Genomic DNA, 54,410 nt, shown 5'->3' with positions numbered 1-54,410 from the left:
TCTTCGTCCGGATGCCGACAAATAAGAGTAAACTCCCCACTAGGAGCGCGATGAACGTCGTATACGGATTCAAGCGTCATTCCCCCTTCTATAGAGGGGGTTTCCCGACTCGGCTAAAAACTAATCGTTTGAAGTCCAAAGCGTCGAAAAAGCGTCACGAATCCGCTTGGACTCGTCGTCCCGAAATGAGTTGCCACTTTTCTCCGAAACACGCCGACTGAAGACGCAGAACTGCTCGACCAACGTTTCAAACGCGGCTGCAATCGCCGCAGGATCCGCGACCGGGTATGTCCGTAAGTATGCTTGCCAAGCTTGATTTGATAAGTGGTTCACCAAAGCGTCCCCAGCTTTCCCGATATTCGCGGAAAAGCCGGTCCTATATCCGACATCCCACGCCATCATCTGTCGGAGCATGTCTCGCATGATCGTCACGTGATCGAGCGCATACAGCAGTTGATTGCGCTTCAGTCCTTTCACGACATACAATGACACCCACCAAAACTCGTTCCAACACGACACATAGTCAAACGCGCTCGGACGTTCGACTCGGTACGTCTCATCGCTCGGCACAGGCAGGCCTGCCGTGTCATCTTTATCGAGCATGACGAGACTGAGCGAATCTTCCGCAATCGCCTCCTCCACGGCGTGAACAGGGCGAACGGTCAGATCGATCCGATGACCGGCTGCAAACTGGACGAGAAACGCAAACCGCTCGTATCTTGTTTGAGACGGTGACTCGTCCGGGGTCTGCATGATCAACACGTCGCCGAACCGGTCGATCCAAGACCGATCCGTTATAAACGATGATACGTCCAGAACGAAAAATGTGACATCCACATCTTGAAAGCGGTCCGGTGCGACGTTCGGATTGACGAGCGACCCGTTCAAGATGACGCTGCGGACGTCGGCCCGTTCAGTCGCGAAAGCGAGCAGTTTTCCAAGCACGGTCTCCTGTTTCACTCGACGATGGCCCCAAGCGAACGCGCGACTTGGACGGCCTGCATGACGTCGAGTTTCGTCTTTTTGAGCGTAACGTCCGTGAAATCGACCCCGTCCATGTCAGCACCTATGAAGTCGGCAGCCGTACAGTCCGCATGCTGCAGGACGGCACGTGTCAACGCAGCGTTCGTCCAGCGCGACTCCTTCAAGTCCGCCCCGTACAAATCAGCCTCTACTAGACGAACATCCGACCAATCCATTTTTCGGAGCGGTGCGTGACGTAAATTGACGAACGACCAGTCGCCCCCACGAACGGTCACGCCCTCAAACGTACACGACTCGAACGAAGAACCTGTCATCTTGCATTGATCGAACTCACTTAAAAACAAATTCGCCCCATTGAATTGACAGTTTAAAAACGAACTGCCGACGTGGCGCGACGCGTTCCATTTCGAGTCGGTAAAGTCACAGTTGATGAAGCGGCACTGCTCGGTCTCGAACTCGGTCGCGTCGATGTACGTGAACCGACAGTTCTCGAACGTCGTATGTGAAAGTTGAAGGTCGCGGAGCGTCTCCTCTCGAAAATCTTCTCCCTCATAGACTGCATTTGATTGAAACATGCCCTGCCTCCTTGGCGTATACTGGTTGTAGCTAAAGGAATGGAGTGATGAAAGATGGATATCGTATTTCCGACCAATCAAGGCACGTTCAACTACCGCGTCGCCGGCATTTGGGTGAAAGACGGGCACTTGTTGGTCCACCGAAACATAAATGACGACTTTTGGGCGTTGCCGGGCGGTCGTGTCGCTATCGGGGAACAAGCCGAACTCGCTTTGATGCGCGAACTGGAAGAAGAGCTCAACGCGACACTGACGGGAACGACGTTCGCTTGCGTCTCCGAAAATTTCTTCACGTACTTAGAACGCACGGTTCATGAGATCGGCATGTATTTTTATGTATCGGGTGACCTACCGCTCCGGACCGGCGACTTTCACGGACCAGAAGGAGATCACCTCATCTATCGTTGGCAGCCGCTCGAGCAGTTACGCGAACTGACGTTGTATCCAGAGACGCTCTATACGTTGCCCGAGACATTGCCGCCTCATTTCATTGACCGCTGACCTAGTAGCCACGCGTCACAAGATCGTTTTTAGTTCGTTCAAGTCTCGAATCTCATACGTCGTCTCGACCGTTGCCGCAACCTCATCCGGGTTGTACCAACACGTATCGAGGCCGTACATGCGTCCTCCGGCGATGTCCGCCGTCAGCGAGTCACCGACGATGAGCCCGCGCTCTGGCGACACGTTCGGGACACGTTCGAACACGTAATCGAAGAACGGTTTCATCGGCTTTTGCGATCCCGTCGCGTCGGAGACGAACACGTCCTTGAAATACGGGAGCAACCCCGACGCCTCAAGCCGCTTGAACTGTGTCTCTGTCACACCGTTCGTGACGATATAGAGCGGATACTGTTCACTGAGGGTTTGCACGAGTTCGAGTGCCCCATCGATGATGTGCACCCCGTCGTGCAAATGGTCCCGATAGCGCTGTTCGACTTCATGCGCATCGATCGCAATCCCGAGCGTGTCGAACAGTTGCGTGTGGCGGCCCATCAAGACGTCTTCTCGTCCGACCTCACCGCGTTCAAACGCGCGCCATAGCCCGTTGTTGATCGTCACGTATTGTTGTTTTAACGCATCGGTCATCCGGACGTTATGTGAGGCGAGCAATTGCTCCAAGGCGACGTGCTCGCTCCGTTTAAAGTCTAGCAACGTATCGTCGACATCAAATAAAATAGCTTCATACCGTTTCATAATTTGAATTACCCCTCTCTGCCTCTAATGTACAGGAACAGGCCGAGAAGTTCAAAACAAGGAGTGAGTCACATGGCTAAACGACCGATCACCAATCTCGAGTATTCAGATAAAGAACGTGAATCATTTTTCTATCTGACCGACGAGATGTTCGGCATCGATTTTCGCGGATGGTATTTGGACGGTGAATGGACCACCGATATCGCTGTTATTCGTTGACGTTCTACCGGAACATCATCTCGAACGTCAGCATGAGCCGGATGACCCTCGTGACGGACGGAACCGCTCGTGAGATGTATCAAATCGGGACGGTCATGACGGACGAGGACCGACAAGGACAAGGACTCGCCACCCGCGTCTTCAAGCACCTCTTCAAACAATATGACTCCGATGGATTGCCCTATATTTTGGCTTGTGACGAGGGCCTCGAACCATTTTATCAAAATCAGGCGAGAATACTCCCACTTCTAAACGACGCGGGCGAAGCCCTAGTGAAAGTGGGAGATGAATCGCCTTCGAACCAGGCGTGTCTTTCGATACGTCAATGGTTCGACATCGTGTTTGAACTTCCTGAAATCAGGTAAAAAATAAGTGTCACGTTCCTTGAAAACTGAAGATATAGGGTTGTGGCAGGAAGTTCGTCTGTCACGTAAAATCTTCAACGTTCACCTAGCGGATGACCGAAGTAGCGAAAACCAAGCAAAGTAGGCATCAGCACTAAAGAAACGGACAAGGTCAACTTCCAACCGTCGGGACGACGGGGGTAGCCTGATCAGGTTCCGGCTGATAGGTCGGATAACTCAGGAATCCTCCACCTCTAAGCAAGGCGTAGGTGGGGGTAGTTCAAGAGAAGCAAGGGTTCACTGTCCAACACGAACCGGAGCTATTTGTCTCCGTTTCGGGCTCGGCGCCCCCGCTCGAACACGTCGACGTCGTGGCACGGCTCTCCTTTGATGGGATCGCGGAAATCGTCTTTGAATTCACACCTGACTTGGCCGATGTCGAACGACGTGCGTCACGTGCACGTGACGGACAATGGATGATCCGTATGAGTGACGGCCACCTTTTCCCGGAAGGCTGTCGCTTCCCGAGTTTATCGAAAGCATGAAATAACACGCCTTGCAACAGAGTCTGATGGTGCGAGCGTACTCATAAGAGAAGAGGACCGTTCCGACAATAGGTCAGAATGGTCCTCTTCTCTTATCCAAGAATATTTTTTTGGTTCTCAAACGCTGTTTTTAAACAATGAGCCGCCTCTTTCACCGCCCGTTTCGCCTCTGGGACGAACGCATAGTAGTTCGTGAAGCCGTGGATCAGCCCCCCGTAATTTTTATACGTCACCGGGACACCGAGGCTGATCAATTTGTTCGCATAAGCCCGCCCGACGTCACGGAGCGGGTCGTACTCGGCCGTCAGTAGTGTCGTCGCAGGCAGTTGTTCTAAGCGATCGGACAAAATTGGCGACGCATACGGATGTGTCAACTCATTTTCGTCATTAAAATATTGCTGCTGGAACCAACGGATCAACCCTTCGTCAAGCAAGTAGCCGGTAGCGTAATCAATCAAAGATAACGGCAAGTTCTCTTCGGTCCCGGTCACCGGGTAAAACAGGAGCTGATGAACGAGTGACGGCCCCCCGCGCTCACTCGTAATCAATGCGCTGACCGTGGCGAGCGTCCCGCCGGCACTGTCGCCGCCGACGGCGAGTCGTGACGCATCTACGTTTAATTCCGAAGCGTGTTCCCCGATCCAAACGAGTGCATCGTAAGCGTCTTCGACTGGGGCTGGAAATTTATGTTCCGGCGCGAGGCGATACCCGACCGAGATGACGGTACAGTCCGCCTCGTTCGCGAGGGTGCGGCAAATCGCATCGTGTGTCTCGATGCTGCCGGTGACGTAACCGCCGCCGTGATAGTAGACAAGTGCCGGGGCGGTCGTTGCTCCTGACCGATAAATCCGAATCGGGAGCGTACGCCCTGGGAGCGAGAGATCCAAGTCCTCGACTTCGTGAACGTGCTCTTTATGCTGGAACCTCGTCAGCACTTCATCTTCCTGTCGTCTTAACTCGAGTGGGTTCATTTGCTCATATGTGGGTGACATCTGATTTTTAAATTGATCCAAATAAAATTGAATCGTCGGATTGACTGGCAATGGGAACCCCTTCTTTCTCTATTGGCGTACAGTTTCCTATTCCCAGCCGAACCCGTCATTAAGCAGACTCGCACACTTTTCGAAATTTAGAATGATAAAAGAATGCCAAGACGACACCGATAACGAACAAGACCGTCCAAGCGATGCCTAACAATCGAGCTAGCATCTATGACAAACGTCTTAGACTTCCTCCTGTTGATTCTTTTTCCACCAGACGAACATAACGATTCCCATGCCGACGAACAGAACCATCATTGAGAAAATCAACTGTTGTTCAAGCGGCAGGCTCGTTTGCGCGAACACATATTGCGGCACAAACAGTAGAAGTGGAATAATCAGATTGATCCACGTCTTCGTCCACACCGACACGATGACGAGTGTGAGCACTGCTAGCCCGAACAACACGAACTGCCCGACCGTCCCAAACGTGATCTTCGGTGTCTCAACGAGCAGGTCGAAAGTCATCAAGCCTAGGAATAGCGTCATCGGCAATGCACCGAGCGCGGCATACGTCAACCCAGTTTTCATCTTGCCGCGAGACGAACCGGTCGACATCTTACGGAACACTTGTGTCACGGCGAGTAAAAGTATGACGGCGACGAGTGGGAAGCCGATCAGTTGGACCGTCGAGAACGTCATCTCTCCTTGAATAAAGTTTCCGATGATGATGTAGGCGAATACGCTCGGAATGATCATGCCGACAACTTTCACTACCCCTTTCACGTCAAACGCCATCTCGCTCCCGAGTTGGCGCATATACGCCTCAGGGCTCTGTCCGACGACATCGGTCACGTCCTTCCCTGCCCTCTCTGCTTCTTCCAAATGGTCTTTCAATTCTGCGGTCACGTCTTGCACTTCCCGTTCTGATTTCCCACTCGACATGAGATAGACCGCCAAATCATCTAAAAAATCACGACTCTTTTTCGAAAGTTCCACGTTCATTCCCCTCTCCTAGTACGCGGTCGACACCGCTCGACACATCTGCCCAACGCTTCCGGAACGCCATCAGTTCCTGCCCCCCAGCTTCCGTCAATACGTAATACTTTCGTTTCGGTCCCCCCGAAGGCAGAGGTTTTTGAATCGTCTCGACCCATCCTTCCTTTTTCATCCGCAGCAACACCGGGTAAATACTCCCCTCGCTCACCATCGTGAAACCGTACGCTTGAAGTTTCTCCGACATCTCATAGCCGTACGTCTCCCCTTTCGCGATGATGGCGAGCAGACACCCTTCGAGCAGACCTTTCAACATTTGACTCATTGCCATAGCGCAACCCTGCTTCCCTTCAAACTAACTTGTTATACACAATAGTAATGGATAAAGATACCAAAATCAACTAGTTTGTAAAGCAAGCTAGTGCACATTCCAATGTTTAGTTTTTGACAAGAGGTGAATACTTCTTATGGTGAAGAAAAAATAAAGGAGTGTTGTTATGCATACCGATTTTACGAAGATGTACATTGACGGCCAGTGGGTAGACGGTTCGAGCGACAAGTCGATCGACAACGTCAACCCGTTCACGGACGAGAAGCTGTTCTCGATCCGGTCAGCAGACGAGTCCGATCTCGACAAGGCGTATCAGGTAGCTAAGGAAGCGCAAGGCGAATGGGCGGTCATGCTGCCGCAAGAGCGCCGCGCCCTGATCGAGCGGTTCGCTGAACTGACGTTACACTATAAAGACGACATCATCGACTGGCTCGTGAAAGAGTCAGGCAGCACCCGCATCAAGGCAGAAGGCGAATTCGCTGCCTCGATGGCAATCATTAAAGAGGCGGCGACGTTCCCGTTCCGGATGGACGGCCTGATCAAACCGTCGATCGTACCGAACAAAGAGAACCGGGTCTACCGGAAGCCGCTCGGCGTCATCGGCGTCATCAGCCCATGGAACTTCCCGTTTCATCTCGCAGTCCGTTCAATCGTCTCGGCGCTCGCGACCGGCAACACGGTCGTCGTCAAACCAGCGACGGCGACACCGGTCACTGGCGGGCTCCTGTTCGCTTCATTGTTTGAAGAAGCCGGGCTCCCGAAAGGCGTCTTGAATATCGTCGTCGGTCGCGGCTCTGAGATTGGCGATGCCATCGTCGAGCACCCGATCCCAAAACTCATCTCGTTCACGGGATCGACCGAGGTCGGGAAAGGCATTGCGGAGAAGGCCGGACGTCTGTTGAAGAAGACCGCGCTCGAACTCGGCGGCAACAACGTCTTCGTCGTCCTAGACGATGCTGATATCGACCGCGCTGTCGAGTCGGCCGTCTACAGCAAGTTCTTCCATCAAGGTCAGATCTGTATGTCGACGAACCGGATTCTCGTCGCCGAATCGATTCATGACACGTTCCTCGAACGGTTCAACGAACGTGTCCGCGGCCTTAAATTCGGAAATCCGAATGAAGCCGATACACAAGTCGGACCGCTCATCGACCATGATCAAATCGATCGTATCCTCGACCAAATCGATCAGACGGTCAACGCCGGGGCGACGCTCCACGTCGGTGGCAAAGCGAACGGCAACGTGCTCGAACCGACCGTCCTTAGCGGTGTCACGAACGACATGCCGCTCGCCAAAAATGAGATCTTCGGACCGGTCGCCGTCATCTTGTCATTCAAAGACGACGAAGAAGCGCTCCATATCTCGAACGAACTTCCATATGGTCTTAGCGGAGCCGTCCACGGTTCGATTTACCGGGCGACCGAGTTCGCTCGCCGCGTCGAGACCGGGATGATCCACATCAACGACCAATCGGTGAACGACGAGCCGCACTTGCCGTTCGGCGGTGAGAAAGACTCAGGGCTCGGCCGCTTCAACGGCGAATGGGTGCTCGAGGAGTTCACGACGCTCCAATGGGTATCTGTCATGCATGAACGCCGTGAATACAAGCCGTTCTTCTCGTAATACAAAAAACTGTTTCGGTCCGTGGACCGAAACAGTTTTTTCATAGTTTCTTGACGAATTCTGACTTGAGCTTCATCGCGCCGAACCCATCGATTTTGCAATCGATATCGTGATCACCGTCGACGAGGCGGATACTTTTCACTTTCGTCCCTTGTTTGACGACGAGTGACGTACCTTTCACTTTCAAGTCTTTGATGACCGTGACCGTATCTCCATCTTGGAGCACGTTCCCGTTCGCGTCTTTAACCTCAGCGTCCGCCTCGGCCTCGGCCGCCTCGCTCGGTGACCACTCGTAAGCACATTCCGGGCAGACGAGCAGAGCGCCATCTTCATAGACGTAGGCCGACTGACATTTTGGGCAATTCGGTAGTTCTGTCATCTTGATTCCTCCATTCGATTCACTGTTGCCAGTATACCGTATTTCAGAAGTGTCGATAGACAACATTTAGCCTTCTAGCGGTGTTTCGGGACCTGTCAAATCCAATTGATAAAATGACAGGTCGAGCCATTTCCCAAATTTGTAGCCGGCTCGTTTGATCGTCCCTGAATGAACGAAGCCCAGTTTTTCATGCGCTTTGATACTCGCGATGTTGGCAGCGTCGATTCCGCCGATCATCGTCTTATAGTCACGCGCTTCCGCGATGCGAATGATCTCACGAAGCAACTTGTTGCCGACACCTTTGCCGCGATAGCCCGGATGGACGTAGACAGAATGTTCGATCGTGTAATGATAGGCCGGCCATGGACGGAACGGACCAAACGTGGCGAAACCCATGACGACGTCGCCGTCTTGCCAGACGATGACAGGGTGTCCGGACGCTTTTTTATCTTCATACCAGGCGACTCGATTTTGAAGCGTCACCGGTTCATAGTGATAGACGGCAGTACTGTTGACGATGGCGTCATTGTAAATATGTAAGACGGCTTGAAGGTCGTCACGACGGCAATTACGGATCATACATACACCACTTTCATGAGTTTTCTTCATTATACGTATCTCGCTCTCAAAACACACGTCGCGACGCATTTTCCACAAAAAAAGGTCAGCCGCGTCGACTGACCTTTTTCCGCTCAAGCTGCTAAGCGGTCGCACATTGAAGCGCATTCGAAGCAAACGCGCGCACACTCTTGGCAGTGCTCGTGCTTATGTTTTTCGCACTCTTGGGCGCACGCCTTACACATGACCGCACAAGCCCGTGCGAGTTCGGGCACGAACGCCGAATCGCGTGTCATCGCCTCGGCGAGGAACGAGCACATAGCGGCACATTCGCGGTCGAGCCGGATGCAATCGACCATCATCTTCACATCGCGCTCTTCAAGACACGATTCAAGACAGTAGTTACACGTCTCCACACAGTCATGCAACGTTTCGAGTTCATTCGCATAAATTCGGTGAGCCATTCGGACGTCCTCCTTTTTTAGTGACACGACAACGATACGTTACTGTTGTTCCCTAATCGCCAAAATAAAAACGACCTTCGACTAACGTCTCGGATCGTTGACAAACGTGCGGTATAAATAGGCGATCCCGTTCAACAGCCGCTCGGAATATCGTTTCGGCACGAAGCGGAGCCGATAGAGCCGATACATCCGTTTCAAGTCTTCCCATTGATGGTCGATATGCTGCCCTTGCCGGAACCGGGCCAAATCGATCAAATAGATGCGGCCTTGCGGACTGAGGATGATGTTGCGCAAATGTACGTCTGACGGGGTCAGTCCAAGCTGCCGCGCCTTAATCAGCGCCTCGTCGACTTGCTCGATGTACGCCGCATCAATCCAAATCCCTTCGGTCAAACACTCGAACAGCGTCTTACCTTCGATATAATCGATGACGATATAGTTCGGCCCGACTTCGTACAAATGCGGGAACTGGGGCAGCCCTTCGAGCGTACGATAAATCACGGCTTCTTCCGCCGCGATTTGAGTATAGCCCGGGAAGAACACTTTGATGACGAGTCGCGTATCTTTCACGCGAAATACGGCGGCGCTCCGTCCGATCCCATGCAGCTCGAGGTCTTGGTGATAAGCGGTGACACGCGTCTCGTGAACGTCTTGTTCGAACGACACGTCCGCATAAATTTCATAACAATTCATGAAGAACTCCTCTTTCTGTTTGTCTCTCGTCTATCATAACGGATTCCGTCACGATTGACCCTGTTTCAGCATCCCTGCTCGCGCGCAGAAAGTGACGCTGTTGGACAATACCCGTATAATGAAAGCGACAGACAATTAGGAGGAATCGATTATGCAACGAATCGCACTAACGGAAGACTTATCGTTCTCACGCATCATCCACGGAATGTGGCGTCTCGCCGAATGGGAGATGAGCCCACAGGAGCGTCTCACGTTCATCGAGCAATGTATCGAGCTCGGCATCACGACGTTCGACCACGCCGACATTTATGGCGGGTATACGTGTGAAGGATTATTTGGAGAGGCGTTGCGCCTCAAACCTTCGCTTCGCGACCAAATCGAAATCGTGACGAAGACGGGCATCAAATTGACCGGCTCATTCAACCCCGGCCAAACGCTCAACCATTATGATACGACGAAAGCACATATCATCAGCCAAACCGAACGTTCTTTGAGCGAGCTCGGAATTGACCAGATTGATACACTTTTGATCCATCGTCCCGATCCGCTCATGGATCCAGATGAAGTCGCCGAGGCGTTCATCACGTTGCAACAGAGCGGAAAAGTCCGGACGTTCGGCGTCTCGAACCACGTGCCGTCGACACAGCAATTGCTGCAGTCACGGCTACCGTTCCAACTCGTGACGAACCAGCTCGAGCTCTCGCCGATGCAGTTGAAACATTTCGAAGATGGTTCTGTCGACCTATGTCACGAAAAGCGGATGCCGCTCATGGCCTGGAGCCCGCTCGCCGGAGGCCAGTTATTCTCTGCAGACGACTACGCGCCGCTTCGTGAAAAACTTGAAGAGATCCGCGTCCGTCATGACGCTAGCGGTATCGATTCAATCGTCTATGCTTGGCTACTTAAGCATCCGGTCAATATCATGCCGATCATCGGCTCTGGGAAAATTGAACGAGTCCGCACCGGTGTCGACGCACTCGAAATCGAGCTCAGCCGTGAAGAATGGTTCGAAATTTTGAAAGCTTCACGCGGTCGCGACGTCGACTAAAAGAATATAAAAACCAATAAATACCTATAAAACCCATAATTCATTTCAACGCTTTCTATTCGTTTTTTAGCAATGACGCTATATAAAGGTTCATTCGTCAAAAATCGACAACGTTGAAATCGAGAAATTCCATTTCATATCCATAAGTGTAAATCAGACCCGCTCAGTTCAAGTCGAGCGGGTTTTTCGCTTTTTTATTTAAAAAAACACATTAGTTTTCCTAAGACTAAAGTCACAAAAAAATGGTGCTACAATGATGAAAGTTATTCATCGAAGGAGTGCACCGCTGTGAAAAAGTACCTGCTTTTCTGTACGCTCGCCATTTTATCATTCCTGTTTGGATGTGAGGAAGAACATGCTTTTCGTTTACATACAGCTCCAGAGTACTATCAAGGTCGCGCCACGCTTCCTTCGGGGCAACAGATCGAGATGACCGAGTCCGACCGGACGAACGTGCTCGATGCTTGTTATCCAGAAGATGCGATCACGACCGTTCCCGCCGGCGACCGCCGTTTAGTCGGAACGGTCACGTTGACGCAGCCGTTGACGACGACAACGTCAACCGAAGCGTTCCCGACCGCCACATTCTTTGAAGTGGAGAATCAGTTTTACGTGCAATGTCAGGTAGGAACAATCACTTATATCAAACAAGTCGCATCCGTTCCCGACAGTCTCACGGCTTTTCAAGACTTGTCCGTCACTTATCCGTCCATCTCGAAACTGCGAAACGCTCAACCGCACGAACGACTTCAATTTCTAAACGAGATGGACAAACCGGTCGGCAACGAACCGTATCCGCTCCGGACTGCTCTCGAGCAAACGCTCGTCCACGTGACGATGCCGTTCAACGGTTCATATGAGTTCACGTTCGAGTCAACGGATACGGCCGAGACCCTCGTGGTCCCTATTGATTTATCTTCTAGACAGCCGTTTCTCTCGATCGGGTTTGGTACCGAGTCGGCTGATGGCGAACAGCGCTACGGGATTTATACCTCGTCAAACCAAGAGCTCTATCGCGACGTGATCCGACCGTTCGACGCGTCGTTCGACCGTTTTCTAGGAGCCCAGCAAGCTAGTACGCTCCCATCGACACTCGTAGCGAACAAACGCTATCCGTTGTTCAGCTTCTCGTTCACCCGCGATGGAAAAGCCCATAAACAAGTCGTGTCGATCACCTATAAAGAAGAAACCTTGTTGCGCGGGGATAGCTTGAAGAACGAAATGCGCCAACAATTCGACCACCGCCGGCACGTCGTCTTTCACGAGCTCGCCTTGATCGGTACGGAATCGAAAGACGAGCCGTTTTTAAGCCACGCTACAGCTGACGATACGCAATTCATCTTCAATGCGATCGAGCGCGCGAAAGCCGTCTCGAAAGCCGGCGCACCTGCCCCGAACCCTTATTTGACCGTCTTCGAAGGCATATGTGCGCAAACGTTCGACGTCAGCTATGAAGGAAATGACGTGTTTTTGACGAATACGAAGACAGGGTCTCATTTCCAGCTGCTCCGCGACGATGCGGCCAAGTGGCAGGCCCAATTCATGGAGTAAAGTCCCAAACGTTCGACGTGATGCTCCATGAATGGTCCAAAAAGACGGACGTCTATGTCACGACCAAAGGTAACCACTACAAACTCAGTTCCGAGGACAGCGCCACCTGGCTGTCGCTCGCCCCTTATTGACAGACGGTCTCCTGCCCGTCTGTCTTTGCACGTTCAGAGAGCAAAATCACCCGTTTCAAGATCGGCCATATGCGACAATGAAGCCAAACGCTTCCGAAGGAGATGGTCTGATGACGAAACGATTTGACCGCGATGTCGCCGCACACTGGCAAGTCACGTATAAACAGAACGGCTATCCGCACGTCCAACAAGGGTGGGTGTTACCCCCGGAACGAAAAGACGAGTTCGACCCCTTCATTTTAATGGCCGAGGATTGGTTCAAGCGTGGCACATTCTCTGACCATCCGCACCGCGGGTTTCAGACGATCACCTACGTCATCGACGGTCGGCTCGAACATATCGATAACCATGGCGGTCACTCGATTTTAGACGCCGGTGACGTTCAATATATGAACGCCGGTTGGGCGGCCCGGCATGCCGAGGAAGCCGTCGATGACGACTTGATCCATACGCTGCAACTATGGCTCAACTTGCCAAAATCGCTCAAATCGACGACGACTTCCTATCAGAACGTATATGTCGAAGACGCCCCGGTCGTACCAATCGACGGCGGGCAGATGCGCGTCTACTCCGGCGACGTCGCCGGGGTAACGGGGCCGATGAACAGCCTCGTGCCGATCACGATGAGCGAAATCAGTTTGAAAGCCGGTGCCGTCTACGAGCACGTCTTGCCGACAAATCATAACGGATTCGTCTACGTGCTCGCCGGTTCAGTCGAGCTCGGCACGTCGGCGACCCCGCTCGCGAAAACGCACGTGGCGACGCTCACGTACGACGAAACAGCGGACAGCATGAGCGCACTCCGCGTCAAAGCGACGTCACGGGCCCGCCTGCTCGTCTACTCAGGACAGCCGATCCGTGAGGACTACATCGCCCATGGTCCGTTCGTCATGAATACCGAGGACGAGATTCGCCAAGCGTTCCGCGATTATCATGCCGGTAGTTTCGGACCCCCGGCACAATAACAAAAAGCCACGCGGCCGCGTGGCTTTACTTCGTTTTATCCGGCATGAGTACCGTCTGCTGGGTCGGAACCCGACCGATCGGTACAGTCCGTTCGACGAGGACGTATCGTTTCCCGTCCACCTCAAACTTCCGGTCGCCGAGATAATGGGCCGACTTGCCGTCCTCATAGAGTTTCGTCAAAATCGCCGGCACGTATTGATTCAAGTCCGTGTGATGATCATCGAGCGTCATGACGATATTGCTTTTGCTATATCCCATCCACTGGTTTGACATGAAAAACATTAAAGAAATCACTCCGATGATCCCAATCACTAAAATAACCGTTTCCATCCAATCCCTACTTTCAACGTTTATGAAATTGCTCGTCATAACGACGGGCCAATACGAGCACGAGTCCAATCAAAAGTACCGATGAGATCGCCGGAATGAAGTCCGGCAACGCATCCCCGGCGCTCAAAAAATCGAACGTTCCGTGAAACAGGGTGGCCGGCCAGATGCTGAAGTCAGCCTGAACGGTCAACCAGCCTAAAAAGAAGGAGCCGAAGATAAGTCCAATCGTCCAACCGGCAATCATGAACACCGACATGTCTTGAAAATCTGGGTCGTATAAAAAGACGGGCACATGCCAAAGCGCCCAAACGAGCGCGACCACGAGCGTCGCCGGTCGGACCGCCATCCGTTCTGATAGTGTCGGCAGCAAATACCCGCGCCACCCGCTCTCCTCACCAAACCCGTATGTCGCCACCCAAACGAGCCATAACACAAACGGCGACCAGTCCGGAAGCTTGTCGTTGGCAAACCAATTCGAACTATTTGAGACTTCCGGCATCATACTGACAACGAGGACACCGATTGCGAAAAACAAAACGGGTAGAGACACGGCGAGTAACGTCCAGCGAATCGTCAAGCGGCCATAGGCGCGCTCAAACAATCGACGACACCCTGACCACCCATCCGTCCAAGCCGTCGTCAGCCATGCCGCGACGAGCGGTCCGAACGCCCCAGCGAAATGCAGCAGCGAAGACGAAGCACCGGTCGAGCGGACGAGCCAGATGTTCAGACCCCACCATGACCATGACCACGCGAACGTCAACACGATAAATAGCACGAGGCGCCGCGTCATGACCCGTCTCCCCTTTCTAAAGGTGCTTCACGACGATTTGACGTTTCGCTCGAAAGCCGACACGTTCGTAAAACGTGGCGGCTTCTTCGTTAACCGAACTAGTGGGGCGCAAGCGCATCATAAACCGCCCCCAGTGTGCGTGCCGTTTCGATCTTCCGTGATCCCGTGTGGCTTTTCATCACCACGCAACACGTGGTTCGAACTGACCGTCGCTGTTCCGTTCAACCGGCGCTGAATCGGACGGGCGAGGAAATAGCCGCCGAACAACGAAGCCGGAAACACGAGAGCGGCTGTCCCTAAGACGAGATACGTGTAACGTTGAATCTCTTCCGTTGCCGGGACGAACTGATGGACCCCATAGCGCAAGCCAAAGAATAATCCGACGAATACGAGCGCGACAAACGCGTACTCGATACATTTCCCAAGAAATTGCTTCATCCTGTTTCCCCCTCAACTTGTTATTTATCGTTACGAGATGAAGCGGAAAAAAGTTTCATTTCTGTTGCTGGGACAAATACCAAAGCGTCGCCACTCGCTCCGTTTCGGACACCCATTCTTGTTTTCCTTGGATGTAGCTTTCGATATCTTCCGGATGTTGGCTCGCGAGCTGTTGTTTGAGAGCGGCATATTCGGCACGTACGTCCGGAAACGCCATCAAGTAGTCCCGAAAGGCCAAATGCCGGACGACCCCTTCGTCTCCTTCCTCGAAGACGTGGACATGGACCGTCCGCACGTCCTCACCTTTGGCGAAGAAGCGCCGTCTCGGAATACCGTGCTCGCCGAAACTGCGATAACCGAGGGCCTCCATGTGGCCGATCAATCCATCGACGCGTTCGATTTGGCGAACGACCGGCATGATATCGATGATCGGTTTGGCGTCAAGCCCCGGGACAGACGTGCTTCCGATATGATGAATCACAATCAGTTCACCGTCGAGCAATCGTTCGAGCCTGCTCGACTCGTCCTCAAACTTTTCCGTCCATGCTGTATCGTATTCCACAACCTCAACTTTTCTCATGTTGCTTCCTCCTTATTCCACGACAATTGACACTCATTGTCATCATACCCGTTTTCTCAAGTCTTTAGAAATCCGCTTTGCCGACAGAAAGGTTTGTCGCGTCGCAAAATGGGAAATGCTTATACTAATGAAATCAGAACTGGAGAGTGGACCGTATGTTGACACAAAAACAAATCGATACGTTCAAAGAACGTCTACTAAAAGAGAAAGCCAAGACCGAAGGGTATCTGGAAAATCGTGAAGAAGTTTACGACGAAGGAGAGTTGTCGCACTATGACAACCATCCCGCCGATTCGGGAGAAGAGCTGTTTTTACGCGAACGTGACCACGCACTCACCGAACTCGACGAAGAATTTTTAACGGACGTCGATAAGGCGCTTCTCGCCATCAAAAACGGGACGTACGGAAAATGTGAAGTGTGCGGGAAAGAAATTGAACTCGATCGGCTCGAGATCATCCCAGAAGCGACGCTTTGCATCGAACATGCACGTGAGCAGGAAGAACAAGAGCATCAAACAGACCTCGATCGTCCGGTCGAAGAAGATGTCCTCAACGCGTCTGAGACGGCTGCCCATAAACAGCTCGACGGAACAGATGACGCCGGGAAAAGTACTGACGCCTTCAGCCAAGTCGAAGACTTCGGAAGCTCGGATACAATCGCCGACACCAAAGGCAATCACGATCCAACCCGCGAATGAACGAGAGCCGCTGTAATGCGGCTTTTTTTGCGCAAAAAAACACGACGCTACGTCGCGTCGTGTCAATAAACCGCTTTGATTGGTGATGTGCCGCCGAGTACTTCCGCTACGTCCATCGGATTGACCGTATTGCCGGCCGAACTTGACGAGTAACCGTATTTTCCTTGATGCACCTCGAAATGTAAGTGAGGACCTGAAGAATTGCCCGTGTTGCCGATTTGGCCGATGCCTTCACCTTGAAGCAACGCTTGGCCTTTCTTCACTTCGATTTTATGCATATGGGCGTAGACGGTCGTCCACTTCTGTCCGTTCAAGTCATGCTCGATGAAGACGTGCTTGCCGTAAGGGCCGCTCGTCTTGACGTCGATGACCTTGCCGTCAGCCGCTGCATAGATCGGTGTCCCGACTTTGGCGGCGATATCGATCCCGTTGTGGAACGTATAGCCGAATTGTCCACTAGCGGGGCCGAACCCTTGTGACAGACGTCCCGTCGCCGGAATCATAAACTGATCTGGTGCGATTGCCGCTTTTTGCTTCTTCAAATCTGTTAATTGCGCAGCTTGTGCCTTCAACTGCTTATACGCTGCCGCATGTGAAGCCTTCGCCTGTTCCCGCTCGGCCTTCACTTCGGCCTGTTGATCACTCAATTCGTCTAACGCTCGAGCAGCTTCGGCTTCTCTCGCTTTTAAATCTGTCTCGGCTTTTTCGGATTCCGCCGCTTCCGCCTTCGCGCTAGGAAGGACAGACGACAGTACTTGTTTAAACAAAGACGTCTCTTCAGGGGTCGAAGCCGTTTCATACGCTTCGAGCTGAGTGCTTACTTGATCTAGTTTAGCTTGAAGCGCATCCGCCCGCGTCTCGACGGTCTGCACATGACGCTTCGCCTTTTCAACCGCTTGCTTTGATGCGCGAACATCACGCTCTATCTTCTGAAGGGACTTCGTCGTCTTGACGAGCTCTTGCGGGGTAAGTTGATCTGCTGAGGCCGACGCCGGGCCATTCAAAACGAGTACGCCGACACCGACAGTTAGTAAAAGTTGTTTCCACATATATTGATAAAACCTCCAAATAGGATGATTCGCTAGCTATATAAAAAGCTACAAGTGCGAATATAGCATCCCTACCTAAAAAGTTCAATATATGAAGCATTTCATTTGTATGTCGAACATTTCAAAACAATGAGCAAGCACTCTCACAATCTTCACGAAGAGTTCATCACCGTTTGTCTCGCTTCATTTTTAGGACGACAAAGACAATACCCACAGCAGTTATAAACGTCACCGCCGGCCCCCCGAACAGAAAGACACGGTCGATTGACGGAGACAAGTTCGTCGTCAATCCGAGAATCGTGAACAAGTTTCCGACGATGAGACCGACCATCAACATGGGAAGAAGACGTCTCATCAGACACCCGTCTCGCGCTTCACCATCTCAAACTGGGCGATGGCATCTTGTTTGAACCCGAGCGTTCGCGCCGCCTCGATCAATGCAGGACGATCCGACGTGAGCGTCAACTTGATCGGTCCATTCGCTGCAGCCGCCCGTAGGAGCCATTCCGCATCCTCATCCCGGCTGAAAACGTCGAGGAGGACGCCTGACCGGAACAAAAGCGCCCCTGTTTTGTCGCCTTCTGTGATCCGGACGAGCTCCGCTCGTTGCTGGGTCGTCCGGGCGTCCGTTTGCCAGATCGGTCGGTGCGATGCCGACGGGTAATAGCGATCGAACAGCGTCACGACCGGTTCGATCGCGCGTGTCGCTTCCGTTTCGGTCGGAACGGAGTCGAAATAAAAGATTTCGCGCACCGTCTCGTACCCGAGCCGCTCGTACAAAGCGAGTGCCGAGTCGTTGCCTTGGATGACTTCAAGTAGACGTGTCCCCGTTGCCTGCTCGTCAAAACGGCGCATCAACTCGCGGGCAATCCCTATTTTCCGAAACGCAGGGGAGACGGCCAGACCACCGCAACGCGTGACCCAACCTGTCTCTAAATGGGCCACCCCACTCAAGACGACACCGACCGGACGTCCGTCCGCATACGCGACGATGGAGCGTGACGGTTGATTTTGATCCCGGACGAGGAAGGTCGATTCGAATCCTGCCGCATCCATGTCAAAGCGAATTATGTAATCAGAAAACCCGTCCATGAAAGCTTGATACATGTCGGATAGTGGTGCATTTTGTTGATACGAGATCTGTTGGTCCATAGTTGATCCTTTCCCATTCATTTTTTGTATACTGAAAGTGCGCTACTTCTAATGAGGGAGGAATAACGATGTCATCCGTCACACTCGAACCGCTTCAAGACAAACACTGGCCCGTCCTCGAGACGTTCACGCTGCCGCTCGATCAAGAGAAATATACGACGTTGCCAAAAGATATCGACTCGATAATCCCGGGCGGTGTGCACCCCGTCGTCATTGTGAACGCTATACCCGTCGGCGAACAACGAATCATGTCGCTGACGGTTTGAGTTCACCGGGCAGCATCGCATAGACGGCCGTGTCGGTCAGGCGGTTGCCATCGGCGGACAAGTCGTCGTTCCGCAGTATGCCTTCAAGTTGAAACCCTAGACGTTCTGGTATCATCCGGCTGCCCCGGTTCGTCGACTCACAACGGACCTCGATCCGTTTGAATCCGAAATGTGTAAACCCGAACCGCGTGACCGCCTCGACCGCTTCGCCCATGTAGCCGTGTCCGGTGTGCATCGAATGCAGCCAGTATCCAATCTCTGCCTTCGGGACGTCCCAGTCGATGCCTTGCAGACTGACCGTGCCGACGAACGTTCCCGTATCTCGTAAAAAGATGAGGTAGCGAAAACTCTCCTCTTGCACATAAAGTTCGTGGGCACGTCGTAAATTGATCTCGGTCTCTTCTAACGTCGGGACCGTTTGAGCGAACGGTAACCACTGCCGGAACTCCTCATGTGAATCCCGAATCGCCGCATTCACGACACGCTCGTCACCGCTCGTGCGCGGTGCCCGCAATCGTAAGCGCGCCGTCTCAATCTCGAGTGGTGTTACTGGATGTACAACTTCCATCTCGTCAATTCCCCCTCTTCACTTGCGAAAACACCAAACTAGAACTCCCCCTAAACCGAGCACGAGCAATCCGTTCAACAGTCGCCAGATGATATCAATCATCATGGCCTTCTGCTTTCTCCCGAAATGTCCGAACCCCTTCAATCACTTGGTTCCAGTATGTCTCCGGATGTGGAACGAGCGTCTCTTTCGTCACGCGTAACGTCTTTCCGGTTACGACCGAAGTCGCCTCAATCTGTTCGCGCGAACCGGCGAGCAAGGCGACGAACGCCTCGAAATCAACTTTGCCGACGTCTGCTACTTCGTCAACGTCTAACGTGAACGCCTCCCCAGCGTACGGATAGACATATGTATGGGCGAACTCCCGGTCTAGAAACGCTCCCGTCTCAATCACATCTTCAAACACTCCGAGAGCAGTCAGTTGATCGAGTGATAACTCGATTCCCAGTTCTTCTTGAATCTCACGGACCCCGTCCCGGACCGTCTCTCCGGCAACCAGATGTCCTGCTGCCGTGATATCGAACAGTCCTGGAAAATCTTGTTTCGTCTCGCTGCGGAGCTGTAAGTAAAGATGCGTCGGGTCAATCATCCAGCAGTGAAACGTCTCATGCCAATCGCCGTCACGATGGACGTCGGACCGGGGCTTCAACCCGATTCTTTTACGTGTCCGGTCGACCACGGTAATAAATTCGCTCATGTCGTCACTCCATTCTCTAAAAAGGTGATCGTCCCGGCGGTCGCATCGAGCTCGACGTCGATGCCGATCGTATCGCCCGGCCGTAACGCGGTCGGTTTAATCAGTGTCGACACATGTATCCCTCCATTTTGTTCCATACGTTTACTGTACGGGTTTCGAAGGGGCAACGACAACCCAAACTAAAACAGATCAGGGTCTTCCGACAATGTCCGGACTTTCCTGACTTTTCGGTGACGACCAGTCCAGCCAAGTGTCGTGAAGAAAAAACCGCCCCCGACCATACAGAACAGCGCTACCAATCCTGCCACGACGCCATCAAATCCGTAGCGCTCGCCGCTCGCGACGAGTAGTAGCGGCGAAAAGAGGAAGGAAACCACTAGCATGATCAGCCCACCCCACACCCGCCGTCTGGGAAACCCGATCGTCCACCACCCGAAAGCAATCAATCCTAAAATGATTAACCCAACCATCCCGACTAGAACCATCGTCAGCGCCTCCACTCTTCAATTTTTTTACTATATTCCGCATCTGTCATTCAAATCCCTGTAAAAATCAGCCTATATAAATTCCTGATTTCGGGTAAATAACTAATGGAAACCATCGCACCGGGGTACCGCAGAGGAGGATCACCATGAGAGCTAGACTCATCTTTGCCTTCGCGTTCATCGGTCTTTTTTTGTTAGCAATCTATTGGGTGAGCACGTGGAACGATCACACGCTCGACGGACGCATCGAACGGATTGAAATCCCTCAACTGATGATTGGTCCAGCCGAGACGGATATGGATGAAATCAAATTGCATACGATTCTAGTTAATGACCAGACGGAAGTGACGGGTCTTGCTAGCGACGTGCAAGAACTTCGTGCCGGTCAACATGTGACCATCGAGCTCGATCCGGATGCGACGCTCAAGATTGCGCTATCGATTCAGGTAACGTCCGAGTAAGCAAAGAATCATCTTTTTCAAAGAAACGGGCATAGTTTTCTCGGAACAGTGGAATATGACAACAGGTAGCTGAAAGGAGATAAATACATGATTTCAAATACATTGTTGTCGGGTAAAGTCGCGTTTGTCACAGGAGCGGCGTCAGGAATCGGACGCGCCGCTGTCATCCGGTTCGTCCAAGCGGGGGCAAAAGTCGCCATCGTCGACTTGAACCAAGAGGACTCTGAGAAGCTCGCGAGCTTGATCGGCGAGGACCGCGCCATCGGAATTAGTGCTGACGTCTCAAACGAAGACGAGATGAAACGGGCTTATGAACAGACGGTCGAACGGTTCGGACATGTCGATATCGTGTTTGCGAACGCGGGACGGAACGGGACGATCACACCGATCGAGCACTTGTCGCTCGAAGATTGGAACGGGGTCGTCGAGACGAACTTGACGGGCACGTTCTTGACCGTGAAACATGCGATCCCTTACTTGAAAGAGAAAGGCGGTAGCGTCATTATCACGTCGTCGATCAACGGGAACCGTTTCTTTAAAAACTTTGGCTTCAGCGGCTATGCGACGACGAAAGCCGGCCAGACCGGTTTTGCGAAAATGGCCGCGGCTGAGCTCGCCCAGTTCGGTATTCGGGTCAACACGATTTGTCCGGGTGCGATCGATACGAACATCGATGACTCGACGAACCGGGACGACGCGTTACTTGAAGAAATCGTCATCCCGATCGAATACCCAGAAGGCAACCAACCGCTCGCCGGAAAATCAGGTACGGCGAAGCAAGTAGCCGACGTCGTCTTGTTCTTTGCGAGCAATATGTCGAGCCACGTCACCGGATCAGAAGTGTACGTCGACGGTGCCGAATCACTACTCTAACGACAACAGGTCGCCCCGCGGGGCGACCTGTTTATTTGAGAATCGGACTTTTCATGACTGCTTTTTGATAAAACGGTGTAAAACCGAGGCGCTCCATGTTGCGTCCCGAGGCGGTATCGACTTTCGTCGTCACCGTCACGTACTCGCAACCCATCGCTTTTGCCGCGGCGACTCGCTCTAAAATGAGTTGGGTCTGATACCCTTTTCCTCGATAATCGGGAATCGTGCTCGTCAAAAACAGTTCCCCCATCCCGTCCTGAACGGCGAGAATACCGCCGGCGACCGCTGTCTCGTCTTCACGGACGAGAAACGCCTGGTTTTCCGGTAACGCATAAAACCCTTTCGCCGTATCAATCGTCTCTTGCAGCACCGTCCCTGTCTCGGCGAATCCTGTCGCGATCGCCCGGGCCCATTCGTTCACGTTATCAGCGTGCACACGTTCGACACGTGTCGCTTCACTCTCTGGCAACTCAAACGCGTTCACATCGAGCAACCAGACGTCAAGAAAGTGATCGAGCGTATAGTTTCGTTCCTGCAGCAGGCGAATGAGCGACATGTCCGCGAGTGGACACACCTCAATATGTAGGCGGGACACGTTCTTACCACGGACCCACTTCTCCATTTGGTGCAGATCGTAAAAGCTCGTCGGACGGTTCAAGCCGAACCCGACCGCAAAACTCGTATTCCCCATCCGGAACACATGACCTTTATTTTCAACGATTAACTCCGAACCTTCATAGGGAGGGGTCTGTTTTCGATGCCTGATGTAGGCAGACGTCCCTTCCGCTTTGATGCGTTCGATGCGCCTGGCTAGTTCTAAGCGTTTCATCTCGTTCCCTCCCTCTAATCTTCCCTGAGTTTACCACACTTCGATTGCGAACAGATTGTGATTCCGTTACAAGGCACCGCTTTACAGGCGGACTTCATCAATCACGAACGAGGACGACCCTTCGATTTCTTCGATAAAATGCGAGCCGAACAACATCGCTGGTGTGAAGCTTCCAGGAATGACCCGGCTTGAGCCGACGAGACGTTTCACGACCTCGAGCGCCCCATAGACGGTGAAGGCGTACGTGCTCGCCGTCTGAATGCGAACGATATATTTGTGTCCGTCTGCATTCGTTGCTTCACCCCAAACATACGTCGACGACCCGTCCCGCTCCGCCTCATCCGGTCCGCTAATATGTTCATCGACATAGCGTAAGAGACGTCCTTGGACAGCGTCACTACCAAGAATCGGACTAAAGAACGACATGAGACGAGACGCATATCCGGCCACTGGGGGAACTGGGATCCATGTCGTGATGTTCGGGATGCCCGTCGTATAATACGCGGTCGAGACGTCACCCCACGGAATCGCGAGCGCTGTTTTCTTGCCGCGCCCAAAGTCGATTTGTCGACGCTTGGCCCCAAGCGGGAACGGCGACAGTTTTCCGTCTTTCCGCTCGGCACTGCTCGAGCCGAGCCCACGGATTGCTGTTTTCATCGTTCCGCGCGAAATACCGGCAGCGGCCGAGAAGCCGAGGGCGAGATTCGTCGCGTCCGGCATGAGTTCCTTCAACTTGCGGGCCACACAGTCGGTCGGGATGACGTCAAAGCCGACACCCGAGCACAGCAACACGCCTGCTTCTTGCGCGAGCTTGGCCCGTTTCTTCGAATGAATGTATTCGAATACTTCAATTTCCCCGGTAATATCGAGGTAATGAGTCTGTGACGCGAGGCACGCCTCGACCATCGGCTGACTCGTATCGGCGAACGGTCCAGCACAGTGCAAGACGAGGTCGATGTCAGCGAGTTCCTGCTTCGCTTTGTCGAGCGACAGACTAAAGACACGCGTCTCGCATCCAAGCTCATCGCCGAGCCGCTCGATCGCGTCCGCACGCCGCCCTGCGAGCACCGGTGTCATCCCTTCTTTTACTGCTTGCCGGGCAATCAGTTCACCCGTATAGCCGTTCGCGCCATAGATCATCCATTTCATCACGATTCCTCCTCCATGTCGATAAACTTCCTTTCCCTGTTCCCTATTCGTCCGATTTTCACCCGTACAGATGACGCACGACATCTTGCACCATGCCGACAAAGTAAACAATCCCAACGACCGCTAATAAGACACCGGCAGGCACGACCAGACTAGACAACGCCTGTCTGCGTTCAAATCGACGGCCTTTATGTTTCAACCAGCGATCAATCGTCCAGAACAGAACGGCCGCCCCTAGGCTGAGCCAAAGTAAAACGAGCCCGAATCCGATATGTAATCCAAACGAGACGATTGTCTCAAACCGCTTCGGTACACGGCGCGCCAACCAGTCACTGAATATTGACGTCAAAACGCCGTAAGTAACGATAGCCGGGAAGCTATACGCTAAATAAACGGCCGTCAACAGTAGCAACCCGTTCACGTTATCCCATAGTCCTCCGCTATCCGATTCTAGCGGTAGGACAACAAAAGCGACCAATAAGAACGCATAAATCAGTGCCGTCATTGAAGCCGTAACAATTTTCCGCTCCCACATTTTTATCCCCCCACTCTTTTAAAATTTACACTACTCGTCCGAGAAACGCACAAAAAAGCCAGCCTGTTTAAGGGCTGGCCGAATACTTAGTTGTTCGTTGCTTCCGCCGCTTTCGTACGGACCGTCTGCATCGCTTCTGTCCACGGGACGAGCTGGTCGAGCATATCGTTCACCGATTGGACTTGTACGTCTTTCGGTGCGAAGTGCGTGCCGTTCTCGAAGTCTGTGAAGAGCGAGAGCGCTGGGTGGACCCGGACGTGGGCAATCAAGAGTTCGCTCAAGACACCGCGCACATGCTCAGTTGCCCGAGCACCGCCGACCGAACCGTACGAGACGATCCCTGCCGCCTTGTTATGCCATTCGTTGCGTAAGTAGTCGAGGGCGTTTTTGAGCGCGCCTGTCATCGAGTGGTTGTACTCTTGTACGATGAAGACGAAACCGTCCATCTCTGCAATCTTCTCCGACCATGCCGCGGCACCTGTCGCGTCGCTGCCTGCCTCGCCGAGAAGCGGTAAGCTGTAGTCCGCGATATCGATGATTTCATAGTTGGCGTCACCGCGCTTGTCGGCAAGTTTTTTTACCCATTCTCCGACTTGCGGGCTAACGCGTCCTTCACGAGTCGATCCGAGTACGATTCCAATTTTCAACATAGTAGTTCCTCCTTGTGAGTTGGTTGGTGCTTCTTGTTTACCGAACAAACGATTGAAAAAACTCATGATGGCATACCCTCATATTCTTTCTCGAACGTTTTGGTACTTCTGACCGTATCAATCGGCCGGACCATCGCTTCGATCTGCTCACGCTTCGACTCTAAGAACGGTGGGAGCGACAATTTCTCACCGACCGTCTCATACGGTTCGTCACCCATGAATCCTGGTCCGTCGGTCGCCCATTCGAACAAGATTTGCGGTGCGACGCGTGCGTATGATGATTCAAAGAAGAAGCGGTCGACGTAACCTGACGTCGGTAACCCGAACTGTTGCAGCCGCGCTGTCCATTCATCGAGGACGCTGCGGTCGTCGACGCGGAACGCGACGTGGTGAACCGTTCCAAACCCTTGGCGTGCTTGCTGAGATGTCTCGTCATGGATGACGACGACTTGCGCTCCGTTTCCACCCTCACCTCCTTCAAAGAGATGGTTGTCACCTTCTTGCCCGATCTCTTCGAACAACATGACTTGCTCCATCACTTGTTTGAAGTACGTGAAGTCAGAGATGCGGATAAAGATTGGCCCGAGGCCAGTAATGGCATACTCGAGCGGAATCGGACCGTTTGGCCACGGCTCACCGGAAGCGACACCTTGATTGAACTCGTCCGAGATGAGCTGATACGCTTGGTCGTCAAAGTCGACGAACGACAGCGTCTTCTTGCCGAACTGCTCGGTGATGCCTTCATGTTTTACCTTTAACCGATCAAAACGGCGGACCCAGTAGTCGAGTGCCTGATCCGTCGGGACACGGAACGATGTCTTTGAAATCTCATTCGTCCCGTGCACGCCTTTTGGGATGCCTGGGAAATCGAAAAACGTCATGTCCGTCCCGGCGCTACCTTTATCGTCCGCGAAGAACAAGTGATACGTCTGAATGTCGTCTTGGTTGACCGTCTTCTTGACGAGACGCATCCCTAAGACGTTCGTAAAGAAGTCATAGTTCTTTTCGGCGCTGCTCGTGATCGCCGTCACGTGGTGAATCCCTTTTACATGGTTCATCTAAATCGCTCCTTCAAAATCTTGATTCCGAGATAATTAATTAAAAAAATTTGACGCCTCGGCACGTTTGCCGACCGTCTTTAATTGAGTGATTGTGTTATCTAAATCGAGTCCGTCGAACAACTCGTGCATCCGTTTCGCGTGTATCGGAAAAATTTGATCCATCAAGTCGGTTCCCGCTTCAGTCAATGCGGCATACGTCACGCGGCGGTCGCTCGGACAAGATTTCCGGACCAAGTAGCCTTTTGCCTCGAGCCGATCGACGAGATACGTCATGCTGCCGCTCGAGAGCAAGACTTTTTTACCTATGATTTGAATCGGTTGGTCGCCTTTATGATAGAGCAGTTCGAGTACCGAGAATTCGGTCGCGTTCAGTCCATATGCAGCGACTTCTTGTTTGACCATGTCCTGGATCGACTGCGAGGCCCTAAATAAGACGGTAATCGCTTTTAAGGCGTCTGATTGTTTCATCTTTTCCCCTCCTTTGTTGAGAGAAAACAATACTTTAAATTTAATTATCTTTAATTCGAGATAAATATAACACGGCAATTTGGATCGGTCAATCAATTCGTCTCCAAAAAAGACAAGGCCGCTTCCACAGGCCTTGTCTTCCGGATCAGTCATACGTCTCGTCGAGGTTGCGCGCATAAAACGCGATGGCGCGACGATAACGCTGAATGCTGTCATCTGGCTGCGGACTAGCGAGCAGCTCGAGCAACGCACCGGTCGCTTCCTGATGCTGTCCGAGGTTGTAACGCGTCATCGCTTGGAACACTTTCAAGGCAGCGATGTCAGGGAACTGTTCGATCGCCTTAGCAAACAGCTCCTCGGCATCCTCGTAACGACCGAGCGCACGGTACGTGCTGCCGAGCCCGATATACGTCTCACTGAGCTCTTGACCGCTCAGACCGAGTCGGATGGCCCGCTCATAGTGCGGGACGGCTTGACGCTCTTCGCCGAGCGAGTCATAACACCAGGCACATTGCGCGTGGAGTCGTGGATTCTTCTCATCTTGACGCAACAGCATGAGCAACAGCTGCTTCGCCCGCTCGAGCTCTCCGTTCTCGCGCAGGCGGATCGCCTCGTCGAGTCCGACCTCTTCAGGCTGTTTGACGTGAAGGTCGCTCAAATCATCGAGCCACGCCTGCAGTTTCTCATAATATTTCCCGACATGGACGCCGTCGACGAGCGCGTGGTGCGCTTGAACCGAGAGCGGCATCATCATCCGGTCGCCAACTTTCGTGAATTTGCCCCAGGCGATCCGCGGAACGCTATCGTGCTGTTGGTCATTCGTCGGGTGACTGATGCTCGTGAACGTGAGCCAAGGTACGCTCGTAATATAGAGCAGGCTGTCCGGCTCGTCATCTCCGACGACGACTTCTCGTTTCGCCCCGCTCATCCGCACGGCCACTTCCTCCATGAAGTCGGGAAACGCGTCTTTATACGTCGCCGTACAAAAATTGAAGACGTCATCGTCCATCATGACAGTGAACGATGGATGGACGACATCATGCTCGACGACCACGTCACCGCGCATCCGGTACCTAAGTTCCGGGATGGCGTTCGCCGTCTTCACCACGCCGTATAAGAACAGCTTGAAAAATGACTGTCCGCGCGTCTTCGCGAACGTATGTAGCTTCGTCACGTCGACGTTCGCCGTCACGTTGAAATGCGGGGCGTCAAACGCCTTGAAAAACTCATAATGCTTTTTACGCGGCCACTTCTCGAGATCAATTTGTTTCATCTATCTTCCCCCCTGTTCTTTCACTGTACCAAAAGCAGTACGGGAAGACTCAAAGCTTTTGCTTCAACTGCTCGTAATGCTCGTTCGCTAAATCAAAATAGACGAAGTCGCGGCGTTCGATCCGATCGAGCGTCGCCTTGAAATCACGCCAGCCACGGTCGACCATCTCCGGCGTGAGCTCACCTGACTTGGCTGCCGCTTCGAACTCATCCTCGTCTTTACGGACGACGTCACCGTTCGGGAAGATAAGGATGTCGAGCAGGAGGTCATCCATGTACGGAATCCCATCCTCATACCCGATCCCTTCAACGATATCGATGTACCATTGGACGATGTTGCCCCGGTCGTCGAACATGACGGTCACCCCGAACGGTTCATGTTCTGAGAAGTACTGGAGCCACGCGTAACCTGCGTCGGCGACGATGAACTCCTCGCCGTTATGCATCTTATATTGCGGGGCTCGGACGGCGTCAATTTGGAAGAGGGCGACGGTGCCCGAGAAGCGGTCGTCCCGCACCTCCATTTGCGCGTATCGATTTTTTAATATGCGTTCCCAATCACGACGATTGGCAAATTTTCGTTTTGGCATCTCTCTCTCTCCTTTAGATCAGTTTCCTAAATGTGTTCGCCAAAAGTCGACATTCCCCTGTTCAATCGTACAGGTTGTATTGATTGAACCAGACAAGGTAGCGATTCCATTTGCCCTAGATGAGAAAGTATCCAGGTTCTCATCCCATTTCATACATGCTACGCTAATGTAAAATAGGGAAATAATGTAACTTACTAGGGGGTTGTTTTATGAAACGGTTAGGACTACTTGGCTTAAGCGCGTTCTTGCTGACAGGCTGTACCGATCAAGCCGAGAAACCAATCGTCTCTCCTGATATGAACGAACAAGATGAAGAAGCGACGATCGAATGGACACGAGAAGATTTCAAAGACGTCTTTGACCAACACGAGACTGCCCAAGACTTGTTAGCAGCGCTCGAAACCCAAGGGCTAACACCGTTCCGGGAGACGTTCGAACGCGTCGTCATCGCCGGGGACGGGATCCATCATACATACGCCGATATTTATCCGTTCAAGCTCGACGACGGTACGTACGCGACCGTCTATGAGAATGAAGACGGTGAGATTGCCAACGGTCCCGAGTCGGTCGCACCGCTCTTTTGGCAAGAAGAGTCGTTCACGCAATTCGTTGAGGAGATTGCGAAGCGCAAATACGGGACGAGTGCCCCGCCGACCGACGTCACATTGACGCAAGACGAGTTTCAATCGATTTACGACCGCCATGCCTACACGTCAGCGCTCATCGTCGAGCTCGACGAATGGGGAGTTCAAGTCGCACGCGACCCAATCGAGAACGTCATCATTGCCGGGAACGGCGTCAAGGAAGTGACGGCCGACTTGATCGTCTTTGAGATCGAAAACGGCTACGCTATCGTCTACGACCAAGACGGTGAGATTTTGAAAGCACCGGAGTCGATCGCCCAGCTGTTTTGGAACGAGACGGATTATGAAAACCTGCTCGAGAAGAACGAGTGATCACGTACCGCGACGTTTCAAGTCCCGATACTCGAGGAACAAGTTAAGCCATTGGGCCGGTTTATCGGCTGACTCGGACGGATCATACCGATAGTTGGTCACATATACATGCCACGACAGCGCCCGATACACGCAACCGAGCTCTTCAGCGATCAACAAATGGCGCCATAGCATGTCCCGAGGCGCTACACCTTCCCACTCAGCCAAGTAGACGGTACGCATCTTCTGAATCTGTTCATACCATGCGACTTCATCGTCTTCTGGCAACAAGTCGTAGAGCGCGTTCCAAAACACACGGACGCTGAAGAACGGATGGGTGACGGTCGCATCGCCCCAATCGAGAATACATAAGTCATCCGTCTGTTCGCGCCAAAAGATGTTGCCGCCATGTAAGTCGCCGTGCTCGAGACTCATCGGCAGCCCAGTCGCGAGCTCGTCGCACATGGTGAGGAGTTCGTCTTGGAGCGCCAGCACCGCCTCTGCCCTATCTCGATCTAACCCCGTACATAACTCGGGTAAATACGTCCGTATCTCTTCTTTTAGACGAGCCGGACGCCGGTCCGGGATGCCGTAGGCCAAAAGAGTATCCATGTAATTCGCTTCTTTTCTCTGTAGTTTCGCATATTGACGCACAGCCGCTTCGTACCGACTGTGCTTAGGGTATTCGCGAAGTGCATCCCCGCCGATGTCCCGCATAAATAGCCAGTTGTGTGTCGCGTCAATGGCGATGACCTCCGGGACGAGTCCCGGATGCCGTTCGGCTAGATGCATCGACAGTTCAGCCTCGCCATCACTAATTGGCGTCACCGCCTTGGCGTAGTAACGGTCTGCTCCGTACTCTCCATACATCAAGTATGTCAAATCGGTATCTTTCACAACCCGCCACGTCACGCCTGGCACGTGACCATCGAGCCAGTGCTCGAACTGTTCACGGTAAGACTCGTCACGCCATGGGATCGCACCCCTCACTGACCTCACTTCCTTTCACCACACTTCGTTTAGGAGGAAATAATATGGACGTTGTCTATTATTCATACCCGGTTGATGCGTTACTCTATATGTATTTAGGTACGACGGCTGTCTTCAGCTTCATAATCGGTCTAGTCGTTCGCCGCGTGTCGAGGCGTCCAGATATCAGCTTTTGGACGACGATCGTGCTCAGCTTTGTCGGACTATGTCTTTCACTCGGCTGGTTCCGTAACGCCTCGGTCACCGTATTTATGGGTACACTCCCGTGGCTCATCAATCTCGTGTTTTCCCTGTTTTTATACGCCCTGTATAGCGGTATCATTTATTTCATCTTCCGACCGCGAAAAATTGAGGCAACAAAATAACGTTATGCTATACTCAAACCAATAAACGACCACTAGGGGAGCCTTCGGGCTGAGACGGCAACTGCCGGACCCTTCGAACCTGATCTGGCTCATACCAGCGTAGGGAAGTGGCTTGGATACGTCTGTCTGTCCACGCCACTTTTCCACTTGGAGAAGTGGCGTTTTCATTTTGAAAGGAGACACTTCATGCGTATTCAACAACTCACTTGGATGGCGATGCTCATCGCCATCGCCATCATCGGCTCCCTATTCATCTCCATCCCGACCGGTGTCGCCAGGGCCTATCCGGTGCAACATATGGTGAACGTCATCGCCGCCGTCACCGTCGGTCCGATTGGTGCCGTCCTCGTCGCGTTCGTGACCGGATCCCTCCTCGGTGTCGTATACGTCTTCGTTCAAGAAAAGTTCCGCTTCAGGCTCCTATTCGCTAAAATGAAAGCAAAGGAGTGACACGATGAAACAAATCCACCATCTCTGTATCCAAACGCCCGACTACGCGGCGTCGAAGCAATTTTATGAAGCGCTCGGTTTTGAGCTCGTCCAAGAGTCACCCAACTTCCATACCCGGGCGTTCAACAGTTGGCTCAAGCTCGGCGACTTCTATATCGAACTCCAGACGGCGAAGACCGACGAGACGTTATCGCCGTATTCGAAACATGCGGCCGGACCCGTTCACTTCGCCTTGTACGTCGATGACCTTGAAGCGGAAGTCGGTCGGCTCGAGGCGCTCGGTGTCACGTTCTTGCCGAAACACGGCGGGAATATCTACTTCGTCGTCGATGGCCACCTGAGCAAACTACAAGCCCCAGAAGGCACGATTATCGAGCTTCGGGACACGTTTTTGATTAAGTGAGGCGCTCGCCTCGCTTTTTTTCGTCCGCATCGCACACCTCCATGTTTCCCGCTGTCTGCGAACAGGTACATAAAAAGAAATACAGCGTGTACGTACCGTTTGGAGGCTATTTATCAAAAATAGGCGAGAATACGCCCACTTCTAAGCGATCGGGGCGAAGCCCTAGCGAAAGTGGGTGATGAATCGCCATGACCTTTTCTGGGTATAAATACCTAGAGGAGGTGAACGGCGTGTCGACACACAAGGGCTATAAATTCCGCATCTACCCGACCAAGGAACAGGAGGTCCTGATCGCCAAGACGCTCGGCTGCGCCCGCTTCGTCTTCAACCATTTCCTGGCGAAGTGGGACGAGACGTACCAGGCGAGCGGTGCGGGACTGTCCTATGGCGCGTGCTCCGACGCGCTCCCATCCATGAAAGAGGAGCTCTCGTGGCTGAAGGAGGTGGACAGCACGGCCCTGCAGTGGTCGTTGAAGCACCTGGCCGACGGCTACGAGCGGCTCTTCACGAAACAGAACGGGCACCCGCGCTTCAAGTCGAAACGGAACCCGGTCCAGTCGTACACGACGAACATCCAGGGCAGGTCGCAAAACCCCGAGATGTCGATCGTCGGGGAACGGCTCAAACTGCCGAAGCTGAAGTGGGTCCGGTTCGCCAACTCGAGACGGGTCGAGGGCCGGATCCTCAGCGCCACGATCCGCCGGAACGCGACGGGCAAGTACTTCGTCTCCCTGAAGGTCGAGCAGGACATCGGGCCGCTTCCTCAAACCGGCTCCTCGGTCGGCGTCGACGTCGGTCTGAAGCACTTCGCAATCTTGTCGGACCGGACGGTGTACCCGAACGACCGCCACTTCAAGTCGCTCGAGAAAAAACTTGCTCGCGAGCAGCGCAAGCTGTCACGCCGTCGGCTCATCGCCATGAGTAAGAAGGTGAAGCTGTCCGAGGCGAAGAACTACCAGAAGCAGAAGCGCAAGGTCGCGCGCATCCACGAGAAGATCGCCAACAAGCGAGAAGACTTCCTGCACAAGGTGTCGACCGAGATCGTCAAAAACCACGACGTCATCGGGATCGAGACGCTGCAGGTGAAGGACATGCAGCAGAACCGCCAATTGAGCAAGGCCATCGCCGACGTCAGTTGGTCGGCGTTCTTCCGCATGCTCGAATACAAGGCCGACTGGTACGGCAAACAGGTCGTGAAAGTCAGCAGGAGCTTCGCCTCGAGCCAGCTCTGCTCAGGTTGCGGCCATCAACACAAAGACGTGAAACATCTCGGCTTGCGTAAGTGGACGTGCCCGAACTGCGGCGCCCACCACGACCGCGATGTCAACGCAGGACTGAACCTCAAACGAGAGGCCGAACGCATCCTGGCCTCTTCAACCGTCGGGACGACGGGGTTAGCCTGGTCAGGTTTCGGTCGTTAGACCGGATGACCCAGGAATCCCTCACCTCTAAGCGCAGCGTAGGTGGGGGTAGTTCAAGAAACATCTTGATTATTGGAGTTATCTGTCACTATCACTTGCCAAACTATTTTTATTCAGCGTCTTGACCGCGAGCGCGTTCAACGTTCATTTTTTACTCGTCAACATCGGGATGATTCTCATGATGACGAGCTGGGCGTTGCTCGTGAAGACGAAAACACGGCGCTGGATTTTATTCGCCTCGCTGTTTCTACACAGTACACTCCTCATCTCCGACGTCTGGTATTATCGCTATTTCGGCAATCTGTTGTCGGTCGCGCTTTTGTCAGACGTTGGTCAGATGGGCGACGTCGGCGGCGGCTTCCTGACGTTGATTCAACCGACCGACTTTCTATTGTTCGCGGACTTGGTGCTTTATACCGCTGTCCTCGTCTATATGAGAAAAAGACCTGCGCAAGTCACAGGAAAAAACCGCCGGATCGCCGCTGCCGGTTTTGTCATCGGCTTGACCGCCTTCGTCGTTCCGTTAACCGTCAGTCAGCCGAATGATGACGAGCAAGCACCGATTTCAAACATGCGTGAATATTACGAGTACGGCTTTTGGGGGTATCACGGCCTCGACTTGTTCCGTGGCATCGGCGACCAACTCGGCTTCGGAGGCGACTTAACCGGACAAGAAGAGACGCGGCTCGGTACCTCGACTCCAACTGACGTCAAGACAACGGCGGATACGAACGTCATCATGCTGCAGCTCGAGTCGTTCCAGACGTCGGTGATCGGACAGACGATCAACGGACAGGAACTGACGCCGAACTTGAACGCGCTTCGTGACGAGATGCTGTACTTCCCGAACTTCTATCATCAGACGCACGAAGGCCGGACGTCGGATGCGGAATTCACGGTCAACACCTCGCTCTACCCGGTCAAATCCGGTTCGGTGTACACTCAGTACGGTGACCATACGTTTGACGCCTTACCTGAACGTTTGCGCCAAGCCGGCTATGATACGGCCGCGATGCATGCGTTCGACAAAACGTTTTGGAACCGCGACAACGTCTATGACAATATCGGCTTCAATCATTTTTTCAGCAAAGACGATTATCCCGCTCAGGACGTGATCGGCATGGCACTTAACGACAAAGACTTCTTGACCACTTCCGTCGAAGCGATGGACACGTTAGCGGAACCGTTTTATGCGTTCATGGTCGCTTTGACGAGCCATACGCCGTACGACATTCCGGAAGAAGAGAAGCGTTTGGACTTGACCGGATATGACGATCCGCTGCTTCAAAACTATTACCATACCGTCCATTACGTCGACGCGGCCGTCGGGTTGATGGTCGATCAATTGAAGGCGAACGGGACGTGGAATAATTCGTTAGTCGTCTTTTATGGCGATCATCGAGAAAGACGCACTCTCCAAAACAAAACGCGAATAACACCATGCCGCCCTGATTCGCTAAGGGCGGCATGGTTCGTTTCAATATACTTTCCGCAACTCGGTCAGCTCGATCTTCTTCATCGGCAAGAACGCTGCCGTTACCCGCGCCAACTGTTCCGGCGTGCCGGTCGTCAGCATCTCTTCCATTTCCCACGGAACGATTTGCCAGGAGACGCCGTAGCGGTCCTGTAGCCAACCGCATTGTTCGGCTTCAGGTACGGACGATAGTTCATCCCAATACGCATCGATTTGTTCTTGTGTCTCACAAAACGCGATCAACGACTGCATCTCGTTGAAAGCGAACTGGTGATGCTCGGCACTGTCCATGACGATGAACTCACGTCCAGATAAGACGAAACGGGCGTAGTTCAACTTCCCTTCTAATTCTGGGCCATCGTCTTTATCGTAACGGATCATCTGATCGTCGAGCACGTACGAGTCCGGGAACACTGTGACCCAATCGTCCATCGCCGCCTCGGCCCGGCCGAACGCCTCCCCGACGAACAACAGACACGGCGTCACCGTCTGGATGTCCATGCCGCCGTTGTGCATGATTTGCCAAGAGACACCGTGCTTGTCTTTCAACCAGCCGTAACGTTCACTAAAGTCGTACGTGTCGAGCGGCGTGAGCACGTCAGCACCGTCCGATAACTTGTCCCACAGCGTATCGACTTCTTCTGACGTCGGGAGCGAAATCATATAGGAGAAGGACGGATTCCGCTCCTTCAAGTTACCCGCACCGAGCAATTGAAAGAACTGACCAAAGAGTGAGACGGTGACGACCGTCGTCTCGCCAGGCGGGGTGTCGATAAGTTTCGTCGTATAATCGACGAATGAATCAGGAAATATCGAGACGTACCAATCGGCAATCGCTTCGACGTCTTGTTCGAACCAAATACACGGAATAATCGGTTGTGTGATCATCGGACTGTCTCCTTTCAGACCTCTCGCAAACGGTACACGTCACGGACAGCGAGTAACGTCTCGGCAGCTTGCCGATACGCTTGATAGTGGCTTGAGTTGATATGATGGTCGAGCGCCGTCTCGTCCCGATACTTCTCGTAGAACACGAACGTACCCGGCGCATCGATCGACTCGTGTAACACGTAGGCGAGACACCCTTCTTCCTGCCGCGACGGTGGGATGACCTGATCGAGTGCTTGACGCAACTCACTCTCTTTGCCCGGGTGAGCCTTTAAGATAGCTGTGATTGTAATTTCCATTGATCGTTCCTCCTCATGTTAGGACTGACGCAAAACTTTTCCCGTTTTAGAAGAGATGTATACGCAAATGGACACACCTATTTTCAAGGCGTGTCCATCGTTTAGACGAGTTCGTTCGCAATCTCGTTCAATTCTGCAATTTGATCTTTCAACGAAGCCAACGCCTGTTGCTGCGACGTCGTCAACACATGCACGTCTTGACTGTTCTCTTCGAGAGCTGTCATCAGTGCCGACATTTGGCCCGTCACTTGATGGACTTTGTTCAGTTCTGAAGCGACGACTTGGAGCTGGGTCGATGTCTCATCCACCGTGCTCGCGACCGTACCTGTCGTCTGAATCATGGAGAGAATCGACGTCCCGCTCTTACGGACTTGTTCTTCCTGCGTCGACAAACGTTCTGTGCTGCCATCGATCGCCCGTTCCGTCACTTGTACCTCTTGCATGACGAGTTGGATAATATCATTGATTTGAGATGAGGCTTGGGCGGTTTGAGCCGACAAATTTCGAATCTCGGACGCGACGACGGCAAACCCTTTCCCGTGCTCACCCGCTCGCGCCGCTTCAATTGAGGCGTTGAGCGACAGCAGGTTCGTCTGAGATGAAATCTGCTGAATCGTCCCCGTGATCGTCCGTACTTCTTGGAAGCGCTCCGCCAACCCTTTAAACGCATGATTGACTTCACCGATACTTAAGTTCAGTTCAGCAAGCGAACGTTCTGTCGAGTCCATGTTTTCATGCGAGACGTGAGCGTCCTGCAAGACGCCACTCACTTGAGACGTTGTCTCCTGGAGCTGCTGCTGCATTCGTTCAAACGCCTGTACAGTTGAATGGATTTGTGAAGCGACAGTTTGGATAAGACCTGCCTGTTCAGATGTTCGTTTCGTCATCGAACCGATTTGTTCCGTCACTTGTTCCGAAGCATTTGTGACTGAATCGACTGAATCATTCATCGTGAAGACAGCTCCGTGAAGCGTAGTCGCACTCGCTGTCGTTTTCGCCATTGTCAGCTCGATTTTTCCTGCATGTTGTTCTGCTTTCTCTTGCTGTGCGAACGTCTCATGCAACAACTTTGCGCCAAAGAAGGACACAAAGTACGCGCCAGACAAAGCCATTGTGAGCACCGTGAACCAAATGACGAGGTCGAGCGGCGTTGCAAATGAAAAGCGCCCAATCAAGACAGCTGAGACCGAGACGATTAGCGCGAGCATGCTACCATATAGAACAAGATGACGATTCAAGTACATCAACGTCAACACGATGTAAAGAAAGACGACATTTTGAATCGCCGCACCTGGTAGCGTCAAGATAATCGCTGAAGCCGCAATGTACATCAATGTGACGAGCCCATACTTCAACCAAGCATGCTCTACATAGAAGCGATGGCCGAGCCATGACCCAATCTGAATGACACTCCCTACCACAATAAAACTGACTGCGTCTTGTCCAGCGAGCTCCCCGATCCAGTATAAAACACCCATAATCGGATAAGAGAGGAAAAATAAAACGATCAACATACGCGATACTAACAACGAGCTCATTTTTTCAAAATGATTCACCATGATTGTTGCCTTCTTTCAGTAGAATAAAGATCTACACTATATTTCGGTGCATTTTTTCAAATATGAAGTTTGTTTTTCGCTATTCTGCCCACATTGACTAAACAAATAAAAACTGTCCCTCAAATTGTCATTTGTACTTAACAATTGAGGGACAGTTTAATTGAATGACGTCTTGTTTAGTCATTTATTCTTTCGTTTGAACGGCCACCAAACACCATCTCCGAACGATACGGTGATTGCCGGGATGAGGAGTGGCAGCACGATCAACCCGTACAATAACAGACCGGTGATGACGATCGTCGCGATCTGGACGAGGCTGAGTACACCAGACGGAATCATCGCCCCGAACGTCCCGGCGAGGATGACGGCTGCCGTCATGATGACCGTCCCCATCTTCGTCATGGCGTGGACGAGCGCGTTACGCACCGTCATCCCATTGATCGATTCTTCGCGGAACCGATCGAGTAGGAAGATCGAGTAGTCGATGCCGAGCGCGATCAACATGACGAACCCGAAGAACGGTACGGCCCAGCTGATGCCGTCATAACCGAGTCCTTCAACGAAGATGAGCTCCGTGATCGCCGCTGACGTGTAGTACGTGAGCAATAGTGACCCGATCATATAGAGCGGCATGATCATCGAACGGAATAGTACCGTCAAAACGATGAACAGCGTCACGAGCATGATGGCGACGGTCCGATTGAAGTCGTTCGTCGATGTCTCGTTTAAATCGCTGTTAATGCTTGAAATCCCGGCGTAACCGATGGTCGCGTCGTCAAATGGGGTGTCCGTCACGACACGTTCCATCGTCTGTTTCAACGTTTCGACCGTATCGATCGCTTCCGGTGAGTACGGATCCATATCAAGGATGACCTCAAGTTGTGTCGCCGTCCCCTCGTCGAACACGTAACGCTCGACGGCCGGGGCGAACTCGTCTGACGTGAGCGTTCCTTCCGGTAAATAGACGCCCGTCTCACGCAGGCTGTCCGCTTCACTGAGTGCCGAGAGGAACGCCACCGCGTCGCCCAGACCGGCTTCGATTTGCGCGAGCCCAGCGTTCGCTTCACCGACACCAGTCGCGAGTTGGCCGAGACCCGATCCGAGCTCACCGACTTGCGCACCTTGCGCCGTCAACGCAGACGCTGCTTCATTGATACCCGCCTCGATCTGACTGAGACCACCAGACACTTGTTGCAGTTGCACCACAGTCGCCGGGATGTTTTGCGTTGCCGTGAGACCTTGTCCGATCAAACCGAGTTGGGCGTTCAGTTGGCCGAGTCCGGCTGCCGCTTCCGCGAGCGGCGCCCCGGCGTTTGTCGTACCAGCCGGCAGTTGACTGACGACCGCGTCTAGACCGGTCTCGACTTGAGCGAGCCCGTCTTGCACGTCACCGAGACCGCTCTCTGCCTCGGCAAGCCCTGAACTCACTTGTTCGAGTTGCGTATCGACATAAAAATCATCGATGACGTCACCGGTCGGACGTGTGATCGAACGGACACCGCTCACACCATCGACTTTTTCTAATTCGCTCGCGAACTTCTCGATGTACGGAATATCCGACTCGGTCAGTTCCGACTCTTGCTTCAAGATAATTTGAACCGGGAGCGATTCGCCTTGTCCGAACCCTTCCGAGATCAAATTGAGACCGCGCACCGAGTCATAATCGTCACCGATCTCATCGACCGTATTGAACGACCGGGCATCGTCGTACGTGAACAACACCGGCACGGTGATCAGTGCGACGACAAGGATCGAGACGAACGGACGATTGACCGAGATGCGGCTGAATCCGGCCCACAGCTTGCTGTCATGATGCTCGCCTGCTTTTTTCGACGGCCAGAACAAGCGATTCTTGAGTGTCGCCATAAAGAACGGCACAACCGTGAACAAGATGAGCAACAAGACGGCAATCCCGACCGCGACCGCGACGGCCGACTTGAAGATCGGAAAATCGGCAAATCCGATCGCGGCGAAGCCGACGAATACGGCGAGACCACTAATGAGCACCGTCCGCCCAGCCGTCTTATACGTGTTGACGATGGCGTCCTCGATCGCGTGCCCGGCGCTGAGTTCTTCTTTATACCGGCTAAGAAGTAGAATGCAGTAGTCGGTCCCAATCCCGAACAAAATCGCCACGAGGAAAATTTGTGTGTAGTTCGAGACCGGGAAACCGAACCAGTCGACGAAGAACGCGACGAACGATTGGCTGAGGAGATAGGTGAACCCGACCGCGATCAACGGAATGAACGGGGTCACGATTGAACGGAACACGAGCAAGAGCAGTCCGAAGATCAACACGACCGTGATGATCTCGGTCTTCTTCAACCCTTCCTGCGCACTTAAGTTCACATCGTTGTTGATGATTTCTTCACCTGTGATGTAGACGGTCTCGTCTGTCGGGAGGATGTTCTCGCGGACATCGTCCGCGAAAGCGTTGATGTCCTCCATCGATCCTTCGACCGTGATCGGGACGAGGACGATACGTTCATCTTCCGAGACGAGTTGTGCCTCCGTCTCGGCGTTCTCGAACGGGTCGAGCACATCTTTGACGACCGTATCATTTTGTTCCAGCTCGTCGATTACCCGGGCAATATCGGCCCGTTCGGCATTTCCGAGTGCTTCAAATTCATAGACGAGCGAAATCGTCTTATCGCTCTTGCCCGCAGCGCTCAAGATGTCTTGCGCGCGTTGCGAGTCCATGTCTTCAGACAGTTGGAAACTTCCCGCCTGTTCTGCCTGTTCGGTCAAGTTTGGTGCCGCGACGAACAAGGCCGCCGTCAACACGACGAGACCGATCAAGATGCCGAAGCGCCATTGAATAATTTTGCGCACGTGTTATTCCTCCCCAATTCGAAGCAGCTCTTTGATTTTCCGGAACGTCCGGACGAACTGTTCGATCTCTGCCTCATCTATTTTCCCGTCGAGTAGTGACTCGACATAATGGTAGACGGCCGTATCTGCCTGTTCGACGACGTGGTGTCCCGCCGCTGTCAGTTCGATCAACCGTTCACGTTGGTCTTGCCCGCGTCGACTGACGACGAGCTGTTTCTCAACGAGTTTTTTTAAGCGGTTTGAAACGGCGCTCTTATGCACACCTTGTTTCATCGCCAACTGACCCGCTTGAATCGGGCCGAACTGTTCGAGCAGTTTTAATAGTTGGAGCTGTTCACGCGAATACTCGCGCCAGACGTCGCCTTCCATCGCCTCAATGACATGTTCCGCTCCGTGGAACATGACTTCTTCAAATAGTTGGACGGCCTCCCGCATCAATTCTTTCATTTTGGTTTACCCCCTAAACTAGTTAGAGATAGTTTATGCCCTAAACTAGATGCCGTCAAATAAAAAGACCGACGAAGTAGGCGCTTCATCGGTCCATTTCGTAAACGTATGTGTAAAAAGATAAGAATCGTCCTTCCCATTCAATCTGATGTATTTCATCTTCACGAGAAAAGCCAGAACGCATCAAGACGTATTGGGACGCCTTGTTATCTGTCGTCGTCTTGGCAATCAATCGTGTGAATCGAGGAAGGTTAAGCGTAAGTAATTGCTGAAGAGCTGCGGTGGCATATCCACGACCTACATAGTCCCCACCGATTCGATAGCCGATTTCTCCAGTCTCGAAATTGACATGATGGACGTTGAGACGCCCCACGATGGCCTCACCATGACAAATCAAATAATAATATCCATCCCCGTTCACTTGTTCGGCCAACAAACGTTCTAACGCCTGACGAAATGCTTCAGGTTCATAGTACGCGTCTCCACGGCTCGGGACGTAACGTTCGAAATAGGGTCGGTTCTCACATTCAAACGTGTACAATGCGGTTTCGTCCTGTATGCGCAACGGTTTCAGACTCACCCGATTCACGTAATCAACGCCTCCTTTCTCAAAATCGTATGCCTGACTATTAGGCGTCGTGATCAAAAAACCTTCCGGAGAAGGTTTAGGACCGCATCGCTGCCGCAACGCGGAGACCCGAGACGTACGCACTTTCGAACCGGGTCCGCCCTGAAGCATCGTCCGGCTCGAGGAAGACGTCACCCGCCAAGTAAATCGGGGCGTCGTTCAATTTATAGTACGGCTCGTGCCAAACGTCTGTCGCCTGGGCGTAGCGCCACCGCTTCAACTGTCTCGACTGAATCGCTACGTCTCCGGTCACGGTTGTTAGCAACCGCTCGATTTCTTGAAGCGTGTCTTCAGCAGGACGCTCATACCAAGCTTCACTCCACGCCTCATCCATGTAGACGCTGACGAGTTCTGTCGCCGAGATGCCTTTTTGCCGGTTGTTGATGATTTTCAACAGACCAGGTGCCAAGTCCGTGTCGATAATCCCGTCCGCACCGATTTGGGTGTCGCCCGCGAACTCGAACAACCCGACGAACGTCGGGGCGTAAGTCAGCTCACGCAACGACTCAGCCACCTGACTCGATAAGTCAGCGAGCAGCTCGAACGTCTGTGGGAGCGGTGACGTGATGAGGAGACGGTCATAGTGGCGCGTCGCCACGTCTGTCGTGACGACGACCGTCCCGTTCTCCATACTGACCGTCTCGACTTGTTCGTTCAATTGGACGGTCAAGCCGTCTGCCAACTGTTTGGCGAGCGCGTTCATGCCGTCACGGGCGACGTACCGCGGATACGGGTCGGCGTACCAGACGCTTACCCAGTCCCGCTCGACCCAATCGGCGACCGCCTGTTTAAGCGCTTCCCCGCGTACGGTGAAATAGACGGCCCCGTGATCGGCTTTCCCGGCCCCGATCCGTCGGGTCGCCAAGCGTCCACCGACGCTCTGGCTCTTCTCAATCAGTTCAACCGTATGTCCTTGCCGGACGAGTTCCCGTGCTGCGACAATCCCACTAAGTCCTGCCCCAATGATTCCAATATTCATGTGCATTCCCCCTCTTTCAGGAAGATTGTATCACGAGTCAGCGTGTCAAATCAGACTCGATGCGCTTCACGCCGAGCGGTTCCATTGCTCGTCATACGCCCGACGTGCGTCTTCATACATGATCGCGAATCGACTGATGATGAACGGGCGGATGAGTGACGTCGCGACAAGGAAAATCCATGAGCCGAGAACGACCAAATCGAGCCGTATGTAAAAAAACCAACCGACTAAATACATCGGGATAAACGGCAAAATCAGTTTGAACGCATCCCATTTTTGCCCGCGCATCAAATCCCTTGATTTCGTAATTGCCTCTGTAATGGACAGGTCCGGCTCGTCGCGCAAGATGAAATACGTGAACGCATACGAGAAGTACTTCACGATGCCAGGTACGACCAATAATAGTGTCCATAAGACTTGGAACAACATGATGAGAAGCGTCGCAAGCAGATGCTTCCCGTAGCGGTGACGAAACGGAGCGAAGACGTCACTCAATCGAACTGTCTGGCCTCGTACCGTCTCTAATATGAGCCAGTTGTATCCGACGATAACTGGGTAGAGGACTATGTAAAATAAGATACCACCAAGGCTAAGGACGGTCAGCGCAACAGATTCTATCGCCAAGCCGTAATAGGTCGGGTCTACCATCAATCCTATCTCTAATAGAACCGAGCACGCGAACGACCAGATGAGCAACATCCCCGTCTTCCCTTTTAACGCAGTATGCGCTCGCTCATTCCATGTGTGAACCATATTATTTCCTCTTTTCATTCGTGTTTCCTGTCTTATACGCAACGCGACATGAAATGTTTCAAACTCCATAGAAAAACAGGGCATCGCCCTGTTTTTAGTCTTCTCGTCACTCTTTCGGTTCTAATTCATTTTCAGTCACCCATTTATGATTCGTCACTTCTTCTCCGTCTTGCAACATGAAGTTGACCATATACACGGTCGTTTGTTCACTGGAGTCGATCGTCGCGGTCGCGCCGTCCATGCCTTCCATATGGTCGGACTGAAGCGTCACCTCGGTCCCATCAGCAAGCGGAGCTGATTCGGATGTATCGAGTTCTTCATGAATCACCCATTTATGATTCTCGACCGGTTCCCCGCCATCTGTCGGTGTATACGTGACCGCGTAAGCTGTAGTCTCATAAGCACCGACGATCTTCGCTTCCGCGCCTTCCATCTCAAGCATATGGTCCGCAGTCAACACGGCCATCGAGTCAATCGGATACGTCGGGTCTGCCGCTTCTTCTAACTCGGCAGGCACCTCACCCGATCCCGAATGGTCCATCGCGCCATGCTCTTCTTCTTGCTCTGCGATTTGTTCTTCTGTCACGTCAATAGCTTGGTCTTCTTCTGTCGTATCACCGCAGGCGGCGAGTGACGTCGCGAGCAACATGGCACCAAGTGTCGTCGCCCATTTCTTTTGTTTCATCGAATCGCTCCCCTCATTTGTGCCGTCTCATATTTACTGTACCCTGATTGCGCTCGGACAAGACATTTGTAGCGGATTCGTTATCTAACTGAAAAAACCGTCCTCGAACGAATCGAGGCACGGTCTTCGAATTAATGGTGCTTAATCCTTCTTAAAAAATAGAGCATCGGTAGTAGCAACAGTGCTGACGCCCCGAGCCCCCCTTGAATCGACGTATATAGGGCGACGAGGCCGATGAGTGGACCGCCGGCGACTTGGCCGAACGCATCGACTTGACCGAACATCGACAAAATCGTCGCCCGACCCTTGGATGGGAGCCGCTCGTTCGTCATGACGCTCATGAGCGGATAATGCACGTTCCGAAGCGCGGCAATCGTCCAATACAACAAGACGGCCACAAAGAATTGTCCGACCCATGCGAACGCAAGCATCGTGAGGATGAGCAAAACGTTGAACCAAAACAATGTCGTCGCGTAGCGTCCTTTGATGTACGTCTCGACACCTTTGAGGACGAGCATGTTCAGTAAAAACGCAACGGCATAAAACAGGCCGAACCAATAGATGGCCGCTTGTTCTGACAACCGAAACGTATCGATCAAATGAGCGCCCCACAACCGGTCGAACCCTTCGCTCGCGAGTCCCCAGACGAGCGTGATGGCGGCCAACCCAACGAGGATCGTATTGCCGCGGATATGGGCGTAGCCTTCTGCTACCGTCTGCTTCGCCTGAAGCAGATTTGAGGTGCCAGCTCGGGTGATCGGCTCAAACTTCGTTTCCGGGATTACTTTCCAGATGAGGAGCGCGAGTCCTATTAACAAACCTCCAGCGACGACAATCGTCGTTTGCACGGACGTCATTTCTGCGAATAGCACCGCTATCCCAATCCCGATAAAGCGACCGAGTGAACTGTACTGAGCGCCTCGTAAAAACACCTGTTCTAACTCCTGGTTCCCCATTTCATCGGCAATCCACGCCTGCTCAGCCCCGCTGATGAACGTCCAGCCGATTCCCCACAGTGAAGAGGCGACCGCGATGGCCCAAAATTCTGGGATGCCGCCTTCTAACAAGTGGGCTAGTCCGATCAAACCGGTGCCGATGACAATCGACCGTTTGCGGCCGTACAAATCCGCGACGAGTCCCGTCGGCAGTTCGAACAGGAAAATCGATACTTCTAAAATCGTGCCGATCAAGACGAGCTGCAGCGCGTTCAGCTCGGCGGTCGTCACGTAATAGATGGCGTTCAGCGTGAATACCATCTGGATGACAAGTGAGCGCGAACTCGTGACCATGTAATACAGTTGTTGAATCTTCAATTGGGTAGTCCTCCGATATGATTGTTCCAATACGGTAAATCATCGGAGGAGGTGGGCCAACTTATGAACGCACTTCCTCCGGCAGGATGAATGTTTTAAATGTTTGGATTCGCATGGCGTTCTCTCCTTAGTCGTTTATAAACTCAGTATATCAAGCCGGTTGACGCAACGTAAATCACAAAAAAAAGCCAAGATCTCGAAAGATCTTGGCCTACTCTTTATTCTACAGTTACTGACTTCGCCAAGTTACGTGGCTTGTCGACATCACAGTCACGCGCGAGTGCAGCGTAATATGAGATGAGTTGAAGCGGGAGTACCGTCACGAGTGGTGTGAGCAACGGCTCGACACGCGGCAAGACAAATGAATCACTCTCGTGTTCCATGCCTTCCATCGAGATCGTGCAGGCAACTGCGCCACGAGCGACAACTTCCTTGATGTTTCCACGAATGTTGAGGTGCGTGTTCGGTTGCGAGACGAGCGTGATGACCGGTGTGCCGTCTTCGATCAACGCGATCGGTCCGTGCTTGAGCTCACCGCCTGGGTAGCCTTCCGCTTGGATATACGAGATCTCTTTCAGCTTGAGCGCGCCTTCAAGACCAACGTATGAGTCCATCCCACGACCGAGGAAGAACGCGTTACGTGATTCTTTCAAGAACTTGTCAGCCAACTGCTCAAAGATTTCTTTTTGAGCCATGACCGAGTCCATGATCGTCGCGATGCGAGCGAGTTCCGTCATGAGGTCGAACGGAAGCTTCTTCCCGTTCGCACGAGCGATGTCGTAAGCGAGGATCGCCAGCACGGCGATTTGCGCCGTGTACGCTTTCGTCGATGCGACCGCGATCTCAGGGCCAGCATGGAGGAGCATCGTCTCATTCGCTTCACGCGACAGCGTTGAACCGGCAACGTTCGTGAGTGTGAGCGCTTTGTAGCCGCGCTTCTTCACTTCGACGAGGACGGCACGGCTGTCGGCCGTCTCACCTGATTGTGAGATGAAGAGGAACAATGGTTTCTCCGTGAGGAGCGGCATGTTGTAACCGAACTCTGACGCGACGTGCACTTCTGTCGGCACACCAGCGACACGCTCGATCAATTGCTTGCCGACGAGACCAGCATGGTAACTCGTTCCACAAGCGACGATGTAGATGCGGTCGGCTTCCGAGACGAGCGAACGGACGCCTTCTGTGAGCTCGATGTCGCCATTGTCGTTCTGGTAGTGTTGGATGATGTTGCGGATGACGGCCGGTTGCTCGTCCATCTCCTTCAACATGTAGTGCGCGTACGTGCCCTTCTCGATGTCTGACGCATCGATCTCGGCCGTGTACGGCGCGCGCTCGAGCACGTCGCCGTCGAGCGTCTTGATCGTCGCCGACTCACGTGTCAAGATGACGATCTCGCCGTCGTGGAGCTCGAGGTACTGGTCCGTCACTTGGAGCATCGCCATCGCGTCCGACGCGACGACGTTGAACGTACCATCACCAAGTCCGACGAGGAGCGGCGACTTGTTCTTACCGATATAGAGGCGTTCGCGGTCCTCTGAGTCGATCATCGCGATCGCGTACGAGCCGTGGAGCTCTGAGAGCGTCTTGCGGAACGCCAATTCGACGTCACCAAGCTCGACGAAGTTCTTCTCCATCAATTGAACGATGACTTCCGTGTCCGTCTCTGAGAGGAACGGCACGTCAAGCGTCGCCTTGATCTGCTCGTCGTTCTCGATGACGCCGTTGTGGACGAGCGTGAAGCGGCCCGTCGTGCTCTGGTGCGGGTGGGCGTTCGGTACGCTCGGTACCCCGTGTGTCGCCCAACGTGTGTGGCCGATTCCGATCAATCCGTCTACTTCTGCTGGGACGACTTCGCGTAGCGCAGCGATGCGACCGACTTCCTTATGAACGTTGACGTTATCGTGCATCAACGCAAGACCTGCCGAGTCATAACCGCGGTACTCGAGTTTCTCTAAACCTTTGAGAAGGATTTCCTTCGCTCCGGTATTCCCAATCATTCCTACAATTCCACACATACAAAAATCTCCTCTATATTCGATTTCTCGAAAAAGGAAACGGTCTTTTTCAAAGAGCTGTCAATGCGCTCCCCTTTGGCCGTCCGGTCACCCGGACGTTTTGAGGGATTGCTTTTAGTCGTGACAGGCGACTAGGAGGCATCCGCCGAAATCTCGATAACCTCCAACCTCGTCAACTCATAAAGAGTTCTGGCGCTTTCTCGTACTTTGTGCCCCTCCGTTTCTAAGGTCACGCTCTTAATAGTACAAATCACACCCCCATCCGTCAAGAAAATCAAATGATTTCACAGTGACAAAACGGAAACAAAAAGGGAACCCAAAATTGGATTCCCTTGTGTTATTCCCTGTTTCGACAAAATTATCCTTCAACACCGTAATCTTCACGGACGACTTGAGCGATTTGTTCGACGTAACGGTCGCAGTCTTCCTTCGTCGGCGCTTCAGCCATCACTCGAACGAGTGGCTCTGTACCTGATGCACGGACGAGGATACGCCCGTTTCCGTTCATTTCAGCTTCCGCTTCTTGAATCGTTGTGAGCACGCGCTCCCCTGTCATCGCATCCTGTTTATTCGTGACGCGAATGTTGACGAGCGTTTGTGGATAGACCGGCATTTCAGCTGCTAGTTCAGACAGCTTGCGTCCTGTCGTCTTCACGATTTGTGCGAGTTGGACACCCGAGAGCATCCCGTCGCCCGTCGTCGAGTAATCGAGGAAGATGAGATGACCCGACTGCTCGCCACCGAGCGTGTAGTTATGCTTCTTCATCTCTTCGACGACGTAACGGTCACCGACAGCTGTTTGAAGAGCCGTCATACCTGCGTCTTCGACTGCTTTGTGGAAGCCAAGGTTACTCATGACTGTCGCGACAATCGTATTGTCTTTCAAACGACCTTTTTCGCTCAAGTATTTTCCGCAAATGTACATGATTTTATCGCCGTCGACGATGTCGCCGTTTTCATCGATTGCGATTAAGCGGTCTCCGTCTCCGTCAAACGCAAGGCCCATGTCCGCTCCCTTTTCGCGAACGAATTGTGCCAAGTGTTCCGGATGTGTCGAGCCGACGCCTTCGTTAATGTTCAACCCGTTCGGCGAGTTCCCGATTGTCGAGACGTTCGCTTCAAGGTCAGCGAACAAGCGAGCCGCAAGGCCGCTCGTCGCGCCATGGGCACAGTCGAGGGCGATATGGAGACCATCGAGGTCCTCATCGACCGTCTGTTTCAAGAGTTGAAGGTATTTTTGTGCCCCTTCATAGTAGTCCGAGACGAATCCGAGATCTTTCCCTGTCGGACGCGGGAGTGTATCTTCCGCCGCGTCGAGAATCGTTTCGATCTCTGCTTCAGTCGCATCATCGAGCTTGAAACCGTCGCTACCGAAGAATTTGATGCCGTTGTCGGCAACCGGGTTATGTGAAGCTGAGATCATGACACCTGCTGTCGCGTCAAGCGACTTCGTCAAATAAGCCACACCTGGTGTCGAGATGACACCGAGACGCATCACTTCCGCTCCGATTGACAAAAGACCTGCGATCAGTGCGCCTTCGAGCATATGACCTGAAATGCGTGTGTCACGCCCGATCAATACTTTCGGCTGTTCACCGGCTGGCAAGTGCTTCGATAACACGTAACCACCAATGCGTCCTAAACGATAAGCTAGTTCTGCTGTCAATTCTGAGTTCGCGACACCGCGGACCCCATCTGTTCCAAAATATTTACCCATATATTCGTTTCCTCACTTTTGTATGATTGAACGTCTCATTGAAGCGAAGACGTTTCGGTTTGGTCTTCGACGCTCGTTAACTCGACGTCGATTGTTTTCGGCGAGACGACCGTCGCGCCTTTCGGTACTTCATAGTCTACATCGACCCCATGCAAACCACTCGGCAGACCCGTCAAATCTAGTGTCACACTGATGCTGTTCGACGTCACGCTCTCAAGGAGTGACCGTTTACCTGACAATGTGACGCTGACGACTTCCGGTGCTTGAAGCGTATAGTTCGTCCGATCATAGCCTCTGACCGTGACAGGCACGGTTAAACGGATGCGTTCCGTCAATTCCCCGGTATCATCTCGCGTTTGATCATCCGCTCGGACGAGTAGCTGGACTTCCACTTGCTCGGCAGCGAGCGATGATGCGCCTTCCGGCAGGACAAGCTTCGCTGTCACTTTCCCCGTTTGATCGACGCCATCAAGGTCAATCGGCTCGGTCTCAACACGGTCTAGTGCATCGAGCACTTCGCGCGGTGCGAAAACACGGACTTCTGTTTCCTCTAGCAACGTGTCAACGAGCCTGAATTTATCGGCAACTTCGCCGGTCGTGACAGCTTCAATCGGGAACACGGCACTTTGTTCATAGACAGGAACCGTGACGTTGATGATGTTCGGTTCGACCGTCACGTTAAGCGGGTTTCCGTTCGCATCTAAAATCGTCGGCGGCACCTCACGCGTGAACGTCTGGTTTTGATTCGCCACATCGACGTTCAACGTGATTTCTTTTACGTTTTGAATCCGGCTTTCGCCACCAGAAACTTTTACAGTCGCCGGCTCGATTTCCGCTTCTCCGACCACATACCCTTCCGGCAACTGGTCTTTATTTAACAAGTTGACCGATACAGGTACTTCAACTGTCTGTTTTCGATCGATGTAAATTTCAACAGTGTCACGCTCAAGTTTTACGTTTACATCCCCACCGAAACCCCGTGCTTCCACCGGGACACGATGGAACCCAGTACCGAGGTTCGTTAAATCGACGAACACTTGATAATCTTTCACCAATTTTGTCATCGTCAAACTACTCGATGGACCTTGCAGCTCAACGTTCATCTCTTCAGGAACGTTGTACGCGACGTATTGTACTTCATCGAAGAATACTTCGACAGGAACGTCAAGCGACATCGAACTTTGCCCAACAATCGGCAATGCATTTGTTGAATTGGTCGACGAGCTCGTCTCGGCGACCATAAAATAAAGAAGGATGGCTAAAGCAAGTGCGATGATGCGGAGAAACCATTTATGTTGTAACCACTGATCAATCACTTACTTGTCCCCCCCTTTTTTATTAAAGAACGAGAGTGTCGTCTCTTTTTCTTCAATAACAAGTTCTTGGATCAACTTGTTGCGAAGTGCCTCCTCGTCTAGCTCGCGGTATAAACGTCCAGCAATCGCCAGAGATACCGCACCCGTCTCTTCTGAAACGGTGAGCGTCACGCTATCGGTCACTTCACTGACCCCGATCGCGGCCCGGTGTCTCGTCCCGAGCGCCTTATCGATGTGCGGGCTTTCCGAGAGCGGTAAATAACAAGCCGCCGCTGCAATTTTCCCGTCTTGGATAATCATCGCCCCATCGTGAAGCGGTGTATTCGGAATAAATAAATTGATGATCAGTTGTGACGTGATGTGCGAGTCCATCCGGATACCGGTTTCAACGTATTCGTTCAACCCGGTATCTCGTTCAATCGCGATCAACGCCCCGATTCGACGTTTCGACATGTACTGTGCCGAACTGACAATCGCTTCGATCATTTGTCGTTGCTTGTCCTCATCGCTCGTGCTCGTACGACCGAACAAATTGCTCGTTCGCCCTAAGTGCTCGAGCCCGCGTCGAAGTTCTGGTTGGAAGATGATGATGATCCCAAGCAAACCATACGTGATCACTTGGTTCAGCAAGAACTGTAACGTCTTCAAACCAAAGAATCCGCTGAGGAACCAGCTGACGAGGATGATTGAAATCCCTTTTATCAGTTGGACCGCTTTTGTCCCACGGACGATCATCATCAGTTTATAGATGACGTACGTGACGACGACAATATCTAAAACATCATTCAAATAATCGTACCAATGTACGTTCTCTGAAAGACTAAAAAATGATAAGATTGAAACCTTTTCAAGTAGCGGCAAATGCTCCCCTCCTCAACTACCTAGCCAATTCGTGCAAGTTTCATTATATCATATTTCCCAAACAACGCATCGTTAGATGACAAAACGAAACCAGATTGAAACGAATGAAAAAGACGCCCTGAGGCGCCTCGATTAAAGTATTTGCTTGATGGAGTACCAAACCCACTCAAAAATCCGGTCGATTTGTTCGAGCTCTCCGGTCACTTCACCCGCACTGGCCAAATAGGCTCGGCCGTGCACGGCTGTCGCATTGCCGTTGACGGTACCTTCGATCCGCAGGTCCCCGCCTTGGACCGTAATATCACGCTCGACGATGACGTCTTTCGGTACGACGACCTCGTTCTCTGTGACAACGATTCCAGGTACTTTCGTGTACGTCATGGTTTCGGTAGAGCCGTTCCATAAACCGAGTGTCGCGCTCGACATTAAACTAAAGAATAGTAAGGCCGCGACGAGTCCCGGATGCTTCCGCAACCAAGTCATCTGTTTCGAATGCGGTTTTCTCCGTGGCCGTGGACGGTCTTCAAGACGCACGATCGGTGTCGCCGGCGGAGACGTTTTCGCTTCAGGAATGGCCGCCATCACGCGCGCCGTAAAATCGTCTGATAGCTTAGGACGTGGAAGTGCTTTAAGTTCGGCATCTATTCGTTCGTACTGAAGGTACGCCTCGTATAAGGCTTCGTCCTCTAGTAATTGACGTAATTCGTCAGATTCTTCGGGCAGGATGCCATCTTCCAAGTATTGTTGCAGTTTCTCTTCAGGAGTCAATTGAACCCCTCCCTGTTTTGAAAGATTGTTTTTAACATTTCTCTTCCCCGGAAGATCCTTGTTTTAACCGTTGCGACCGGCATATCGATCATGACGCTAATTTCTTTGAGCGACAAATCGTCCACATACTTGAGCAGTAACGGGATACGATATTTGTCCGGCAGTTGCTGGATTGCCTCATGCATTTCGCCTCGAATCTCGCGGTGAACGACTTGGGCGTCGGGTTGGGGGGCATCATCGGCCAAATGGTCTTGATAGGTGAGACCATCCGTGCCAGCGATTTCGGCATCCATCGAGTACTCCGGCTTTCGCTTTCGGAGACGGTCGATGGCGACGTTCGTGGCGATCCGATACAACCATGTCTTGAACTTATACTGCGGATCATACGTATCAATCCGGGTATATGCACGAATGAACGTCTCTTGGGCAGCATCCTCGGCTTCGCCACGATCGTATAAAATCTTAAAGGCGACGGCAAAGACACCATCCTTGTACAGTTCTACCAGCTCAGCAAACGAATCGTGATTCCCCGACCTTAATTCGTCTACTAAACGGGTGGTCAGCCGTTCCATCAATCCACTTCCCCTCTCCGCAACCTATGCGGTCAATACAGTATACGTTCAGTTGTCTGATCAGGTTTCACATCACACAAAAAAAGTTTCCAAACCCATTGTAGCAAACGGATTTGGAAACTGTAAGGCGATTAGACTGTTTTGCTTTCCAGTAACAGGTTTTCTTTGGATTTCAAAATCGTTTCGCATAAACTGAAGGCGAGTTGAGCGGTTGTATCCTCTTGGTCAAGTGCAGGGTTCAATTCGACGAGCTCGATCGCAATCAACTCGTCGGCTTTCATCGCTTCCGCCAAAATTGCTTTCCCTTCCTCTGCCGTCAAACCGCCGTCGACCGGGGTCCCTGTTCCGGGGACGAGTTGAGCGTCCAAACTGTCCATATCAAAGCTTAGATAGAAGCGATCGACACGGTCACGTAAATACTCGATCGTTTCAGCCATGATTGTCTCGACGCCACGTGTCCGAACTTCTTCGACCGTCACGACCTTGATTCCAAGCTGCTTAATCGCTCGCATCTCTCCCTCATCAATATCACGTAAAGCGATGTACACTAGATGTTCTGACGCAAGCTTTGGTTCACGCCCACCGACTTCCGTCAATCGGATGTCACCTAGACCCATCGCAGCGGCAAGCGGCATCCCGTGGATATTGCCTGACGGTGATGTTTCCCCCGTATTCAAATCAGCATGGGCATCGACCCAAATCACTCCGTACGGTCCGGTTTTGGCGAGCCCAGCGAGTGTCCCGATTGCCATGCTGTGATCGCCCCCAACGATCAACGGGAATCGATTTGCTTCAATATCGGCAGCGACGACGTCTGCCAGCTCATTGACCGTATACAAGACGCCGTCTACGCGCTTTAAATGTTCTTCATTCACTTGAATTTCTGACTCTGGCAAGACGCGAATCGTTTGTTGTAGCGTCCCTGTTGGCAGTAACGCCTCGATTCCGAGTGTTCGCAATTTAGTTGGACCTTGGTCGACTCCGTGTTTCCCCTGTCCGTAACGGAGTGGTACTTCAATATATGACCATTGCATAGCCATTCCCCCTTGAGCAATTGATACCTACATTGTAAACGCTACCAAATGTGTGGTTCAACTTAACACGCCGGTGAATAAACATGCAAAAAGGCAGCCTGAATGGTGGCAGGCTGCCTTTCTCTGTACTCTTAAGTGAATGGTTTCATGGATTTAGGCAAAAAAAAACTTAAGTCGTAAGTAACTTAAGAAAAAAACAAGTGGTGGAGCCTAGCGGGATCGAACCGCTGACCTCCTGCGTGCAAGGCAGGCGCTCTCCCAGCTGAGCTAAGGCCCCGTTACAGGGAATAAATATGGAGCGGAAGACGGGATTCGAACCCGCGACCCCGACCTTGGCAAGGTCGTATTCTACCACTGAACTACTTCCGCGAAAAAAAATGGTGAGCCATGCAGGGCTCGAACCTGCGACCCTCTGATTAAAAGTCAGATGCTCTACCAACTGAGCTAATGGCTCAAACCTGGTGGGGGGGGGCGGATTCGAACCGCCGAACCCGAGGGAGCGGATTTACAGTCCGCCGCGTTTAGCCACTTCGCTACCCCCCCAAGGAGTGCCGGCGAAAGGATTTGAACCCTCGACCCTCTGATTACAAGTCAGATGCTCTACCAACTGAGCTACACCGGCATATATGGTTTGATTGGTTAATTAAAATGGTGGAGGATGACGGGATCGAACCGCCGACCCCCTGCTTGTAAGGCAGGTGCTCTCCCAGCTGAGCTAATCCTCCAAAATGGTGACCCGTACGGGAATCGAACCCGTGTTACCGCCGTGAAAGGGCGGTGTCTTAACCGCTTGACCAACGGGCCTTATTGGCTCCGCAAGTAGGATTTGAACCTACGACCTACCGGTTAACAGCCGGTTGCTCTACCACTGAGCTATTGCGGAACGATTTTGCCTGGCAACGTCCTATCCTCACAGGGGGAGACCCCCAACTACTTTCGGCGCTGAAGCGCTTAACTTCCGTGTTCGGCATGGGAACGGGTGTGGCCGCTTCGCTATCGCCACCAGACAAGGGATTGTTCCCTGAAAACTGAAGACTCATCAAGTTCAAACCGTTTCTAGATCAAAGCCTCGACCGATTAGTATCATTCAGCTCCACACGTCGCCGTGCTTCCACCCATGACCTATCTACCTCATCGTCTCTGAGGGGTCTTTCTTGATTGCTCAAAGGGAAATCTCATC

The 54,410-nt window shown here is 52.6% G+C and carries 64 protein-coding genes, 8 tRNA genes, 2 rRNA genes, 1 pseudogene and 1 riboswitch (1 of these 76 running past the window's edge); of the genes and pseudogenes, 18 read left to right on the top strand and 57 right to left on the bottom strand.

Going from position 1 to position 54,410, the window contains the following annotated elements; translation table 11 throughout:
• The 3 genes in view from EVJ26_RS14450 to EVJ26_RS04695 are tightly spaced (at most 47 nt apart) and all read right to left on the bottom strand, a layout consistent with a single transcriptional unit that may run on beyond the window.
• Positions 1-73, bottom strand: the beginning of a protein-coding gene (locus EVJ26_RS14450; protein ID WP_021065921.1) for a hypothetical protein. Its footprint begins 80 nt before the window's first position; the window shows 73 of its 153 coding nt (coding positions 1-73); the start codon lies at positions 71-73; its stop codon lies beyond the left edge, outside the window.
• A 47-nt stretch (positions 74-120) separates the two neighbouring features.
• The gene (locus EVJ26_RS04700) at positions 121-960 is read right to left on the bottom strand and encodes an aminoglycoside 6-adenylyltransferase (protein WP_131469918.1); all 840 of its coding nucleotides are present in this window, start codon (positions 958-960) and stop codon (positions 121-123) included.
• Positions 957-1,559, bottom strand: coding sequence for a pentapeptide repeat-containing protein (locus EVJ26_RS04695; RefSeq protein ID WP_131464813.1), 603 nt, complete (start codon positions 1,557-1,559; stop codon positions 957-959). The genes EVJ26_RS04700 and EVJ26_RS04695 overlap by 4 nt, the downstream gene beginning before the upstream one ends.
• Before the next feature lie 54 nt (positions 1,560-1,613).
• On the opposite strand from EVJ26_RS04695, the gene EVJ26_RS04690 reads away from it, so the two are divergent.
• Complete coding sequence (locus tag EVJ26_RS04690) at positions 1,614-2,060, top strand: NUDIX hydrolase (protein ID WP_131469916.1); 447 nt, start codon at positions 1,614-1,616, stop codon at positions 2,058-2,060.
• A 15-nt stretch (positions 2,061-2,075) separates the two neighbouring features.
• On the opposite strand, the gene EVJ26_RS04685 is transcribed toward EVJ26_RS04690, so the two are convergent.
• Positions 2,076-2,753: a YjjG family noncanonical pyrimidine nucleotidase gene (locus EVJ26_RS04685; RefSeq protein WP_131469914.1), complete on the bottom strand. Its 678-nt coding sequence runs from the start codon at positions 2,751-2,753 to the stop codon at positions 2,076-2,078.
• A 72-nt stretch (positions 2,754-2,825) separates the two neighbouring features.
• Here EVJ26_RS04685 and EVJ26_RS14390 point away from each other — a divergent pair, with 72 nt between their 5' ends.
• From EVJ26_RS14390 to EVJ26_RS04675, 3 genes are all read left to right on the top strand, one after another.
• Positions 2,826-2,972, top strand: coding sequence for a hypothetical protein (locus EVJ26_RS14390; protein ID WP_161567602.1), 147 nt, complete (start codon positions 2,826-2,828; stop codon positions 2,970-2,972).
• Positions 2,942-3,337 carry a GNAT family N-acetyltransferase gene (locus EVJ26_RS04680; RefSeq protein WP_131469912.1) on the top strand — a complete coding sequence of 132 codons (396 nt, stop codon included), beginning with the start codon at positions 2,942-2,944 and terminating at the stop codon, positions 3,335-3,337. Before EVJ26_RS14390 ends, EVJ26_RS04680 begins: the two co-directional genes overlap by 31 nt.
• 248 nt (positions 3,338-3,585) lie before the next feature.
• On the top strand, positions 3,586-3,861 hold the full coding sequence (locus EVJ26_RS04675; RefSeq protein ID WP_070329268.1) for a hypothetical protein: 276 nt from the start codon (positions 3,586-3,588) through the stop codon (positions 3,859-3,861).
• 92 nt (positions 3,862-3,953) lie between these two features.
• On the opposite strand, the gene EVJ26_RS04670 is transcribed toward EVJ26_RS04675, so the two are convergent.
• The 3 genes from EVJ26_RS04670 to EVJ26_RS04660 all read right to left on the bottom strand — a co-directional run bounded on the left by EVJ26_RS04670 (position 3,954) and on the right by EVJ26_RS04660 (position 6,168).
• Complete coding sequence (locus EVJ26_RS04670) at positions 3,954-4,904, bottom strand: alpha/beta hydrolase (protein ID WP_131469911.1); 951 nt, start codon at positions 4,902-4,904, stop codon at positions 3,954-3,956.
• 180 nt (positions 4,905-5,084) lie between these two features.
• On the bottom strand, positions 5,085-5,846 hold the full coding sequence (locus EVJ26_RS04665; protein ID WP_131457589.1) for an HAAS domain-containing protein: 762 nt from the start codon (positions 5,844-5,846) through the stop codon (positions 5,085-5,087).
• Positions 5,815-6,168 (bottom strand): PadR family transcriptional regulator, encoded by a 354-nt coding sequence (locus EVJ26_RS04660; RefSeq protein WP_131457590.1) that lies wholly within the window; start codon positions 6,166-6,168, stop codon positions 5,815-5,817. The genes EVJ26_RS04665 and EVJ26_RS04660 overlap by 32 nt, the downstream gene beginning before the upstream one ends.
• A gap of 166 nt (positions 6,169-6,334) precedes the next feature.
• On the opposite strand from EVJ26_RS04660, the gene EVJ26_RS04655 reads away from it, so the two are divergent.
• Positions 6,335-7,792 (top strand): aldehyde dehydrogenase family protein, encoded by a 1,458-nt coding sequence (locus tag EVJ26_RS04655; protein ID WP_131469910.1) that lies wholly within the window; start codon positions 6,335-6,337, stop codon positions 7,790-7,792.
• 40 nt (positions 7,793-7,832) lie between these two features.
• Here the strand turns inward: EVJ26_RS04655 and EVJ26_RS04650 are convergent, their stop codons facing one another.
• From EVJ26_RS04650 to EVJ26_RS04635, 4 genes are all read right to left on the bottom strand, one after another.
• Positions 7,833-8,171 (bottom strand): zinc ribbon domain-containing protein YjdM, encoded by a 339-nt coding sequence (locus tag EVJ26_RS04650; protein ID WP_131439500.1) that lies wholly within the window; start codon positions 8,169-8,171, stop codon positions 7,833-7,835.
• A gap of 66 nt (positions 8,172-8,237) precedes the next feature.
• Complete coding sequence (locus EVJ26_RS04645) at positions 8,238-8,750, bottom strand: GNAT family N-acetyltransferase (protein WP_131469909.1); 513 nt, start codon at positions 8,748-8,750, stop codon at positions 8,238-8,240.
• A gap of 113 nt (positions 8,751-8,863) precedes the next feature.
• On the bottom strand, positions 8,864-9,193 hold the full coding sequence (locus EVJ26_RS04640; protein ID WP_070329275.1) for a four-helix bundle copper-binding protein: 330 nt from the start codon (positions 9,191-9,193) through the stop codon (positions 8,864-8,866).
• An 81-nt stretch (positions 9,194-9,274) separates the two neighbouring features.
• The gene (locus EVJ26_RS04635; RefSeq protein ID WP_131457593.1) at positions 9,275-9,886 is read right to left on the bottom strand and encodes a protein kinase family protein; all 612 of its coding nucleotides are present in this window, start codon (positions 9,884-9,886) and stop codon (positions 9,275-9,277) included.
• A 151-nt stretch (positions 9,887-10,037) separates the two neighbouring features.
• Between EVJ26_RS04635 and EVJ26_RS04630 the strand changes: the two genes are divergently transcribed.
• The 3 genes from EVJ26_RS04630 (at position 10,038) to EVJ26_RS04620 (ending at position 13,581) form a co-directional block, all read left to right on the top strand.
• The gene (locus EVJ26_RS04630; protein WP_131457594.1) at positions 10,038-10,934 is read left to right on the top strand and encodes an aldo/keto reductase; all 897 of its coding nucleotides are present in this window, start codon (positions 10,038-10,040) and stop codon (positions 10,932-10,934) included.
• A 288-nt stretch (positions 10,935-11,222) separates the two neighbouring features.
• Positions 11,223-12,485: a hypothetical protein gene (locus EVJ26_RS04625; RefSeq protein WP_236635498.1), complete on the top strand. Its 1,263-nt coding sequence runs from the start codon at positions 11,223-11,225 to the stop codon at positions 12,483-12,485.
• A gap of 241 nt (positions 12,486-12,726) precedes the next feature.
• Positions 12,727-13,581: a pirin family protein gene (locus EVJ26_RS04620; RefSeq protein WP_201738331.1), complete on the top strand. Its 855-nt coding sequence runs from the start codon at positions 12,727-12,729 to the stop codon at positions 13,579-13,581.
• A gap of 25 nt (positions 13,582-13,606) precedes the next feature.
• Here the strand turns inward: EVJ26_RS04620 and EVJ26_RS04615 are convergent, their stop codons facing one another.
• From EVJ26_RS04615 to EVJ26_RS04600, 4 genes are all read right to left on the bottom strand, one after another.
• The gene (locus tag EVJ26_RS04615; RefSeq protein WP_131469906.1) at positions 13,607-13,912 is read right to left on the bottom strand and encodes a hypothetical protein; all 306 of its coding nucleotides are present in this window, start codon (positions 13,910-13,912) and stop codon (positions 13,607-13,609) included.
• 13 nt (positions 13,913-13,925) lie between these two features.
• The gene (locus tag EVJ26_RS04610; protein ID WP_131469904.1) at positions 13,926-14,705 is read right to left on the bottom strand and encodes a CPBP family intramembrane glutamic endopeptidase; all 780 of its coding nucleotides are present in this window, start codon (positions 14,703-14,705) and stop codon (positions 13,926-13,928) included.
• A gap of 117 nt (positions 14,706-14,822) precedes the next feature.
• Entirely contained in the window at positions 14,823-15,143 is a 321-nt protein-coding gene (locus tag EVJ26_RS04605; protein ID WP_131469901.1) for a hypothetical protein, read from the bottom strand.
• A gap of 55 nt (positions 15,144-15,198) precedes the next feature.
• The gene (locus EVJ26_RS04600) at positions 15,199-15,723 is read right to left on the bottom strand and encodes a GrpB family protein (protein ID WP_071398548.1); all 525 of its coding nucleotides are present in this window, start codon (positions 15,721-15,723) and stop codon (positions 15,199-15,201) included.
• A gap of 155 nt (positions 15,724-15,878) precedes the next feature.
• Between EVJ26_RS04600 and EVJ26_RS04595 the strand changes: the two genes are divergently transcribed.
• A complete protein-coding gene (locus EVJ26_RS04595; RefSeq protein ID WP_131457599.1) occupies positions 15,879-16,421 on the top strand; it encodes a TraR/DksA C4-type zinc finger protein in 543 nt (180 codons plus the stop codon).
• A gap of 62 nt (positions 16,422-16,483) precedes the next feature.
• Here EVJ26_RS04595 and EVJ26_RS04590 read toward each other — a convergent pair whose 3' ends face one another.
• From EVJ26_RS04590 to EVJ26_RS04580, 3 genes are all read right to left on the bottom strand, one after another.
• Entirely contained in the window at positions 16,484-17,470 is a 987-nt protein-coding gene (locus EVJ26_RS04590; RefSeq protein WP_131457600.1) for a M23 family metallopeptidase, read from the bottom strand.
• A 166-nt stretch (positions 17,471-17,636) separates the two neighbouring features.
• Positions 17,637-17,825, bottom strand: a complete 189-nt coding sequence (locus EVJ26_RS04585; protein WP_131439518.1) for a hypothetical protein — start codon at positions 17,823-17,825, stop codon at positions 17,637-17,639.
• Positions 17,825-18,622, bottom strand: a complete 798-nt coding sequence (locus EVJ26_RS04580) for a GNAT family N-acetyltransferase (protein ID WP_131469899.1) — start codon at positions 18,620-18,622, stop codon at positions 17,825-17,827. The genes EVJ26_RS04585 and EVJ26_RS04580 overlap by 1 nt, the downstream gene beginning before the upstream one ends.
• A 68-nt stretch (positions 18,623-18,690) precedes the next feature.
• Here EVJ26_RS04580 and EVJ26_RS04575 point away from each other — a divergent pair, with 68 nt between their 5' ends.
• Positions 18,691-18,888: a hypothetical protein gene (locus EVJ26_RS04575; RefSeq protein ID WP_201738330.1), complete on the top strand. Its 198-nt coding sequence runs from the start codon at positions 18,691-18,693 to the stop codon at positions 18,886-18,888.
• On the opposite strand, the gene EVJ26_RS04570 is transcribed toward EVJ26_RS04575, so the two are convergent.
• From EVJ26_RS04570 to EVJ26_RS04560, 3 genes are all read right to left on the bottom strand, one after another.
• Positions 18,869-19,456, bottom strand: coding sequence for a GNAT family N-acetyltransferase (locus tag EVJ26_RS04570; RefSeq protein WP_131457602.1), 588 nt, complete (start codon positions 19,454-19,456; stop codon positions 18,869-18,871). The genes EVJ26_RS04575 and EVJ26_RS04570 overlap by 20 nt on opposite strands.
• Before the next feature lie 94 nt (positions 19,457-19,550).
• The gene (locus EVJ26_RS04565) at positions 19,551-20,153 is read right to left on the bottom strand and encodes an NUDIX hydrolase (protein WP_131457603.1); all 603 of its coding nucleotides are present in this window, start codon (positions 20,151-20,153) and stop codon (positions 19,551-19,553) included.
• 179 nt (positions 20,154-20,332) lie between these two features.
• Positions 20,333-20,638 carry a hypothetical protein gene (locus tag EVJ26_RS04560; RefSeq protein WP_131469897.1) on the bottom strand — a complete coding sequence of 102 codons (306 nt, stop codon included), beginning with the start codon at positions 20,636-20,638 and terminating at the stop codon, positions 20,333-20,335.
• A 146-nt stretch (positions 20,639-20,784) separates the two neighbouring features.
• On the opposite strand from EVJ26_RS04560, the gene EVJ26_RS04555 reads away from it, so the two are divergent.
• Both EVJ26_RS04555 and EVJ26_RS04550 read left to right on the top strand, forming a co-directional pair.
• Positions 20,785-21,099: a hypothetical protein gene (locus EVJ26_RS04555; RefSeq protein WP_131469895.1), complete on the top strand. Its 315-nt coding sequence runs from the start codon at positions 20,785-20,787 to the stop codon at positions 21,097-21,099.
• A gap of 87 nt (positions 21,100-21,186) precedes the next feature.
• Entirely contained in the window at positions 21,187-21,972 is a 786-nt protein-coding gene (locus tag EVJ26_RS04550; RefSeq protein ID WP_131469893.1) for an SDR family oxidoreductase, read from the top strand.
• 31 nt (positions 21,973-22,003) lie between these two features.
• Here the strand turns inward: EVJ26_RS04550 and EVJ26_RS04545 are convergent, their stop codons facing one another.
• The 8 genes from EVJ26_RS04545 to EVJ26_RS04510 form a co-directional block, all read right to left on the bottom strand.
• Complete coding sequence (locus tag EVJ26_RS04545; RefSeq protein WP_131457607.1) at positions 22,004-22,801, bottom strand: GNAT family N-acetyltransferase; 798 nt, start codon at positions 22,799-22,801, stop codon at positions 22,004-22,006.
• A gap of 81 nt (positions 22,802-22,882) precedes the next feature.
• Positions 22,883-23,950: a saccharopine dehydrogenase family protein gene (locus EVJ26_RS04540; RefSeq protein WP_070329293.1), complete on the bottom strand. Its 1,068-nt coding sequence runs from the start codon at positions 23,948-23,950 to the stop codon at positions 22,883-22,885.
• A 58-nt stretch (positions 23,951-24,008) separates the two neighbouring features.
• Complete coding sequence (locus EVJ26_RS04535; RefSeq protein ID WP_131469891.1) at positions 24,009-24,485, bottom strand: hypothetical protein; 477 nt, start codon at positions 24,483-24,485, stop codon at positions 24,009-24,011.
• An 86-nt stretch (positions 24,486-24,571) separates the two neighbouring features.
• Positions 24,572-25,201 (bottom strand): NADPH-dependent FMN reductase, encoded by a 630-nt coding sequence (locus EVJ26_RS04530; protein WP_131469889.1) that lies wholly within the window; start codon positions 25,199-25,201, stop codon positions 24,572-24,574.
• Positions 25,198-26,193, bottom strand: a complete 996-nt coding sequence (locus tag EVJ26_RS04525) for a ring-cleaving dioxygenase (protein WP_131457608.1) — start codon at positions 26,191-26,193, stop codon at positions 25,198-25,200. Before EVJ26_RS04525 ends, EVJ26_RS04530 begins: the two co-directional genes overlap by 4 nt.
• Before the next feature lie 36 nt (positions 26,194-26,229).
• Positions 26,230-26,664: a MarR family winged helix-turn-helix transcriptional regulator gene (locus EVJ26_RS04520; protein WP_131469887.1), complete on the bottom strand. Its 435-nt coding sequence runs from the start codon at positions 26,662-26,664 to the stop codon at positions 26,230-26,232.
• 145 nt (positions 26,665-26,809) lie between these two features.
• Entirely contained in the window at positions 26,810-27,937 is a 1,128-nt protein-coding gene (locus EVJ26_RS04515) for a tetratricopeptide repeat protein (RefSeq protein WP_131469885.1), read from the bottom strand.
• 49 nt (positions 27,938-27,986) lie between these two features.
• Positions 27,987-28,526: a ribonuclease FAU-1 family protein gene (locus EVJ26_RS04510; RefSeq protein WP_131457610.1), complete on the bottom strand. Its 540-nt coding sequence runs from the start codon at positions 28,524-28,526 to the stop codon at positions 27,987-27,989.
• A 209-nt stretch (positions 28,527-28,735) separates the two neighbouring features.
• On the opposite strand from EVJ26_RS04510, the gene EVJ26_RS04505 reads away from it, so the two are divergent.
• Complete coding sequence (locus EVJ26_RS04505) at positions 28,736-29,482, top strand: hypothetical protein (RefSeq protein ID WP_131469884.1); 747 nt, start codon at positions 28,736-28,738, stop codon at positions 29,480-29,482.
• On the opposite strand, the gene EVJ26_RS04500 is transcribed toward EVJ26_RS04505, so the two are convergent.
• Positions 29,483-30,451 carry an aminoglycoside phosphotransferase family protein gene (locus EVJ26_RS04500; protein ID WP_131469882.1) on the bottom strand — a complete coding sequence of 323 codons (969 nt, stop codon included), beginning with the start codon at positions 30,449-30,451 and terminating at the stop codon, positions 29,483-29,485. It abuts the gene before it with no gap.
• 44 nt (positions 30,452-30,495) lie between these two features.
• Between EVJ26_RS04500 and EVJ26_RS04495 the strand changes: the two genes are divergently transcribed.
• The 5 genes from EVJ26_RS04495 to EVJ26_RS04475 all read left to right on the top strand — a co-directional run bounded on the left by EVJ26_RS04495 (position 30,496) and on the right by EVJ26_RS04475 (position 34,720).
• Positions 30,496-30,816: a hypothetical protein gene (locus EVJ26_RS04495; RefSeq protein WP_071398567.1), complete on the top strand. Its 321-nt coding sequence runs from the start codon at positions 30,496-30,498 to the stop codon at positions 30,814-30,816.
• A gap of 24 nt (positions 30,817-30,840) precedes the next feature.
• Positions 30,841-30,939, top strand: a riboswitch (TPP riboswitch).
• 63 nt (positions 30,940-31,002) lie between these two features.
• Positions 31,003-31,266, top strand: a complete 264-nt coding sequence (locus EVJ26_RS14515; protein ID WP_236635497.1) for an energy coupling factor transporter S component ThiW — start codon at positions 31,003-31,005, stop codon at positions 31,264-31,266.
• A 4-nt stretch (positions 31,267-31,270) separates the two neighbouring features.
• On the top strand, positions 31,271-31,669 hold the full coding sequence (locus EVJ26_RS04485) for a VOC family protein (protein ID WP_131469880.1): 399 nt from the start codon (positions 31,271-31,273) through the stop codon (positions 31,667-31,669).
• Between the two features lie 188 nt (positions 31,670-31,857).
• Positions 31,858-33,090, top strand: a complete 1,233-nt coding sequence (gene tnpB / locus EVJ26_RS04480; protein WP_370454199.1) for an IS200/IS605 family element RNA-guided endonuclease TnpB — start codon at positions 31,858-31,860, stop codon at positions 33,088-33,090.
• Positions 33,091-33,268: 178 nt separating this feature from the next.
• Entirely contained in the window at positions 33,269-34,720 is a 1,452-nt protein-coding gene (locus EVJ26_RS04475; RefSeq protein WP_236635496.1) for an LTA synthase family protein, read from the top strand.
• Positions 34,721-34,744: 24 nt separating this feature from the next.
• On the opposite strand, the pseudogene EVJ26_RS04470 reads toward EVJ26_RS04475, so the two are convergent.
• The 27 genes and pseudogenes from EVJ26_RS04470 to EVJ26_RS04340 all read right to left on the bottom strand — a co-directional run.
• Positions 34,745-35,452, bottom strand: a pseudogene (locus EVJ26_RS04470) (VOC family protein); the annotation flags it as partial.
• A gap of 14 nt (positions 35,453-35,466) precedes the next feature.
• Positions 35,467-35,751: a putative quinol monooxygenase gene (locus EVJ26_RS04465; protein ID WP_131457617.1), complete on the bottom strand. Its 285-nt coding sequence runs from the start codon at positions 35,749-35,751 to the stop codon at positions 35,467-35,469.
• Between the two features lie 101 nt (positions 35,752-35,852).
• Positions 35,853-37,310: a methyl-accepting chemotaxis protein gene (locus EVJ26_RS04460; protein ID WP_131468446.1), complete on the bottom strand. Its 1,458-nt coding sequence runs from the start codon at positions 37,308-37,310 to the stop codon at positions 35,853-35,855.
• A gap of 180 nt (positions 37,311-37,490) precedes the next feature.
• Positions 37,491-40,142, bottom strand: coding sequence for an MMPL family transporter (locus EVJ26_RS04455; RefSeq protein ID WP_131469876.1), 2,652 nt, complete (start codon positions 40,140-40,142; stop codon positions 37,491-37,493).
• Positions 40,143-40,145: 3 nt separating this feature from the next.
• A complete protein-coding gene (locus EVJ26_RS04450) occupies positions 40,146-40,589 on the bottom strand; it encodes a MarR family winged helix-turn-helix transcriptional regulator (protein ID WP_070329310.1) in 444 nt (147 codons plus the stop codon).
• Between the two features lie 85 nt (positions 40,590-40,674).
• The gene (locus tag EVJ26_RS04445) at positions 40,675-41,178 is read right to left on the bottom strand and encodes a GNAT family N-acetyltransferase (protein WP_161567601.1); all 504 of its coding nucleotides are present in this window, start codon (positions 41,176-41,178) and stop codon (positions 40,675-40,677) included.
• Positions 41,179-41,254: 76 nt separating this feature from the next.
• Complete coding sequence (locus EVJ26_RS04440) at positions 41,255-42,196, bottom strand: NAD(P)/FAD-dependent oxidoreductase (protein WP_236634142.1); 942 nt, start codon at positions 42,194-42,196, stop codon at positions 41,255-41,257.
• Between the two features lie 66 nt (positions 42,197-42,262).
• On the bottom strand, positions 42,263-42,949 hold the full coding sequence (locus EVJ26_RS04435; RefSeq protein ID WP_131469872.1) for a DUF975 family protein: 687 nt from the start codon (positions 42,947-42,949) through the stop codon (positions 42,263-42,265).
• A 106-nt stretch (positions 42,950-43,055) separates the two neighbouring features.
• Positions 43,056-43,634: a YdhK family protein gene (locus EVJ26_RS04430; RefSeq protein ID WP_131457623.1), complete on the bottom strand. Its 579-nt coding sequence runs from the start codon at positions 43,632-43,634 to the stop codon at positions 43,056-43,058.
• Between the two features lie 131 nt (positions 43,635-43,765).
• Positions 43,766-44,947 (bottom strand): MFS transporter, encoded by a 1,182-nt coding sequence (locus EVJ26_RS04425; protein WP_131457624.1) that lies wholly within the window; start codon positions 44,945-44,947, stop codon positions 43,766-43,768.
• A 218-nt stretch (positions 44,948-45,165) separates the two neighbouring features.
• The gene (gene glmS / locus EVJ26_RS04420; protein ID WP_131469870.1) at positions 45,166-46,962 is read right to left on the bottom strand and encodes a glutamine--fructose-6-phosphate transaminase (isomerizing); all 1,797 of its coding nucleotides are present in this window, start codon (positions 46,960-46,962) and stop codon (positions 45,166-45,168) included.
• 358 nt (positions 46,963-47,320) lie between these two features.
• Positions 47,321-48,679, bottom strand: a complete 1,359-nt coding sequence (gene glmM / locus EVJ26_RS04415; RefSeq protein WP_071398580.1) for a phosphoglucosamine mutase — start codon at positions 48,677-48,679, stop codon at positions 47,321-47,323.
• Positions 48,680-48,714: 35 nt separating this feature from the next.
• Complete coding sequence (locus tag EVJ26_RS04410) at positions 48,715-49,995, bottom strand: CdaR family protein (RefSeq protein WP_070329316.1); 1,281 nt, start codon at positions 49,993-49,995, stop codon at positions 48,715-48,717.
• The gene (gene cdaA / locus EVJ26_RS04405; protein WP_016508862.1) at positions 49,996-50,856 is read right to left on the bottom strand and encodes a diadenylate cyclase CdaA; all 861 of its coding nucleotides are present in this window, start codon (positions 50,854-50,856) and stop codon (positions 49,996-49,998) included.
• A 132-nt stretch (positions 50,857-50,988) separates the two neighbouring features.
• Positions 50,989-51,624, bottom strand: coding sequence for a polymer-forming cytoskeletal protein (locus tag EVJ26_RS04400; RefSeq protein WP_131457627.1), 636 nt, complete (start codon positions 51,622-51,624; stop codon positions 50,989-50,991).
• Entirely contained in the window at positions 51,621-52,196 is a 576-nt protein-coding gene (sigW, locus tag EVJ26_RS04395) for an RNA polymerase sigma factor SigW (RefSeq protein ID WP_070329318.1), read from the bottom strand. The genes EVJ26_RS04400 and sigW overlap by 4 nt, the downstream gene beginning before the upstream one ends.
• A 131-nt stretch (positions 52,197-52,327) precedes the next feature.
• A complete protein-coding gene (gene rocF / locus EVJ26_RS04390) occupies positions 52,328-53,230 on the bottom strand; it encodes an arginase (RefSeq protein WP_131469868.1) in 903 nt (300 codons plus the stop codon).
• Positions 53,231-53,431: 201 nt separating this feature from the next.
• Positions 53,432-53,507: transfer RNA gene (locus EVJ26_RS04385), tRNA-Ala, on the bottom strand.
• Positions 53,508-53,524: 17 nt separating this feature from the next.
• Positions 53,525-53,599 (bottom strand) — tRNA-Gly (locus tag EVJ26_RS04380).
• A gap of 9 nt (positions 53,600-53,608) precedes the next feature.
• A tRNA-Lys gene (locus tag EVJ26_RS04375) sits at positions 53,609-53,684 on the bottom strand.
• A gap of 5 nt (positions 53,685-53,689) precedes the next feature.
• Positions 53,690-53,773: transfer RNA gene (locus tag EVJ26_RS04370), tRNA-Tyr, on the bottom strand.
• Positions 53,774-53,779: 6 nt separating this feature from the next.
• Positions 53,780-53,852 (bottom strand) — tRNA-Thr (locus EVJ26_RS04365).
• Between the two features lie 27 nt (positions 53,853-53,879).
• Positions 53,880-53,955: transfer RNA gene (locus tag EVJ26_RS04360), tRNA-Val, on the bottom strand.
• 4 nt (positions 53,956-53,959) lie between these two features.
• A tRNA-Glu gene (locus EVJ26_RS04355) sits at positions 53,960-54,034 on the bottom strand.
• A gap of 4 nt (positions 54,035-54,038) precedes the next feature.
• Positions 54,039-54,113 (bottom strand) — tRNA-Asn (locus tag EVJ26_RS04350).
• A gap of 8 nt (positions 54,114-54,121) precedes the next feature.
• A 5S ribosomal RNA gene (gene rrf, locus EVJ26_RS04345) occupies positions 54,122-54,237 on the bottom strand.
• 50 nt (positions 54,238-54,287) lie between these two features.
• A 23S ribosomal RNA gene (locus EVJ26_RS04340) occupies positions 54,288-54,410 on the bottom strand; the annotation flags it as partial.

Origin of the sequence: Exiguobacterium sp. SH3S1 (genome assembly GCF_004337105.1) — a bacterium.
GTDB classification, from domain to species: Bacteria; Bacillota; Bacilli; order Exiguobacteriales; family Exiguobacteriaceae; genus Exiguobacterium; species Exiguobacterium aurantiacum_A.
The sequence above is the reverse complement of the archived record's forward strand: the minus strand, read 5'-3'. Positions and strand labels throughout refer to the sequence as shown.

What these genes read in the sequence shown, in the direction of transcription:
- EVJ26_RS04695 (WP_131464813.1), bottom strand. Translation starts at nt 1,559, where the DNA reads ATGTTTCAATCAAATGCAGTCTATGAGGGAGAAGATTTTCGAGAGGAG.
- EVJ26_RS04690 (WP_131469916.1), top strand. Translation starts at nt 1,614, where the DNA reads ATGGATATCGTATTTCCGACCAATCAAGGCACGTTCAACTACCGCGTC.
- EVJ26_RS04685 (WP_131469914.1), bottom strand. Translation starts at nt 2,753, where the DNA reads ATGAAACGGTATGAAGCTATTTTATTTGATGTCGACGATACGTTGCTA.
- EVJ26_RS14390 (WP_161567602.1), top strand. Translation starts at nt 2,826, where the DNA reads ATGGCTAAACGACCGATCACCAATCTCGAGTATTCAGATAAAGAACGT.
- EVJ26_RS04680 (WP_131469912.1), top strand. Translation starts at nt 2,942, where the DNA reads ATGGACCACCGATATCGCTGTTATTCGTTGACGTTCTACCGGAACATC.
- EVJ26_RS04665 (WP_131457589.1), bottom strand. Translation starts at nt 5,846, where the DNA reads ATGAACGTGGAACTTTCGAAAAAGAGTCGTGATTTTTTAGATGATTTG.
- EVJ26_RS04660 (WP_131457590.1), bottom strand. Translation starts at nt 6,168, where the DNA reads ATGGCAATGAGTCAAATGTTGAAAGGTCTGCTCGAAGGGTGTCTGCTC.
- EVJ26_RS04655 (WP_131469910.1), top strand. Translation starts at nt 6,335, where the DNA reads ATGCATACCGATTTTACGAAGATGTACATTGACGGCCAGTGGGTAGAC.
- EVJ26_RS04650 (WP_131439500.1), bottom strand. Translation starts at nt 8,171, where the DNA reads ATGACAGAACTACCGAATTGCCCAAAATGTCAGTCGGCCTACGTCTAT.
- EVJ26_RS04645 (WP_131469909.1), bottom strand. Translation starts at nt 8,750, where the DNA reads ATGATCCGTAATTGCCGTCGTGACGACCTTCAAGCCGTCTTACATATT.
- EVJ26_RS04640 (WP_070329275.1), bottom strand. Translation starts at nt 9,193, where the DNA reads ATGGCTCACCGAATTTATGCGAATGAACTCGAAACGTTGCATGACTGT.
- EVJ26_RS04635 (WP_131457593.1), bottom strand. Translation starts at nt 9,886, where the DNA reads ATGAATTGTTATGAAATTTATGCGGACGTGTCGTTCGAACAAGACGTT.
- EVJ26_RS04630 (WP_131457594.1), top strand. Translation starts at nt 10,038, where the DNA reads ATGCAACGAATCGCACTAACGGAAGACTTATCGTTCTCACGCATCATC.
- EVJ26_RS04620 (WP_201738331.1), top strand. Translation starts at nt 12,727, where the DNA reads ATGACGAAACGATTTGACCGCGATGTCGCCGCACACTGGCAAGTCACG.
- EVJ26_RS04615 (WP_131469906.1), bottom strand. Translation starts at nt 13,912, where the DNA reads ATGGAAACGGTTATTTTAGTGATTGGGATCATCGGAGTGATTTCTTTA.
- EVJ26_RS04610 (WP_131469904.1), bottom strand. Translation starts at nt 14,705, where the DNA reads ATGACGCGGCGCCTCGTGCTATTTATCGTGTTGACGTTCGCGTGGTCA.
- EVJ26_RS04605 (WP_131469901.1), bottom strand. Translation starts at nt 15,143, where the DNA reads ATGAAGCAATTTCTTGGGAAATGTATCGAGTACGCGTTTGTCGCGCTC.
- EVJ26_RS04600 (WP_071398548.1), bottom strand. Translation starts at nt 15,723, where the DNA reads ATGAGAAAAGTTGAGGTTGTGGAATACGATACAGCATGGACGGAAAAG.
- EVJ26_RS04595 (WP_131457599.1), top strand. Translation starts at nt 15,879, where the DNA reads ATGTTGACACAAAAACAAATCGATACGTTCAAAGAACGTCTACTAAAA.
- EVJ26_RS04590 (WP_131457600.1), bottom strand. Translation starts at nt 17,470, where the DNA reads ATGTGGAAACAACTTTTACTAACTGTCGGTGTCGGCGTACTCGTTTTG.
- EVJ26_RS04585 (WP_131439518.1), bottom strand. Translation starts at nt 17,825, where the DNA reads ATGAGACGTCTTCTTCCCATGTTGATGGTCGGTCTCATCGTCGGAAAC.
- EVJ26_RS04580 (WP_131469899.1), bottom strand. Translation starts at nt 18,622, where the DNA reads ATGGACCAACAGATCTCGTATCAACAAAATGCACCACTATCCGACATG.
- EVJ26_RS04575 (WP_201738330.1), top strand. Translation starts at nt 18,691, where the DNA reads ATGTCATCCGTCACACTCGAACCGCTTCAAGACAAACACTGGCCCGTC.
- EVJ26_RS04570 (WP_131457602.1), bottom strand. Translation starts at nt 19,456, where the DNA reads ATGGAAGTTGTACATCCAGTAACACCACTCGAGATTGAGACGGCGCGC.
- EVJ26_RS04565 (WP_131457603.1), bottom strand. Translation starts at nt 20,153, where the DNA reads ATGAGCGAATTTATTACCGTGGTCGACCGGACACGTAAAAGAATCGGG.
- EVJ26_RS04560 (WP_131469897.1), bottom strand. Translation starts at nt 20,638, where the DNA reads ATGGTTCTAGTCGGGATGGTTGGGTTAATCATTTTAGGATTGATTGCT.
- EVJ26_RS04555 (WP_131469895.1), top strand. Translation starts at nt 20,785, where the DNA reads ATGAGAGCTAGACTCATCTTTGCCTTCGCGTTCATCGGTCTTTTTTTG.
- EVJ26_RS04550 (WP_131469893.1), top strand. Translation starts at nt 21,187, where the DNA reads ATGATTTCAAATACATTGTTGTCGGGTAAAGTCGCGTTTGTCACAGGA.
- EVJ26_RS04545 (WP_131457607.1), bottom strand. Translation starts at nt 22,801, where the DNA reads ATGAAACGCTTAGAACTAGCCAGGCGCATCGAACGCATCAAAGCGGAA.
- EVJ26_RS04540 (WP_070329293.1), bottom strand. Translation starts at nt 23,950, where the DNA reads ATGAAATGGATGATCTATGGCGCGAACGGCTATACGGGTGAACTGATT.
- EVJ26_RS04535 (WP_131469891.1), bottom strand. Translation starts at nt 24,485, where the DNA reads ATGTGGGAGCGGAAAATTGTTACGGCTTCAATGACGGCACTGATTTAT.
- EVJ26_RS04530 (WP_131469889.1), bottom strand. Translation starts at nt 25,201, where the DNA reads ATGAGTTTTTTCAATCGTTTGTTCGGTAAACAAGAAGCACCAACCAAC.
- EVJ26_RS04525 (WP_131457608.1), bottom strand. Translation starts at nt 26,193, where the DNA reads ATGAACCATGTAAAAGGGATTCACCACGTGACGGCGATCACGAGCAGC.
- EVJ26_RS04520 (WP_131469887.1), bottom strand. Translation starts at nt 26,664, where the DNA reads ATGAAACAATCAGACGCCTTAAAAGCGATTACCGTCTTATTTAGGGCC.
- EVJ26_RS04515 (WP_131469885.1), bottom strand. Translation starts at nt 27,937, where the DNA reads ATGAAACAAATTGATCTCGAGAAGTGGCCGCGTAAAAAGCATTATGAG.
- EVJ26_RS04510 (WP_131457610.1), bottom strand. Translation starts at nt 28,526, where the DNA reads ATGCCAAAACGAAAATTTGCCAATCGTCGTGATTGGGAACGCATATTA.
- EVJ26_RS04505 (WP_131469884.1), top strand. Translation starts at nt 28,736, where the DNA reads ATGAAACGGTTAGGACTACTTGGCTTAAGCGCGTTCTTGCTGACAGGC.
- EVJ26_RS04495 (WP_071398567.1), top strand. Translation starts at nt 30,496, where the DNA reads ATGGACGTTGTCTATTATTCATACCCGGTTGATGCGTTACTCTATATG.
- EVJ26_RS14515 (WP_236635497.1), top strand. Translation starts at nt 31,003, where the DNA reads ATGCGTATTCAACAACTCACTTGGATGGCGATGCTCATCGCCATCGCC.
- EVJ26_RS04485 (WP_131469880.1), top strand. Translation starts at nt 31,271, where the DNA reads ATGAAACAAATCCACCATCTCTGTATCCAAACGCCCGACTACGCGGCG.
- tnpB (WP_370454199.1), top strand. Translation starts at nt 31,858, where the DNA reads ATGACCTTTTCTGGGTATAAATACCTAGAGGAGGTGAACGGCGTGTCG.
- EVJ26_RS04475 (WP_236635496.1), top strand. Translation starts at nt 33,269, where the DNA reads ATGATGACGAGCTGGGCGTTGCTCGTGAAGACGAAAACACGGCGCTGG.
- EVJ26_RS04465 (WP_131457617.1), bottom strand. Translation starts at nt 35,751, where the DNA reads ATGGAAATTACAATCACAGCTATCTTAAAGGCTCACCCGGGCAAAGAG.
- EVJ26_RS04460 (WP_131468446.1), bottom strand. Translation starts at nt 37,310, where the DNA reads ATGGTGAATCATTTTGAAAAAATGAGCTCGTTGTTAGTATCGCGTATG.
- EVJ26_RS04450 (WP_070329310.1), bottom strand. Translation starts at nt 40,589, where the DNA reads ATGAAAGAATTGATGCGGGAGGCCGTCCAACTATTTGAAGAAGTCATG.
- EVJ26_RS04440 (WP_236634142.1), bottom strand. Translation starts at nt 42,196, where the DNA reads ATGAATATTGGAATCATTGGGGCAGGACTTAGTGGGATTGTCGCAGCA.
- EVJ26_RS04435 (WP_131469872.1), bottom strand. Translation starts at nt 42,949, where the DNA reads ATGGTTCACACATGGAATGAGCGAGCGCATACTGCGTTAAAAGGGAAG.
- EVJ26_RS04430 (WP_131457623.1), bottom strand. Translation starts at nt 43,634, where the DNA reads ATGAAACAAAAGAAATGGGCGACGACACTTGGTGCCATGTTGCTCGCG.
- glmS (WP_131469870.1), bottom strand. Translation starts at nt 46,962, where the DNA reads ATGTGTGGAATTGTAGGAATGATTGGGAATACCGGAGCGAAGGAAATC.
- glmM (WP_071398580.1), bottom strand. Translation starts at nt 48,679, where the DNA reads ATGGGTAAATATTTTGGAACAGATGGGGTCCGCGGTGTCGCGAACTCA.
- sigW (WP_070329318.1), bottom strand. Translation starts at nt 52,196, where the DNA reads ATGGAACGGCTGACCACCCGTTTAGTAGACGAATTAAGGTCGGGGAAT.
- rocF (WP_131469868.1), bottom strand. Translation starts at nt 53,230, where the DNA reads ATGCAATGGTCATATATTGAAGTACCACTCCGTTACGGACAGGGGAAA.